General features: G+C 71.8%; 43 protein-coding genes (1 of these 43 running past the window's edge). 25 read left to right on the plus strand and 18 right to left on the minus strand.

The features are described from left to right. On the plus strand, positions 1-209 hold the 3' end of the coding sequence (locus tag AB0B94_RS13825) for a PLP-dependent aminotransferase family protein (RefSeq protein WP_357276506.1). 1,180 nt of this gene lie to the left of the window's left edge; 209 of the gene's 1,389 nt are visible here — the last part of the coding sequence; its start codon lies off the left edge, out of view; the stop codon is at positions 207-209. Positions 210-249: 40 nt separating this feature from the next. On the opposite strand, the gene AB0B94_RS13830 is transcribed toward AB0B94_RS13825, so the two are convergent. Beyond that, entirely contained in the window at positions 250-1,212 is a 963-nt protein-coding gene (locus tag AB0B94_RS13830) for a helix-turn-helix transcriptional regulator (protein ID WP_357276514.1), read from the minus strand. A 421-nt stretch (positions 1,213-1,633) separates the two neighbouring features. Here AB0B94_RS13830 and AB0B94_RS13835 point away from each other — a divergent pair, with 421 nt between their 5' ends. After that, entirely contained in the window at positions 1,634-2,296 is a 663-nt protein-coding gene (locus AB0B94_RS13835) for a hypothetical protein (RefSeq protein WP_357276518.1), read from the plus strand. 199 nt (positions 2,297-2,495) lie between these two features. Continuing rightward, a complete protein-coding gene (locus AB0B94_RS13840; protein WP_357276522.1) occupies positions 2,496-4,007 on the plus strand; it encodes a phosphoesterase in 1,512 nt (503 codons plus the stop codon). An 89-nt stretch (positions 4,008-4,096) separates the two neighbouring features. Here the strand turns inward: AB0B94_RS13840 and AB0B94_RS13845 are convergent, their stop codons facing one another. Beyond that, positions 4,097-4,699, minus strand: coding sequence for a MarR family winged helix-turn-helix transcriptional regulator (locus AB0B94_RS13845; protein ID WP_357276527.1), 603 nt, complete (start codon positions 4,697-4,699; stop codon positions 4,097-4,099). 113 nt (positions 4,700-4,812) lie between these two features. On the opposite strand from AB0B94_RS13845, the gene AB0B94_RS13850 reads away from it, so the two are divergent. The 3 genes from AB0B94_RS13850 to AB0B94_RS13860 all read left to right on the plus strand — a co-directional run bounded on the left by AB0B94_RS13850 (position 4,813) and on the right by AB0B94_RS13860 (position 8,318). Continuing rightward, a complete protein-coding gene (locus AB0B94_RS13850; protein WP_357276531.1) occupies positions 4,813-6,378 on the plus strand; it encodes an LLM class flavin-dependent oxidoreductase in 1,566 nt (521 codons plus the stop codon). A gap of 63 nt (positions 6,379-6,441) precedes the next feature. Then, complete coding sequence (locus tag AB0B94_RS13855; RefSeq protein WP_357276536.1) at positions 6,442-7,059, plus strand: helix-turn-helix domain-containing protein; 618 nt, start codon at positions 6,442-6,444, stop codon at positions 7,057-7,059. Further along, positions 7,056-8,318, plus strand: a complete 1,263-nt coding sequence (locus AB0B94_RS13860) for an MFS transporter (RefSeq protein WP_357276543.1) — start codon at positions 7,056-7,058, stop codon at positions 8,316-8,318. Before AB0B94_RS13855 ends, AB0B94_RS13860 begins: the two co-directional genes overlap by 4 nt. 75 nt (positions 8,319-8,393) lie before the next feature. On the opposite strand, the gene AB0B94_RS13865 is transcribed toward AB0B94_RS13860, so the two are convergent. The 4 genes from AB0B94_RS13865 to AB0B94_RS13880 all read right to left on the minus strand — a co-directional run bounded on the left by AB0B94_RS13865 (position 8,394) and on the right by AB0B94_RS13880 (position 11,386). Then, positions 8,394-9,089: an alpha/beta hydrolase gene (locus AB0B94_RS13865; RefSeq protein ID WP_357276549.1), complete on the minus strand. Its 696-nt coding sequence runs from the start codon at positions 9,087-9,089 to the stop codon at positions 8,394-8,396. Positions 9,090-9,128: 39 nt separating this feature from the next. Next, the gene (locus AB0B94_RS13870; protein WP_357276554.1) at positions 9,129-9,509 is read right to left on the minus strand and encodes a VOC family protein; all 381 of its coding nucleotides are present in this window, start codon (positions 9,507-9,509) and stop codon (positions 9,129-9,131) included. A 264-nt stretch (positions 9,510-9,773) separates the two neighbouring features. Further along, on the minus strand, positions 9,774-10,811 hold the full coding sequence (locus AB0B94_RS13875; protein ID WP_357276560.1) for an L-dopachrome tautomerase-related protein: 1,038 nt from the start codon (positions 10,809-10,811) through the stop codon (positions 9,774-9,776). 152 nt (positions 10,812-10,963) lie between these two features. Next, positions 10,964-11,386 (minus strand): MmcQ/YjbR family DNA-binding protein, encoded by a 423-nt coding sequence (locus AB0B94_RS13880; protein WP_357276565.1) that lies wholly within the window; start codon positions 11,384-11,386, stop codon positions 10,964-10,966. Positions 11,387-11,538: 152 nt separating this feature from the next. Here AB0B94_RS13880 and AB0B94_RS13885 point away from each other — a divergent pair, with 152 nt between their 5' ends. Next, the gene (locus AB0B94_RS13885; protein WP_357276570.1) at positions 11,539-13,341 is read left to right on the plus strand and encodes an acyl-CoA dehydrogenase; all 1,803 of its coding nucleotides are present in this window, start codon (positions 11,539-11,541) and stop codon (positions 13,339-13,341) included. Between the two features lie 16 nt (positions 13,342-13,357). Here the strand turns inward: AB0B94_RS13885 and AB0B94_RS13890 are convergent, their stop codons facing one another. Together AB0B94_RS13890 and AB0B94_RS13895 are read right to left on the minus strand one after the other, a co-directional pair. Then, a complete protein-coding gene (locus tag AB0B94_RS13890) occupies positions 13,358-13,534 on the minus strand; it encodes a hypothetical protein (RefSeq protein ID WP_357276573.1) in 177 nt (58 codons plus the stop codon). Positions 13,535-13,631: 97 nt separating this feature from the next. Then, complete coding sequence (locus tag AB0B94_RS13895; RefSeq protein WP_357276578.1) at positions 13,632-14,351, minus strand: spermidine synthase; 720 nt, start codon at positions 14,349-14,351, stop codon at positions 13,632-13,634. 129 nt (positions 14,352-14,480) lie between these two features. Between AB0B94_RS13895 and eccB the strand changes: the two genes are divergently transcribed. Next, positions 14,481-15,866: a type VII secretion protein EccB gene (eccB, locus tag AB0B94_RS13900; protein ID WP_357276586.1), complete on the plus strand. Its 1,386-nt coding sequence runs from the start codon at positions 14,481-14,483 to the stop codon at positions 15,864-15,866. A 115-nt stretch (positions 15,867-15,981) separates the two neighbouring features. On the opposite strand, the gene AB0B94_RS13905 is transcribed toward eccB, so the two are convergent. Genes AB0B94_RS13905 through AB0B94_RS13920 form a run of 4 tightly spaced genes read right to left on the minus strand, consistent with a single transcriptional unit; the run spans position 15,982 to position 19,855 of the window. After that, positions 15,982-16,587: a class I SAM-dependent methyltransferase gene (locus AB0B94_RS13905; protein ID WP_357276591.1), complete on the minus strand. Its 606-nt coding sequence runs from the start codon at positions 16,585-16,587 to the stop codon at positions 15,982-15,984. A 54-nt stretch (positions 16,588-16,641) separates the two neighbouring features. Next, complete coding sequence (locus tag AB0B94_RS13910; RefSeq protein WP_091406739.1) at positions 16,642-17,508, minus strand: carbohydrate ABC transporter permease; 867 nt, start codon at positions 17,506-17,508, stop codon at positions 16,642-16,644. After that, the gene (locus AB0B94_RS13915) at positions 17,508-18,464 is read right to left on the minus strand and encodes a sugar ABC transporter permease (RefSeq protein ID WP_238668390.1); all 957 of its coding nucleotides are present in this window, start codon (positions 18,462-18,464) and stop codon (positions 17,508-17,510) included. Before AB0B94_RS13915 ends, AB0B94_RS13910 begins: the two co-directional genes overlap by 1 nt. Then, positions 18,461-19,855 carry an extracellular solute-binding protein gene (locus AB0B94_RS13920; RefSeq protein ID WP_357276607.1) on the minus strand — a complete coding sequence of 465 codons (1,395 nt, stop codon included), beginning with the start codon at positions 19,853-19,855 and terminating at the stop codon, positions 18,461-18,463. Before AB0B94_RS13920 ends, AB0B94_RS13915 begins: the two co-directional genes overlap by 4 nt. 115 nt (positions 19,856-19,970) lie before the next feature. Here AB0B94_RS13920 and AB0B94_RS13925 point away from each other — a divergent pair, with 115 nt between their 5' ends. The 5 genes from AB0B94_RS13925 to AB0B94_RS13945 all read left to right on the plus strand — a co-directional run bounded on the left by AB0B94_RS13925 (position 19,971) and on the right by AB0B94_RS13945 (position 24,223). After that, entirely contained in the window at positions 19,971-21,011 is a 1,041-nt protein-coding gene (locus AB0B94_RS13925) for a zinc-binding dehydrogenase (RefSeq protein WP_357276614.1), read from the plus strand. Beyond that, the gene (locus AB0B94_RS13930; protein WP_357276619.1) at positions 21,008-21,829 is read left to right on the plus strand and encodes a sugar phosphate isomerase/epimerase family protein; all 822 of its coding nucleotides are present in this window, start codon (positions 21,008-21,010) and stop codon (positions 21,827-21,829) included. The genes AB0B94_RS13925 and AB0B94_RS13930 overlap by 4 nt, the downstream gene beginning before the upstream one ends. A gap of 122 nt (positions 21,830-21,951) precedes the next feature. After that, complete coding sequence (locus tag AB0B94_RS13935; RefSeq protein WP_357276782.1) at positions 21,952-23,247, plus strand: hypothetical protein; 1,296 nt, start codon at positions 21,952-21,954, stop codon at positions 23,245-23,247. Positions 23,248-23,298: 51 nt separating this feature from the next. Next, entirely contained in the window at positions 23,299-23,697 is a 399-nt protein-coding gene (locus tag AB0B94_RS13940) for an NUDIX domain-containing protein (protein ID WP_357276622.1), read from the plus strand. 40 nt (positions 23,698-23,737) lie between these two features. After that, complete coding sequence (locus AB0B94_RS13945; RefSeq protein WP_357276628.1) at positions 23,738-24,223, plus strand: DUF2267 domain-containing protein; 486 nt, start codon at positions 23,738-23,740, stop codon at positions 24,221-24,223. Positions 24,224-24,268: 45 nt separating this feature from the next. Here the strand turns inward: AB0B94_RS13945 and AB0B94_RS13950 are convergent, their stop codons facing one another. After that, a complete protein-coding gene (locus AB0B94_RS13950) occupies positions 24,269-25,501 on the minus strand; it encodes a hypothetical protein (protein WP_357276632.1) in 1,233 nt (410 codons plus the stop codon). 26 nt (positions 25,502-25,527) lie between these two features. Further along, positions 25,528-26,043, minus strand: a complete 516-nt coding sequence (locus AB0B94_RS13955) for an NUDIX domain-containing protein (RefSeq protein ID WP_357276637.1) — start codon at positions 26,041-26,043, stop codon at positions 25,528-25,530. 50 nt (positions 26,044-26,093) lie between these two features. Here AB0B94_RS13955 and AB0B94_RS13960 point away from each other — a divergent pair, with 50 nt between their 5' ends. Continuing rightward, the gene (locus AB0B94_RS13960) at positions 26,094-26,585 is read left to right on the plus strand and encodes a type II toxin-antitoxin system PemK/MazF family toxin (protein ID WP_030336385.1); all 492 of its coding nucleotides are present in this window, start codon (positions 26,094-26,096) and stop codon (positions 26,583-26,585) included. Between the two features lie 98 nt (positions 26,586-26,683). On the opposite strand, the gene AB0B94_RS13965 is transcribed toward AB0B94_RS13960, so the two are convergent. Further along, complete coding sequence (locus AB0B94_RS13965; protein WP_357276651.1) at positions 26,684-27,328, minus strand: NAD(P)H-dependent oxidoreductase; 645 nt, start codon at positions 27,326-27,328, stop codon at positions 26,684-26,686. 124 nt (positions 27,329-27,452) lie between these two features. Here AB0B94_RS13965 and AB0B94_RS13970 point away from each other — a divergent pair, with 124 nt between their 5' ends. Further along, positions 27,453-28,463, plus strand: a complete 1,011-nt coding sequence (locus AB0B94_RS13970; RefSeq protein ID WP_357276656.1) for a phosphotransferase — start codon at positions 27,453-27,455, stop codon at positions 28,461-28,463. Positions 28,464-28,641: 178 nt separating this feature from the next. Further along, positions 28,642-30,069 (plus strand): rifampin monooxygenase, encoded by a 1,428-nt coding sequence (gene rox / locus AB0B94_RS13975; protein ID WP_357276661.1) that lies wholly within the window; start codon positions 28,642-28,644, stop codon positions 30,067-30,069. A gap of 5 nt (positions 30,070-30,074) precedes the next feature. Here the strand turns inward: rox and AB0B94_RS13980 are convergent, their stop codons facing one another. Continuing rightward, the gene (locus AB0B94_RS13980; protein WP_091407349.1) at positions 30,075-30,725 is read right to left on the minus strand and encodes a GGDEF domain-containing protein; all 651 of its coding nucleotides are present in this window, start codon (positions 30,723-30,725) and stop codon (positions 30,075-30,077) included. Between the two features lie 264 nt (positions 30,726-30,989). On the opposite strand from AB0B94_RS13980, the gene AB0B94_RS13985 reads away from it, so the two are divergent. The 6 genes from AB0B94_RS13985 to AB0B94_RS14010 all read left to right on the plus strand — a co-directional run bounded on the left by AB0B94_RS13985 (position 30,990) and on the right by AB0B94_RS14010 (position 35,881). Continuing rightward, positions 30,990-31,229 (plus strand): DUF397 domain-containing protein, encoded by a 240-nt coding sequence (locus tag AB0B94_RS13985; protein WP_357276669.1) that lies wholly within the window; start codon positions 30,990-30,992, stop codon positions 31,227-31,229. Positions 31,230-31,371: 142 nt separating this feature from the next. After that, on the plus strand, positions 31,372-32,259 hold the full coding sequence (locus AB0B94_RS13990) for a helix-turn-helix transcriptional regulator (protein ID WP_357276674.1): 888 nt from the start codon (positions 31,372-31,374) through the stop codon (positions 32,257-32,259). A gap of 135 nt (positions 32,260-32,394) precedes the next feature. Then, positions 32,395-33,438: a LacI family DNA-binding transcriptional regulator gene (locus AB0B94_RS13995; RefSeq protein ID WP_357276680.1), complete on the plus strand. Its 1,044-nt coding sequence runs from the start codon at positions 32,395-32,397 to the stop codon at positions 33,436-33,438. A gap of 2 nt (positions 33,439-33,440) precedes the next feature. Further along, on the plus strand, positions 33,441-33,644 hold the full coding sequence (locus tag AB0B94_RS14000; RefSeq protein WP_238668377.1) for a hypothetical protein: 204 nt from the start codon (positions 33,441-33,443) through the stop codon (positions 33,642-33,644). A gap of 98 nt (positions 33,645-33,742) precedes the next feature. Further along, positions 33,743-35,206, plus strand: a complete 1,464-nt coding sequence (locus tag AB0B94_RS14005) for a serine/threonine-protein kinase (protein ID WP_357276689.1) — start codon at positions 33,743-33,745, stop codon at positions 35,204-35,206. A 33-nt stretch (positions 35,207-35,239) separates the two neighbouring features. After that, entirely contained in the window at positions 35,240-35,881 is a 642-nt protein-coding gene (locus tag AB0B94_RS14010) for a histidine phosphatase family protein (protein WP_357276695.1), read from the plus strand. A gap of 43 nt (positions 35,882-35,924) precedes the next feature. Here the strand turns inward: AB0B94_RS14010 and AB0B94_RS14015 are convergent, their stop codons facing one another. Further along, the gene (locus tag AB0B94_RS14015; protein ID WP_357276700.1) at positions 35,925-36,425 is read right to left on the minus strand and encodes a DinB family protein; all 501 of its coding nucleotides are present in this window, start codon (positions 36,423-36,425) and stop codon (positions 35,925-35,927) included. Positions 36,426-36,551: 126 nt separating this feature from the next. Next, the gene (locus tag AB0B94_RS14020; protein ID WP_357276703.1) at positions 36,552-37,334 is read right to left on the minus strand and encodes a carbon-nitrogen hydrolase family protein; all 783 of its coding nucleotides are present in this window, start codon (positions 37,332-37,334) and stop codon (positions 36,552-36,554) included. Between AB0B94_RS14020 and AB0B94_RS14025 the strand changes: the two genes are divergently transcribed. From AB0B94_RS14025 to AB0B94_RS14035, 3 genes are all read left to right on the plus strand, one after another. Next, entirely contained in the window at positions 37,333-38,115 is a 783-nt protein-coding gene (locus tag AB0B94_RS14025; protein ID WP_357276708.1) for a DedA family protein, read from the plus strand. The two genes, AB0B94_RS14020 and AB0B94_RS14025, sit on opposite strands and share 2 nt — an antisense overlap. A 101-nt stretch (positions 38,116-38,216) precedes the next feature. Then, complete coding sequence (locus tag AB0B94_RS14030; protein WP_357276713.1) at positions 38,217-39,395, plus strand: histidine kinase; 1,179 nt, start codon at positions 38,217-38,219, stop codon at positions 39,393-39,395. After that, positions 39,386-40,030 carry a response regulator transcription factor gene (locus AB0B94_RS14035; protein ID WP_357276719.1) on the plus strand — a complete coding sequence of 215 codons (645 nt, stop codon included), beginning with the start codon at positions 39,386-39,388 and terminating at the stop codon, positions 40,028-40,030. Before AB0B94_RS14030 ends, AB0B94_RS14035 begins: the two co-directional genes overlap by 10 nt. Positions 40,031-40,558 lie beyond the last annotated feature (528 nt).

The raw sequence follows: 40,558 nt of genomic DNA on the forward strand, positions 1-40,558 counted from the left end.
GCGGCATGCACCTCTGGGTGCCCCTCGCCGCCGGCACCGACGACGTGGCGCTGGCCGCTGCGGCGGCGGCCGAGGGCGTCGCCGTCTTCCCGGGTCGGCCCTGGCACGCGGCCGAACCGCCGGCCCCGCACCTCCGCCTCACCTACGCGGCAGCCGCACCCGAACTCATGGACGAGGCCGTTCGGCGTCTCGCCTGCGTCCTCAGTTGAACGCCGGGCGCCTGGTTGGTTGGCGTCCTGGCCGGGAGTCTCAGGTGTTCAGCGTCTCGCGCGGCGGCACACCGAAGCTGGCGTGGTATCGCGCGGTGAACCTGCTGTGGCTGGCGAATCCCCACCGACTGGCGATCGCCGAGACCGTCTCCTGACGTGGGTCGGCGTGCAGCAGGTCATGGTGTGCCCGGACGAGCCGGATCCGCCGCAGGTATGCCATCGGGGTGGTGCCGAGGTGACGGCGGAAGGCGAGTTGCACCGCCCGGAGGGAGACGCCGGCCGCGCCGGCGATGTCGGCCGCGCTGATGTCCCGTTCGGCGTGCTCCTCCAGAAACGTGATCGCCCGTCGCAGCGTGGCGGTGGTGGCGTCGTTCCGATCCGCGGCGGTCGGTTCGGTGAACGCGGTGTTGGGGAAGACCGCGAGAGCCGCCGCGGCCAGCATCCGGGCGGCGTTGCCGATCACCAGCGACTGTGCCCCGGCGGCCGGGCTGTTCAACACGACGTCGCGGACGAAGCTGGTGGTGTTGCGCCACTGCCGGGCGAGGGCTGCGCTGGCGGCACCCAGCTCGGTGAACTCGATCCGGCCGGGCCGGCGGGCCGGTGCGGTGGTGGCCACCTGCGCCAGCACCGACAGGTCCACGACGCAGAGCTCCACCTCACCGGGATGCCAGTGGACGGTGCATGGCTCCTCCGGCCTGGTGACGAGGAAGACGTCGCCGGGGCCGAACCGGTGGGCCGATCCGGCGCAGGAGCGATCGACGTGTGCGGTGCGGGTGTGACCGATGACCAGCCCGCCGAGGGTGCTGGCACCGATCTCGAGGTGCCCGGTCTGGCGGGTGGTCGCGATGGCAAAGGGGCCGGTGTCGGCGCGGTGGTGGGTGAGCCGGTATCCGTTCCTGCTCTGAATGCGCAGTTTCGGGTCGTACGTGGCGGACAGGAATTCCTGGATGGCCGCCGGGTCGCGGCTGTCGAACTGGTGGGTCTGCACTGGCGATGACGTCATCCGCTGTCTCCGTCCGGTGGAGGTGCCGCCGGGTGCTGGAACGGGTGCCGACGGCAGGTTCGGGACGTGCCGGGGTGCTCGGCGGTGACCCGGCACATCGTCGGCCGGCGGTGCGGTGGGATGGGACGTCGCGAGCGGGACGGCAGCGACCGGTTGAGGGTGTCGGATCTGGTCTGACCATTCACTGACGCTGGAGTGCAATATCCGTAGATGGGAATGTCACCATACGACAATGACCGACGTGGCGTCCTCCGAATCACTGTGATGTGTCGGCAGGTCGACTTCGTTTTCTGGCTAGCGCGCCGAATGGTTCTACGTCTGCTGTCCTAGCCGCCCTCGCGTCCGACAGCGAAATCTTGTTCATGATTCGTCGGAGGATGACCGGGTCACTGCCGGGAGCCGATCCACGGAGGGGGAAGCGTTGGACAGTACCGATCCTGACCGCGTCGTTCGGCTGGCCGTCGCCGAGGCGCTGGCCCGGGTGGCGGACGAGGACAGCCTGGGTCTGGGCGAGGGGGACGCGCTGGAAAGGCTCGGGCGGGGGCTGCGTGAGGTGCTGCGCCGTGCCCTCGACGACCGGGTGCCACTGACCACGCCGGAGTTCGTCGACCTCTGCCGCGACCTGGGTCTGCACCGTGACGCCTTCGACCTGCTGGGGCACTACCTGATGACCGCGTTGCTGACCCAGCACGTCGGACCGGACGCCCTGATCCGCGTCGGGGTGCTCTTCGGCACCGTCGGGCGTTACCTGCCCGGTGCCCGCCCGGTGGCCCACCGCAACGAGGGGCCCGCGGCGCGGCGACGCGACGTGCGCTCGGACAACAGTGTCGTCGGCCGGTACCGCCGGACCAAGCTGCCGGAGCACCTCCCCAACCCGCCGAGCTGGACCTGCACCGGATGCGGCCGCGAGTGGCCCTGCGCCACCAAGCAGAGTCAACTGCTCGCCGAGTTCGGTGGAGCGCGCGCCTCCCTGGCGGTCTATCTCGGCTCCTGCCTCGTCGCCGCCGCCCAGGACCTGCCCACGATGCCGTTGCCCCGGGTCCGGCTCCGATTCCTGGGCTGGCTGCCCCGCGCCCGGATCTGACCGGGTGGCGGTGCGGCCTCAGTCCTGATCGGCACTGCGCACGGTCGCGGTGTGACCCGCCGCCGTCCCGGCCCGGCACTCCGACAGGTCGGGGCAGGGTGTTCATCGTGCGCACCCGCTGCGTACGGCGGGTGTTCACCGCCCTCTCCGAAGCTCCTTGATCGAAAGAGCATTCGCTTGATCGAGGAGAGGCTCTCACGTGAGAGACAAGCATCCCGAAGAGACCGAGCACGCGCAGCTGTCCCGGCGCAAGCTGGTCAAGTACGCGGGCGTCGGCGCGACGCTGGCCGCGGCCAGCCCACTCGTCGGCGCCGGCGCGGCGTGGGCCGGCGAGGACCGCCGGCCGGGTGACGACGACAAGACCGACCGGGGTAACTCCAGGAACCGGGCGTGGCGTGCGGGCGACCACCACATCCACTCCGAGTACAGCGGTGAGTTCGACACCACGAAGTCCCCGATCGTCTTCCACAAGGGCGCGGATGCGGTCTACCCGATCGTCACCAACGCCATCATGGCCAAGAACTTCGGCCTGACCTGGGCGATGTGCACCGACCACGGTGGACCGACCCACTCGAAGGTGAACATCGAGCAGGCGTACCCCGACCTGCTGCGCTCGCGCAAACTGGTCCCCGAGGTGCTCCAGTTCTGGGGCATGGAGTTCGACGCGCCGTCGCTGGACCACCACACGCTGATGATCCCGCGGCACGAGGACGAGGCGAAGCAGCTCTTCGAGCTGGAGAGCCGGTTCGCCAAGTACGACGCGTTCCCCACCGACCCGGCCCGCGACACCGAGGCCAAGATGGTGGAGTTCCTCAAGGTCGCCCGGGGCATGCCGCACAAGCCGTTGGTGATCGCCCACCACGCGTCCCGTTCGGCGCCCGGTCTCGGCGTCTACGGTCAGGACACCCCGCGCGAGTTCCGCAACGGCAACAACGCCGCGCCGGACGTCTACATCGGCTTCGAGGGCGCGCCCGGTCACCAGGCCGGCCCGCTCAACGGTGGCAAGCGGGGCGGCTACGGCAACCATCCCACCTACGGCGGCTTCGACCAGATGACCGCCCGGGTCGGCGGCCTGTGGGACTCACTGCTCGGCGAGGGCCGGCGCTGGTGGATCACCGCGACCTCGGACTCGCACGTGCACTGGACCCGCGGCGGCTCCGACTTCTGGCCGGGCGAGTACAGCAAGACCTACGTGCACGCCCGCCAGGACTACGGCGACATCATGGACGGCCTGCGCAACGGCCGGATCTGGGTCACCACCGGTGACCTGATCCGCAGCCTCGACGTCACCGCCACGTCGCAGGGCAGGACCGCCGAGGTGGGCGAGACGATCACGGTGAGCCGTCGGAACCGTACGGATGTCGACATCGAGATCACGTTCCGCCCGCTGGGTGGGGTGAACGCGAACGGCGACCGGCCCGAGGTCCGCCGGGTCGACCTGATCGTCGGTCAGATCACCGGCCCGAGCGCCAGCCTGGACGCCGACACCAACCCCACCACGAAGGTGGCGGCGCGGTTCGGCCCGCGGGACTGGCGTCGGCAGGGCGACAGCTACGTCATCCGGCACACACTGCGCAATGTCGAGGCGGACACCTACGCGCGGGTGCGCGGCACCAGCACCGACGAGGCCGAGCCGCTCGCCGACGGGCTGGAGAGCCCGTGGGACGACCTGTGGTTCTACTCGAACCCGGTGTTCGTGCACGTGCGCTGACCCGGCGCGGTAGCGACATCGCGGGCCTGTCCGGCACCGCTCGACCGACGACGTCGGGCCGTGGCGGGCGGGCCCGCAGTATCCGCAGGTCAGTCGGGGGTGCCGCGGCGGGCTCGGGGGGTGGCGGTTCGTCCGCTGCGCGCCGTCGCGGCACCGGTCCGGCGTGCGGCGGCCGGCGCCATCGCCGCGTCCGCCTGCACCTGTGTCACCACCTCGCAGAGGTCGCGCAACGGGTCCACCGCCTGGGCCGAGCAGGCGACCTTCTGAAGCAGTGACCGCAGCGTCGCCGACTCGGTCGAGGTGAGCGCCCCCAGCAGGTGCGCCTCGACCTGCCGCAGTGCCAACCGTCGCTGTTCCCAGGCGGCACGGCCGGCGTCGGTGACTTCGATCAGCCGGTTGCGCCGGTCGGCCGGGTCCGCGCGCCGGGCGACGAACCCGGGCCGCTCCAGGTCGTCGATCAGGTACGTGAGGACGGTGCGGTCGATGCCGATCTCCTCGGCGATCGCGCCCTGGTTTCGGGCCGGCCCGTTGCTGGCCGCGGTGAGCAGTTGGTAGCCGCGCGGGCCACCGGGGAAGTCGGCGAGCGTGTGCTCGGCCGCCCGGACGTAGCCGCGGAAGACGATGCCCAGCATCCAGCCCAGGTCGTCGTCGAGCGGATCGGGCCGGTCCGGCCGGTGATAGGCACCCGTCATCCCCCGACAATACCGCAGTGCCACAGACCTTGTTGGCAGAAGATGTTCTGCGTGACATAAGGTTAAGGCCGCGACGCATCGTCCGAGGCGTCGGGAAATCGGGAGGCTCGCAGATGAGCGACTACGGCCACGACCTGGTCTTCGGCTCCTTCGTCACGCCCAGCGCTGACAATCCGGACCGTACGGTCGGTGTCGCCGTCCTGGCCGAGCAGGTCGGGTTGGACCTGGTCACCTTTCAGGATCATCCGTACCAGCCGGCTTTCCTCGACACCTGGACGCTGCTGAGCTTCGTGGCGGCCCGCACCAACCGGGTGCACCTGTCGGCGAACGTGACGAACCTGCCACTGCGCCCGCCGGCGGTGCTCGCCCGCAGTGTGGCCAGCCTGGACCTGCTCAGCGGTGGCCGGGTCGGCCTCGGCCTCGGGGCGGGGGCCTTCTGGGATGCCATCGAGGCGATGGGTGGCCGGCGGCTGACTCCCGGCCAGGGCGTACGAGCGCTGGAGGAGGCCATCGAGGTCGTCCGTCAGCTCTGGGACGTCGAGACGCGCGGCGGAGTGCGGGTCGACGGCGAGTTCCACCGGGTGATGGGCGCCAAGCGTGGTCCCGCTCCCGCCCACGCGGTGCCGATCTGGCTGGGTGCGTACAAGCCCCGGATGCTCCAGCTCACCGGTCGTCGGGCCGACGGTTGGCTGCCCACCCTCGGCTACCTCCAGCCCGGCGACCTGACCAGGGGCAACGCGATCATCGACGACGCGGCGCAGCAGGCCGGCAGGTCCCCGCGGGACGTACGTCGGCTGCTCAACATCGCCGGAGAGTTCTCGACCGTCGGGCGCGGCCCGCTGAACGGGCCCGCCGAGCAGTGGGCCGAGGAACTGGCCGAGCTGGCACTGGAGGAGGGCGTCGGCACCTTCATCCTGGGCAGCGACGACCCCGACGACCTGCGCCGCTTCGCCGGCGAGGTGGCCCCCGCCGTCCGCGAGCTGGTCGCCGCGGAACGTGACCGAGGCGCGGCTCCGGAGCGTGAGCCGGAGCCGGTCGCTGCGCCGCCGGTCCGGGCGAGCCGCGCCACCGCGACCGGTGGCGCGTTCGCCGTGGTGCCCACCCCTGACGACGGTGTACGGCGAAGCGAGCAGCAGGTGTGGGACGAGTCGACCCGGCCGACCGGGCCCGCGCCCGACCCGCAGCGCACCTACACCCTGCAGGAGCAGGCCACCGGCGCTCACCTCGTGCAGATCCACGACGGCCTGCGTGCCGAGCTGGCCCAGATTCACGACCTGATCGAGCAGGTGGCGGCCGGTGAGATCGACGCCGGCGCGGCCCGGTCCCACATCAACACGATGACCATGAGGCAGAACCGGTGGACCCTCGGGGTCTACTGCGAGTCGTACTGCCGCATCGTCACCACCCACCACACGATCGAGGACCAGTCGTTCTTCCCCAGGTTGCGGGCACGTGACCCCCGACTCGGCCCGGTGGTCGACCGGCTGGAGCAGGAGCACCACGTCATCCACGACGTGCTGGAGGGTGTCGACCGGGCACTGGTCGCGTACGTCGGGTCTCCGGACGGCCTCGCCGAGCTGCGCGCCGCGGTGGACCTGCTGACCGACGCCCTCCTGTCGCACCTCAGCTACGAGGAACGGGAGCTGGTCGAGCCGTTGGCGCGGTTGGGCATCGCCTGATCAACGCGCCGCGGCGGCGGCTCGGGGTTGCCCCGATCCAATTTGAGAGACTACTCTCGAAACATGTCTCTCAAGAATCCGTACGGGGATTTCGAGATCAGCGAGCCGCAGGCGCTGCGGGCACTGGCCCACCCGGTCCGGCTGGCGATCCTGGAGCACCTCCAGCGGCACGGCCCGGCCACGGCCACCGGGCTCTCGCCGCACGTCGGCGCCACACCGTCGGTGGTCAGCTGGCACCTGCGGCACCTCGCGACGTTCGGCCTGGTCCTCGACTGGGACGGTGCCACCAGCAAGCGGGAACGCTGGTGGCAGGCGGCAGCCCGCGGCTTCCGCTTCACGATGCCGGAGGGCACCGAGGGGCAGTCCGCCAGCCAGCAGCTCCGCGGCGAGATGTTCGCCCGCAACGCCGACGCACCCCAGCAGTGGCTGCTGCACGAGGAGCCCCGACTGGACCCCGAGTGGCGCGCGCTGGCCGGCATCGCCGACACCCGGTTCGTGGCCACCGCCGACGAGCTGCGGCAACTGGAGAAGTCCATTGAAGAGCTGATCGCCCCGTACGTGCGGCGCAAGAACGACTCGGCCCCGCCCGACGCGCGGATCGTCCGGATGCTGCGCTACCTGCTGCCGGAGCCGGGAGACGAAGCTTCGGCCGAGCCCGCCGACGGCCCGGCCGCGTCATGACCGCCACCGACGCCCCCGCCGACAGCGGAGCCCTGCCAGCCCTGCACCGTGACCGGCGGTTCCGCACCTTCTGGATCAGCGAGACGATCTCCAACTTCGGCGATCGGATCAGCGAACTGGCCCTACCGCTGATCGCCGTCACCCTGCTCACCGCCACACCCGTGCAGGTCAGCGTCCTCACCGCGCTGATCTGGCTGCCCAACCTGCTGGGCCTGTTCCTGGGCGCCTGGGTGGACCGGCGCACCCACAGGCGACGACTGCTGATCATCGCGGATCTGCTCCGCGCCGCGGTGCTGCTCAGCCTGCCGGTGGCCTATCTGTTCGACGCGATCACCCTTACCCAGCTCTACCTGGTGGCACTGCTCACCGGCTTCGGAGCGGTGCTCTTCGCCATGGCACGTCAGGCGTTCTTCGTCGGCCTGGTGCCGAGATCGGCGTACGTGGACGCGAACAGCAAGATGAGCATGAGCCGGTCGCTCTCCTTCATCGCCGGTCCGGCTGTCGGCGGTGGGCTGGTCCAGGCGCTCAGCGCGCCGGTCGCGATCGTCGCCGACGCGGTCAGCTTCCTCGGCTCCGCGCTGCTGCTCAGCCGCATCCCGGTGACCGAGCCACCGCCGGCACCGCGTCGGACGTCCACTCTGGGCATGGTCCGCGAAGGGCTCGTGCTGGTACTGCGGCACCCGGTGCTACGGGCCGCCCTCGGCTGCACCAGCACCGTCAACTTCTTCACCTTCATCGCCGGTGCGCTGCTGGTGCTCTACGCCAGCCGCGAACTCGACCTGTCGGCGGGCGCGATCGGCATCGCCCTCGGCTTCGGAGCGATCGGCGGATTTGCCGGCGCGGCGCTCGCACCGAGGGTCTCCCGCGCCATCGGTCTGGGCCGAACCGCAATGATCGGCGCGATGCTCTTCCCCGCGCCGCTGGCGCTGACCGCGCTGGTGTCCGGACCCACCTGGACGAAGGTGGCCATGCTGGCGGCCATCGAGCTGGTCTCCAGCGTCGGGGTGATGCTGATGGACGTGAACCTCAACGCCCTCCTCATCGCCGTGACCCCCGACGACGCGCTGGGACGGCGAGCCGGTGCCTACAGTGCCGTCAACTACGGCATCCGGCCACTCGGCGCGCTGGTCGGCGGGGCGTTGGGCACCACCATCGGGCTGCGGCCCACCCTGGCCATCGCCGGCCTGGGCGGCGTGCTCGCCGTGCTGTGGTTGCTCGCGTCGCCGGTGCGCCACATCCAGACCCTGGATTCGGCCTGAGGGCTGCGGCAACGCTCGATGGTGCCGTCGTCAGCGGCTCGGTTCGCCCTGGCCTGGGCCGCAGGCCAGCGAAGGTCAGCCGGCCTCCGCCAACAGAATCCGGGCCAGCTCCGTGGGCTGGGAGAACATCGGCCAGTGGCCAGTGGCCATGGTGACCAGTCGCCACTGGTCGCTGGTCAGCAGTTTCGCCACAGTGTCGTTGGGCTCAGGCCCGTCGAGCAGACACTTGACGTACGTCGCCGGCAGCTCACCCAACGGCCGGGTCAGCACGGCCGGCTCGGTCAGGGTGGCCCCCGGATGCGGCGTGCAACCCTCGATCAGCCTGGCGACCTGCTCGTCGGTGAGACCCTGACCGTCGAAGTCGGCTGCGCCGAGCGGAGCCCAGTAGCCGTTGTTGTCGGCGATCTGCGCCTCGAAGGCCGCCTGGCCCTGCCACCAGCCGGAGGCGAACGACCCACCGTCGACAGGCACCTCGGCGTCCACGAAGACCACCCGGCTCAACCGGTCGCCGATCCGCTCGGCGGCCTGACCCACCGGAATGCCCGAGTAGCTGTGCCCCACCAGCACCACGTCGTGCAGGTCGCCGCGCTCGATCTCGTCGACGATGTCCTGCACGTGGGTCTGCTGCCCGGCGGGCACGCCCTGCTTCTCGGCGAGGCCGGAGAGGGTCAACGCGTGGGTGCCGTGGCCGGCCGCCCGAAGTGGTGCCACCACCTCGTCCCATGCCGAGGATCCCAGCCACGCCCCTGCCACCAACACGAAATCAGCCATGGCCGGGAGCGTAACGCCGACCTGCGACAGGTCGGCGGGTCACGACCAGGTGCGGGCCTCGGCCGCGAACACCTCCGGCGGACTCGCCACCGGAAGCACACAGAGCAGGTGGCCACCGGGCGCCCGCAGGATCCGGCACTCCAGCCACCGCGACACCTCGGTGGCACCCAGAGCCATCAACCGTCCGGTCTCGGCCGGCACATCGTCGGTCTCGATGTCGAGGTGGAAGCGCGGCGCGTCGTCGACCGCCTGGACCGCGGTGACCAGCCCCGGCAGCGCCTCGTCCAGGCCGACGAACTGCGGCTCGGCCGGAACGGCCCGGGTGCCGACACCGAGCGCCGCCGACCAGAACTCCGCAGCCTGGGCGGCCTCCGCCTCGGGAGCATCGATCAGCAGCGCGTACACACGGCTTCGGTGCATGCCGGCCAGGATATCGAGAATGTCGATGTGTTGCGCGACGCGATGCGTGACACCTGCACGACGGCGACCGCGCGGGCTCACCCGGAGGCATCGAGGTGGGCCGCGATCTGCCTCGGCAGCGGATGGGAGCCACGAAGCGACCGGCGGCCACCGCCGGCAGCGCGATCTCCGGTGGGTACGCCTGGTACCCGGTGATCGTGTCTGTCGAGTTTCTACTCAGGCCGGGGTTTCCCGGTGCGAACCGGCGGCTGCCGGACCGGGCACTCAGGGGTGGTCCCGGGCGGGTGGCCCGGCCTCGACCGGTATCCGGTAGATCTGCACCGGGTAGTCGACGGCCGAGACCCCGCCGTTGAGCCCGGCGGTCAGGTGCAGCTGGGCCGCCGGCATCCAGAGCCGCGCGTCGGCGTCGAGCCACATCGCGTCCACCCAGGCCAGCCGGGGGTCGGCGACGAGCGTCCGCACGCTGCGGTCGGGTGCGAGGACGAGGACGCGCCGCCGTTCCAGATCGCTGAGGAAGATGGTGCCGGTGGCGTCGATGGCAGTGCCACCGGTGCTGGGAGTGTCACACCAGCGTTCGACAGTCCGGGCCAGCTCGCCGGCGGACACCGACGGGTCGTCCAACCAGCGGGTGGCGATCCGGGACATTCCGCCCGAGGCCGGCTGGTAGTAGAGCCAGCAGCCGTCCGGCGACACCTCCAACTGGTCCACGTGCAGGCGTACCTCGGCGCCGTCCGGGTCACGCAGCGCTCGACCGTCGGCGACCACCGGGCCGCCCACCGTGCTCGGATGCCCGTCCAGCACCCGTCTCGACCGACCCGAGTCGAGGTCGAGCACGATGAGGCCGGCCGCCCCGGCGTCGCTGAAATACGCCACCCGTCCGTTGAATCGGACGTCGTCGACGTAGCTGCCCGGGTGCACCGCTTCATCGAGGTGGTAGACCCGCTCGACCTTGTCGTCGTCCGGGTCGACAGCAATCAGCCGAGCACCGCCCGGCACCTGCGCGCCGCCAATCCGCGGCGAACCCGAGTCGACGATCCACAACCGGCCATCCGGGCCGACGCGCAACCCGTTGACGTGCACGAACGCCGCACTCGGCGACTGGTTGGCACTGTTCCACGCGGCGTCGGGGTAGGGGACACGACGGCCGTCCGGCAGCGCCTCCACCACCTGCACGCCGGGCCGGTCCGCCGACGGGTAGCTCAGGAACACCCGCCCGCGCACCGTGGTCACGCCCGTGCACACCCGGTCCTCCTGGAACACCGGCGTCAACCGGTGATCCTCCTCGGTGGGCAGCGACGACATGGACCTGCTCCTCACCCGCCCGGGGCGCCTCGGTTTCGGCCGGTGACCGACGGCTACTGCCATCCGGCGCGGTATCCCCGGAGCGTGCCGGCCGAAACCGCCGGTCGCAGGACACCGCCGGCGCTGAGCCGGCGAGAGGGTGCCAGCGGCGCTCAGCCGGTCGGCGGTGCCGGGGGGCCGATCCGGGCGGCGAGCCGCTTGGGGGCCATGACGAGGTAGCTCTCGGTGAGCAACTCACCCACTTCCTCCCAGTCGGTGTTCTCGTGCAGGACCATGCCCATCACGTTCGGACTCCAGTCCGGTTTGTAGAAGGGGTGCCCGGTGGCGAGGAGCCCGGCGATCTCGTCGAGTGGCGACCGGAAGGTCAGCAGGCAGGCGGGCTGGTCGAGTGCGGCGGCCCGTGCGTGCACCGGTTGGCGATCGGGGTCGACGGTGAGCACGTGGGCGATGGTCCGCTTGCGAATCCGCCAGCGGATGCCGACCCAGGCGGGCTCCTCGTAGGTCTCCGGCAGCCCGAGACAGATCGGCCGCAGCCGGTCGAGGACCTCGGGCGGGACGTCTCCAGGTGCGCTCACGGGCACCGACGCTAGCCGGTCGGTGTGACAAGTTCCGCTCGTCGAAGCCCGCCCGGGCCGGTGGTGCGCGCCCTGTGGATCCGCCAGGATGGGCGGGGCGACAGTGGGCCGTCGCCCGGCCCGACCCGCCCCCGTGCCCGCTGAGGAGTGCCGTGCCGTCCACCCTGCTCTCCCGCCGTGACCTCGACTTCCTGCTGCACGAGTGGTTGCGGGTGTCCGAGCTCGTCGAGCGGCCCCGATACGCCGAGCACTCCCGGGAGACCTTCGACGACGCCCTCGATCTCGCCGAGCGGGTGGCCACCGAGCAGTTCGCCCCGCACAACCGCGCCGCCGACCTGGCCGAGCCCACCTTCGACGGGCAGCGGGTGCGGCTGATCCCGCAGGTCCGTGCGGCGTTGGACAGCTTCGCCGAGACGGGCCTGCTCACTGCCGGGCTGGACGCCGCTGTCGGTGGCCTGCAACTGCCGCACGCCGTCGCGGCGGCGTGCTTCACCTGGTTCCAGGCCGCAAACGTGGCCACCTCCGCGTACCCGTTCCTCACCCTGGGCAATGCCAACCTGCTGCTGGCCCACGGCAGCCCCGAGCAGGTGGACACCTACGTGCGGCCCATGCTGGACGGCCGGTTCTTCGGCACCATGTGCCTGTCCGAGCCGCACGCCGGCAGTTCGCTGGCCGACATCACCACCCGCGCCGAGCCGCAGGCGGACGGCACGTACCGGCTCTTCGGCACCAAGATGTGGATCTCCGGCGGCGACCACGAGCTGGCCGAGAACATCGTCCACCTGGTGCTGGCGCGCATCCCGGGCGCGCCGCCCGGCGTCAAGGGCATCTCGCTGTTCATCGTGCCGAAGGTGCTGGTCGGCTCGGACGGGTCGCTCGGCGAGCGTAACGACGTGGCGTTGGCCGGGCTCAACCACAAGATGGGATTCCGGGGCACCACGAACACCCTGCTCAGCTTCGGCGACGGCGCGCACACCCCGGCCGGCCGCGCCGGAGCCGTCGGTCACCTGGTCGGTGCGCCGCATCAGGGTCTGGCGCAGATGTTCCACATGATGAACGAGGCCCGGATCGGGGTCGGGGCGGGCGCCACCGCGCTGGGTTACACCGGCTACCTCAAGAGCCTGGCGTACGCGAAGGAAAGGCCGCAGGGCCGGCCGGTCGGCGCGAAGGACCCGGCCGCCGCGCAGGTGCCGATCATCGACCACCCTGACGTCCGACGGATGCTGCTGGCCCAGAAGAGCTACGTGGAGGGTGCGCTGGCGCTGGTGCTCTACTGCGCGCGGTTGCTCGACGAGCAGAAGACCGCACCGGCCGAGGCCGACCGCGTGCGCGCGCACCTGCTGCTGGACGTGCTCACCCCGATCACCAAGAGTTGGCCGTCGCAGTGGTGTCTCGCCGCCAACGACCTCGCGATCCAGGTGCTCGGGGGTGCCGGTTACACCCGCGACCACGATGTGGAGCAGCACTACCGGGACAACCGGCTCAACCCGATCCACGAGGGCACCCACGGCATCCAGGCATTGGACCTGCTGGGACGAAAAATGATCATGCAGGGCGGCGCTGGTCTCGCCCTGCTGACCACGACGATCGGTGACACGCTCGAGCGGGCCCGCAAGGTCGGGGGAGAGGCGTCCGAGCTGGCGGACCGGCTGGCCGCCGCGGCGGACCGGATCACTGCTGTCACCCGCCGACTGTGGGCCGACGGTGACCCGGTGCTCGCACTGGCCAACGCCAGCGCCTACCTGGAGGCCGTCGGGCACGTGGTGATCGCGTGGATGTGGTTGGAGCAGGTGCTGGCGCTGCCGGCGGAGGGCGCCGGCGACGCGTTCCACGCCGGCAAGCGGCAAGCCGCCCGCTACTTCTTCGCAGTCGAGTTGCCCCGGACCGGCCCGCAGTTCGACCTGCTGGAGAACATGGACCGAACCACGCTGGACATGCGCCCGGACTGGTTCTGACCGGCCCCGCCGCCGGTCACCGGCGGCGGGACTGGTGACTCATGGCCTGCCGCCCCTTGACGACGCCCCAGACGATCACGATCACCAGCGCGATCACACCAATGATGATCAGCCAGCGGACCGCCTCGAGAACCAACCCGAGCAGGATCAGCACGCCGGCGACCACGCCGACAACCCAGAGCAGCGCACGCATGTCGACCTCCCGTAACCGGCCGCGCCTGGTGCGGCCGGCCCCGGCTTCTCGTTCCCCGTCCGGCCGACACCATGCGCGCGCGGCACACCGAAGTCGATCAGGAGCCGGTACGCGCCACGTAGACGGTGTTCGCCGACTCCCCGCCGGTCAGCGGATTGGCGAACGGCACGACATGCGCGCGTACGCTCGCGAACACCTCGGTGAGCGCGGCGGTGAACCCGGCGTCCGGCGGGTCGTCCGACCAGAGCGCGAAGACGCCCTCGGGGCGCAGCAGGGCGGCCAGACGACGCAACCCGGCCGGCGGGTAGAACGCCGCGTGGCTCGGGTGCAGGACGTTGCGCGGGGAGTGGTCGACGTCGAGCAGCACCGCGTCGAACCGCCGGCCGGGCACCTCTGGGTCGAAGCCGGTGTCACCGGCCACCGCCGCGAAGAAGTCGGCCTGCACGAAGCGGGTCCGCGGGTCCTCGGCGAGCCCCGCCGCGAACGGCAACAGCCCTCGTTGGTGCCAGTCGATCACGTCCTCGATCGCCTCCACCACGAACAGTGAGCGCACCCGGGGGTCGCCCAGCGCCGCGCAGGCGGTGTAGCCCAACCCGAGACCGCCCACCACCACGTCGAGCGAGTCACCGGCCACCTCGGCGAGACCGAGCCGGGCCAGCTCGATCTCCGCGACCGGGAAGAGGCTGGACATCAGGTACTCGTCGTCGAGCTTGACCTCGTAGACCTCGACCTGGAGTGCCGGGTCCCGGCGTCGGCGCAGGCTGATCGCGCCGATCGGGGTCTCCCGCCAGGCCAGCTCTTCGAAACGCGCGCCCACGGATGCCCTCTCGCCGCCGGATTCGTCCACGGATGGTACCGGTTGCCCCGCGACGGGCGGCCGCGCAGGGTCCACGGGACATCGACGCAGCGCATATCCTGTGCCCGGCCGATCCACCGGAGGGGACTCATGCCGTCGCGGCAGGACCAGCTGCACTCCTACCAGTTCAGCGTCCAGCGGGCGGTCGCCGCCCTGGTCATGCGGGAGACCGACCCCGCGCAGTCGCCGTTTCGGCGGCTGGCCGGCGCCGGCCTGGCCAGCGTCCTGGTCGCGGCGATCGGGCTCGGTGGTTTCGCCCTCTACGGCCTGTTCGCCGGTGGCGGCAAGGGATGGCGCGACCCGGGCGCGGTGATCGTGGAGAAGGAGTCCGGCGCCCGGTTCGTCTACCGCGAGCAGAAGCTGCACCCGGTGCTCAACTACGCCTCCGCGCTGCTCATCGTCGGTGCGGAGCGCTCGAAGACCGTCCTGGTGTCCCGACGCACGATCGACGGAGTGCCGCGCGGGCTGCCGTTGGGCATCGCCGACGCACCCGACTCGCTGCCCGCCCCGGGCCGGCTGGCCGCCACGGCCTGGACGGTCTGCTCGACGGTCCCGGCCGGTGCGGGCGTCGAGGCGCCCCGCTCGGCGTTGCTGATCGGCACCGAGCCCGACGGCGGTCGGCAGTTGGGCGACGACGCGCTGCTGCTGCGCCACCCCGACGGTGGGCTGCACCTGGTCTGGCACCAGCGCCGCTACCTCGTCCGTGATCCCAGCCGGGTGCTGGCGGCGCTCGCCACCACCCGCGCCCAGGCGGTCCGGGTGGCGCCGGCACTGCTCAACTCGCTGCCCGCCGGCACCGACCTCGCCCCACTCGACCTGCCCGCGCTGGGCCGGCCCTCCACCCGGGTGCCGGGTGCGGCGATCGGCACTGTCTACCTGGTGAGCAACTCCGGTGGCGGCCGGCAGCACGCGGTGGCGCTCGACGCCGGCCTGGCCGGCATCACCGAGTTGCAGGCGGGGTTGTTGCTGGCCCGCACCGGGCAGGTCGAGCCGGTGCCGATGACGTTGGGTCGGTTCGCCGCGCTGCCCACGGTGCCTGATCTCGCCCCAACCGGTCCGAACGCCCCACCACCGGCCCCGCCCCGGCTCGCGGTCGGCGACGGCGGGGCGCTCTGCACCCGCATCGGCGACGACGGCGGGGTTGGTGAGGTGCGCTGGGGCGTACCGCTGCGGGACCTGACGGCCGTGCCTCGCACCTCGCCGACCGGCGGCGCGGTGCTGGCCGACCACGTGGTGGTGGAGCCAGGCCGCGGCGCTGTGGTCGAGGCCGCCGCGGCGCCCGGCGCGACCGGCGGCGCGGTCTCCGTTGTCACCGACCTGGGCCGACGGTACGTGCTGGCCGACCGCGAGGTGCTCCCGATGCTCGGCTACCGCGACGTGCGGCCGGTGCGGCTACCGGCCGGGCTGGTCAGCCTGGTGCCTGCCGGCGCCACCCTCGACCCGGCCGCCGCCCGCGCCGTCGCCGCCGGCGACTGAGGGCGACCCGGCCCTGCGGCGTGCCGGCGGTGATCAAGAGGTTCGCGTCAGAATGTGGCGCGAGCCCGACGCACACCTCTTGATCACCCGCGGAGCAGCGCGCGGCAGACGGTGCTCAGTCGGCCGGGCGGCGCAGGATGCTTACCGCGAACGGCGCGTCGTCACGCCACGGGCGCAGGTCCCAGGTGGCGAAGCGCTGCTCCACCCGCAGGCCGGCGGCGACCGCGTCGGCGTCGAACGCGGTCAGCGGGTAGCCGCGCTCGGTGCCGAAGCCCACGGTGAGCACCCCGTCGGGCCGCAGGTGCATCGCGACCCGGCGCAGCACCTCCGGTTCGGTGCCGACGGCGACGAAGGCGAGCACGTTGCCGGCCAGCACCGCCGCGTCGAACGGCTCGGCCTCACCCAGCGCCGGTAGATCCAGTTCGGCGAGGTCGGCGACCAGCCACGTCGGGCCGGGATAATCGGCGCGAGCGGCATCCACCAGCGCGGGATCGGCATCCACCCCGACCACCGTGTGACCCCGCTCGGCCAGCGCGGCGCCGACGCGGCCGGTGCCACTGCCGGCGTCGAGAATGCGGGAGCCGGGCGCGACGAGGGCGTCCACCAGTCGGGCCTCGCCGGCCAGGTCAGCGCCCTCGGCCGCGAGCTTCCGGAACCGGTCGATATACCACTGTGAGTGCTCGGGACCGGTGTCGGTCGCCCAGCGGGTCGGGTTGGCCATGAGGCCACCGTATCCGGGCCGGTGGCGGCCGGGCGGGCGACCGGGACGAGACGATCATCCCTTCTCCGCGCCGCTGGTCAGCCCCTCGGTGAGCAGCCGTTCGCTGGCGAAGAAGAGGATCACGATGGGCAGGGTGAGCACCACCGACCCGGCCATCAGCACGGTCTTGGGGACCTCCACCCCGTCGGCGAGCAGTGACAACCCGAGTGACACCGTCCACCTGTTCGGTTTGTCGACCAGGAACAGCAGGGCGAAGAGGAACTCGTTCCAGGCGATCATGAAGTCGTAGAGCGCGACCGCCATGATCGACGGCATCGCCAGGGGCAGGCTGACCCGGCGGATGATGCCGAGCCGGCCGGCGCCGTCGATGGCGGCGGACTCCTCCAGGCTGACCGGAATGGTCTCGAAGTAGTTCTTCAGCATGTAGACCGACACCGGCAACGTCTGCGAGATGTAGACGAGCACCAGACCGAACAGCGAGCCGCGCAGCCCGGCCCGGGTGAAGACCACGAACAACGGGATCGCGATGACGATCGACGGGAACAGGTAGACCGCCAGGAACAGGAAGTCCACCTGTCGCCGGCCGAAGAACCGCAGCCGGGCCACCGCGTACGCGCCGGGGATCGCGACCAGAAGAGTGAGCACTGTCGCCGCGACGGCGACCAGCCCGCTGTTGCGGATGAAGGTGAGGAAACCCTGGCCGCCGTCGTCGGTGGCCTTCAGCACCTCGGCGTACGTGGCCACTGTCAGCTCGCCGAAGCCGACCACCAGCGCCCCGGGGTCGAGCAGCAGCCGCTCGATGGGGCGCACCGAGAGCACCAGCATGTAGTAGAAGGGGAAGACCGTGATCACCAGGAACACGGCGATCACCAGGCGGCGCAGCCAACGCAGGCTCACCGTCTCGACCACGTCCCGGTCCATCAGCTCACCCTCCGTCCGAAGAAGCGCAGATAGATCAGCACGAACACGATGAGCACCACTGCCAGCACGACCGCCTGCGCGGCCGCGGCCCCGATGTCGGTACGGGCGGTGAGGAACTCGTACACCCGCACGCTGACCACCTCGGTGCCGGCCGCACCGCCGGTGAGCAGGTAGACGTCGTCGAACTTGTTGAACGTCATGATGAACCGCAGCACGCCCAGCAGGGCGATCACCGGCAACAGTTGCGGCAGCAGGATGTGCCGGAACCGCTGGGTGGGGGTGGCGCCGTCGACCCGGGCGGCCTCCTCCAACTCGCCGGGCACCGCCTGGAGCCGGGCCAGCAGGAACAGGAACGCGAACGGGAAGTACCGCCACGCCTCGAAGGCGATCACCGTGGCCAACGCTGTCGACTCCTGGGTGAGGAACGGCACCGGGGCGTCCCAGCCGAGCAGGCGTTGACCCCACGCGTTGACGATGCCGAGCTGTGGGTCGAGCATCACCTGCCAGACGAACGTCACGGCGACCACCGGCGCCACGTACGGCAGCAGCATGGACGCCCGGACCAGGGTGCGACCACGGAACGGCCGGCGGACGACCAGTGCGGCCACCAGGCCGAGCACTATCGACCCGACGGTGCCGCCGATGCTGTAGATCAGCGTGACCCACAACGTCTCGGCGAAGCCGGGGGTGTGCAGCACCCGGTCGATGTTGTCCATCGTGAACTCGCCGAACAGACCGGTCTTGCGCAGAGTGGCCAGCCGGACCCGCTGGAAGGCGAGCACCACGGTCCACACGATCGGAATGCCGATGACAGCGATGGTGACGAGCAGTGTCGGTGCGACCAGCGCGAGCCCGGCCCGGGATTCGCGGCGGCGCAGGGTCAACTGTCGGCGCCGGGGTGGCGCCGACCGCTCCCTGGTGGGGGAGCGGCCGGGGCCGGGCGCGGTGGTGGTCAATTGACGCCTGCCTTGATGGCGTCCACGTCCTTCGTGGCGCGGTTGGCGGTGGCCGCCGCGTCGGACTTGCCGGCGACGAGGTCGCCCAGGGCCTTGGGCACCGGCAACTCGCCGAGCATGGCGCCGACGAGCTTGCCCTGCCCCTGGCTGAGCCCCCAGCGCCCGAAGGTGTCCGGGCTGCGGCGCAGCGTGGCCAGCACCTCGTCGCCGTACACGTCGGTGAGGGGCTTCTTCGCATCCACGCCCGCCTGGCTGGTGTTCCAGGCGGTCAGGTACGCCTCCGGCTCGGCGGGGGTGCCCTTGCGCACCGGGAAGCGGCCCTCGGGGGACATGCCGAACCAGCGCGGGTAGCCGTCGCTGAGCATGTACTCCACGAAGGACTTCGCCGGGTCGGTCACCGCGCCGTCGAGAACCGCCCATGAGCTGATCTCGCCGTACTGGGCCGGTTCGGAGCCGTTCGGGCCCTTGATCGCGGTGACGAACCCGCTGTTCTTCGCGAGGAAGGCCGGGTCCGCCTGGCACTGGGGGCAGGTCGGCTTGGCGTCGTTGCGCAGCCCGGCCAGCTCGTCGAGGATGAACGGAGACCAGATCACCATGGCAGCCTTGCCCGCGAAGTAGGTGGCCCGGGTGGTGTCCACGTCCTGCGCGCCCTTCACCGAGCTGGTGCGGATCAGGTCACCGTAGAAGCGGAACGCCTCGACGCACTGGGGCGAATCCAGTGTCACCTTCCCCGAGTCGTCGGTGAGCTGGCAGCCGTTGGCCAACGCCAGGTGCTCGAAGGTCTGCTGGGTGAACACGTCGCTGGGGGCGGTCGCCGCGGTGATGCCGGCCACGCCCCCGGTGTTCAGTCGGGCCGCGGCGGCCGTGATCCGCTCGTACGTGTCCGGGGTGGGCAGGCCGGCCGCGGCGAACAGGTCCTTGCGGTAGACCAGCAGTTGCCCCCACCCGTCGCTGGGCACGGAGAGCTGTCCGCCGTCGTCGGAGGTGAGCTCCAGCGCGCGCGGGGAGAACGTCTGCTTGCCCAGCTTGTCGACGACCTCCGCGTTCGCCGAGGTGTGCAGCAGCTCGTTGCCGTCGAGCGTACGGATGCCGGCGAGGGAGACCGACCCGACCACGTCGGGCAGGTCGCCGGCGGCGGCGTTGGCGGCGATCAGGGAGGGGAACTGGTCCTCGTTGACGGTCACGAGATCGACCTGGATCCCGGTCTTGGCGGTGAAGTCGGCGATGATCGCTTTGGTGGCGGTGACCCGGTCGGCCACGTCTTCCAGGCTCCAGACGGTGATCTTCTTGCTGTTGCTGTCTGGTTCGTCGTCGCCGCAGGCCAGCAGGGTGGACATGGTCAGTGCCAGGATCACTGTGGTGGCGAGTATCCGCCTCGGAGGTGCTGACATCGATGGCACTCCTCTCGAAGGGTACATCAAGGATCCAACACCTTCGATTGATCAATAGCAAGACATATCGCGATTTTTTGCTATCCTGGAGCCCAGTGCTACCGGGATGTGACACATGGGCAACTGGGTGGTCTCTCTCGCCGGGCCTCGACGCATCAGCCTCGAGCCCTGCCCGCCGGATCCGCTCGGCCCCGGCCAGGTCCGAGTCCGCACCTGTTACTCGGGCATCTCCGCCGGCACCGAGCTGACCCTCTACCGGGGCAGCAATCCCCGGCTCAGCAAGGACTGGGACGACGCCGTCCGGATGTTCGTCCCCCGGCAGACCCCGGTGCCCTACCCGTTGATCGGCTTCGGCTACGAAGAGGTCGGCGAGGTCATCGAGGTCGCGCCGGAGGTCACCGACCGGCATCCGGGGCAGCTCGTCTGGGGCATCTGGGGGCACCGGGCCGAGGCCGTGCTCCCCGCCGACGCGGTCCGCGCGCTCCCCACCGGGCTGGATCCGCTCGCCGCTGTCTTCGCCCGTCCCGGCGCCATCGCGCTGACCGCCGTGCTCGCCGGTGACCTTCACCTCGGCGACTGGGTCGGCGTCTTCGGCCAGGGCGTCATCGGGCTGCTCGCCACCCGGCTCGCGGTGCTCTCCGGGGCCCGGGTGGTGGCCGTCGACCCGGTTCCCGACCGGCTGGAGCACGCCGCCAGATACGGCGCGCGCTCTACTGTGGACGCCACCGTCACCTCCGCCGCCGCCGTGCTGCGCCACGCCACCGACGGCCGGGGAGCCGACGTCTGCCTGGAGTTGTCCGGCGCGTACCCGGCTCTGCACGAGGCGATCCGCTCCACCGCCCACGCCGGCCGGGTGGTGGCCGCCGGCTTCTACCAGGGCCAGGCCGACGCGCTCGGCCTCGGCGAGGAGTTCCACCACAACCGCATCCAGTTGGTGGCCGCCCAGGTCTCCGGGCCCACCCCCGCGCCGAGCATGGCCGGCCGGTGGACCGGAGACCGGGTCGCGCAGACCTTCATGGACCTGGTGGCCGACCGCAGCGTCGACCCGCTGCCGCTGGTCAGCCACATCGTCGACGCCAGCGCGGTCGCCGACGCCCTCGCGCTGCTCGACCGCGGCGCCGGTGACGTCCTCCAAGTCGTGCTGAGGTTCTCATGACCACCATCGCGCTGGCCTGCCAGGAACAACTCCTGCCGGGCACCAACCTGATCCAGAAGTACGCCCTCGCGGCCGCCCTCGGCTACCAGGGCATCGAACTACGTGGCCGCGGCGACCTGGCGTTCGCCCGCCGGCTGCCCGAGCTGCGCCGGGCCCGCGCCGCCGGGGTGGTGATGCCCACCGTCTGCGTCGAGATGGACCACTTCATCGGCGACTTCGACAGCGCCCGGTCCGCCGACGCCGTCCACAACCTGCGCTCCCAACTCTCGGTGATCGCCGAGCTGGGCGGCGTCGGGGTGATGACCCCGGCCGCCTGGGGGATGTTCTCCCGACGACTCCCGCCGTTCGAGCCACCCCGCCCGCCGGACGGCGACCGGCAGGTACTCCTCGACGCCCTCGGCGAGCTGGGCGAACACGCCCAGGCCGAGGGCGTCACCCTCTTCCTGGAACCCCTCAACCGGTACGAGGACCACATGGTCAACCGTCTCGACGAGGCGGTGGCGCTCTGCGCCGCGCTCGGGCTGCCGTCGGTCCGGGTGGTCGCCGACACCTTCCACATGAACATCGAGGAGGACGACGTGCACCGCGCGCTGCGCGCCGCCGCGCCGTACCTCGGGCACGTCCAGGTCAGCGACTCCAACCGGTACCAGCCCGGCGCCGGGCACCTGGACTGGCCGGCGCTGGTGCGTACCCTGCTGGAGCTGGACTACCGGGGCTGGCTGGCGCTGGAGTGCCGGCTCCGCGGCGACCCGGTCCGGGCCCTGCAACAGGCCGCCACGGTGCTGCGGCACGCGCTGCCCCGGCGGGCCGCAGCGTGACCGCCGGTGCTGGGCAGACAGGTGTCGGCGCGCCCACCGCCGCCGAGTCGGCCCGCAGCGGCGTGCCCGCCGACTCCCCAGCGACGCGCGCCGACGCCGCCGGCACGGGTGGCCCGGCCGACGTGGCCGGGCTGCGTCGGCTCGCGGTCGACACGCTCGACGCCAACTGGGAGCACGACCACACGGTGCCCTCACGCACGCTCTACCCACATCAGTGGAGCTGGGACTCCGCGTTCATCGCCATCGGGTTGGCCCAGGTCCGCCCCGACCGCGCCTGGCGGGAGCTGGCCAGCCTGTTCCGGGCCCAGTGGGCCGACGGACGGGTGCCGCACATCGTGTTCAATCCGGCGCTGCGGGTCGGCGCGTACTTCCCGGGGCCGGAGATGTGGCGCTCGGCCGACGTGCCGGGAGCGCCGACGGTGGCCACCTCCGGCCTGGTCCAGCCACCGGTGCACGCGCTCGCCGCGCTGCTGGCGTACCGGAGGGCGCCCGACTCCACCGGCCTGGCCGCGCTGCGCCGGCTCTACCCTGCGCTGGTCGCCCAACAGCGCTACCTGGCCGACCAGCGGGACGTGGCCGGTGACGGGCTGGTGTGCATCGTGCACCCGTGGGAGTCCGGGTTGGACAACAGCCCGGCGTGGGACGAGCCGATGGCCGCGGTGCCGGCCGAGGCGGCAGTCATGCGGGCGTACCGCCGGCACGACACCACGCACGCCGACGCCGCGCACCGCCCCACGGACCTGGACTACGCGCGCTACCTGGCGATCGTCGCCGCCTACCGCGACCACTGCTACTCCGACCGCGACCTGGCCGCCGGCCACCCTTTCCTGGTGGAGTGCCCGCTGTTCAACGCGGCCTTCGGGGCCGCCGAACACGCCCTCGCCGAGATCGCCGTGCTCGTCGGCGGCGACCCCGGGCCGCACCGGGCCCGCGCGGCCCGCATCACCCAAGCTCTCCTGCGCCGGTTGTACGACCCGGACACCGGCACGTTCCAGCCCCGTGACCTGCGCAGCGACCGGCTGCTGCGCGCCCGTACCGTGCTAGGGCTGACCCCCCTGATCCTGCCCGACCTGCCGACCCGGCAGGTCGACGCGCTGGTCGTCGAGGCCCGGTCGGCGCGCTTCGGGGTGGCCCGGCTGATGGACCGTCCGCTGCCCACCTACGACCGCACCGCACCCGACTTCGAGCCGCTGCGTTACTGGCGGGGGCCGAGCTGGCTCAACATCGGCTGGCTGGTCCGGCGTGGGCTGCTCGGGCACGGGCACCCGGACCTGGCCGCCGGGCTGCGCCGTTCGATGATCGGTCTGGTCGCCGGGGCCGGCTGCCACGAGTACTTCCACCCGGACACCGGCGTCGGGCTGGGCTCACCGGCGTTCAGCTGGACCGCCGCCCTGCTGCTCGACCTGCTCGCCGACTGAGCGCGGCGACGGGTGGTAGCGTCCCCGATCCCGGCGGCTGGAGGGAGCATCGTGCGCGAGATCGACAAGGTGGCCTGGATCCTCGTCCAGGACGGTCGGGTGCTGAGCACCCGGTCGGTGGGCAAGGACGTCTGGTACCTGCCGGGCGGGAAGCGCGAGCCGGGCGAAACCGACCTGGAGACCCTGCGTCGGGAGGTCGACGAGGAGTTGAGCGTCGAGGTCGACGGCTCAGGCGCCGTGCACCTGGGCACCTTCACCGCCCAGGCGCACGGCCACACGGACGGCATCACAGTGCGGATGACCTGCTACCGGGCCGACTACCGGGGACAACTGCGACCGGCCAGCGAAATCGCCGAGATGGCCTGGCTGGGGTACGCGGACCGACACCGCACCTCGCCGGTCGACCAGATAATCTTCGACCACCTGCTGGCCGAGGGGCTGCTGACCTAGCCGCAGTTTGTCGCGGCCGGCCAGGGGTAACCGGCCGAGCGTGACCGACGGCGACGGTTTCCCGTACTTCATCGACGCGGTGTCCCAACGGTCCGGCCTGCCGGCCGAGGAGGCCGCAGTGCTCGCCCGCGCCGTGCTCCAGACGTTGGCCGAGCGGGTGACCGGCGGCGCGCCCGGCGACCTCGTCGGGCACCTTCCGAACGAGGTCGACGGCTACCTGAGCGGCCCGGCCCCGGATCCGGCCGGGACACCTCTCCCGGCCCCGGGTCCGGCCGGGACCCTCGGCCCTGATGCGGGAGCCGATGGGTTGACCAGCGGGGTGGGCCTGGAGGTCGGCGGCGCTGGCGCGACCCCGATGGAGGCCGGACCCACGGAGTTCCTTCGTCGGGTGGAACAGCGTGCCGGGGTCGACCCGGCCACTGCCCGGGCCGGGACCGGCGCTGTCTTCGCCACGTTGCGCACGGCCATGACGGTACGGGAGTTCCGGGAGATGGTGGCGCGACTGCCGCGCGACGGCGGCGTCTGAGCTGACCTGGCAGCTGCCGGAGCGCCCCGGCCTCCGCGAGTCAACTCACGCCTCTGGCACCTCCTCGGGCTCGGCGACCCAGGCGGAGAAGACCGGCACCCCGTGCCACGGGCCGGTCACGCCGCCGGCCCGGGTGTCAGTGGCGACTGCCACCACCGCATACGGGTTGCCGAAGCGCAGCTCGGCGGTGCGGGCCACCCCCTGCGGTGGCAGGCTGGTCACCCCGGCCATGCCGGTCACGGCCGCCGCCTCGAAGCCGTACCTGTCGAACCGGGCCACCGCCGTCTGCCGTGCCTCGAAGTCCTCCAGCCGTAGCGCCAGCGCCGTTGCCAGCGTGGTCGCCGCGGCGGGGAAGCCGAGCGCCGGGGCGGTCAGGTCATGGTCGTTCCGAGCGGACCAGCAGGGGAGGACGGCGGTGTGCCGCTCTTCGCGGCCGTCGCGGGCCCAGGTGTGTACCCGCTCCTCGGTCAGCGTCCACAGCGGAGTCTCGCCGAGCGGCAGGTCGAACAGCGAGCGGCCGCCCGCCGGGGACGCGCCGTCGGCCGCGCCGGTGCTCAAGTCGTACGCGATGGCGAGCACCTCGGCCGGTGGCACCTGCGGTGCGGCGGCCACCGAGAGGACGACCAGCCCCGCGCCGTCGGTCGTCTGGGCGGGTGCGGCGTGCACGATCACGTCACCGGCCCGCTCGGTGGACACGATGGCGCAGCGATGACCCTGGCTCGGGCTGCGCAGGGCCCGCCGTAGTTGGCCGGCCCACGGGCTGGCAGCGCCGAGCGCGCGTGCGTCCGCGACGTCGAACGGGGTCGCCCAGGACACCCGGGTGGCCAACGCGCTGGCCAGGATGAACACCACCTCCGACTCGATCTTCAGGGGAAACGTCTCGATCAGGCCGAGCGTGTGCTCGCGCGCCCAGGCGTTCAACCCGGCCTGATCGGGCAGTGCGCCGACCTCGGTCGTGCGGGGCAGCCCGGCCCGCCACGCCGCCGGCCCGCTGTCGCCCTGCCGGTGCCACAGCGCGGTGGCGGATCCGACCAGCGGGTGCGGCGCGTCCAAGAGTGTTCGGGCCACCTCGGCCGCGCTTCTCAGGTCGGTGCCCAGCGCGTGCGCCAGCTCCGCGGCGGCTCCGTCCGCTCCGGCCGGATCGTTGTCGGCTGTCGTGGCGGTGACGGCGAGCAGCAGCCAGGCGCCGAGCGGGGAGGCGACGTGGTGCCCGTCGCCGACCGTCGCGTGCAGTCGCGCGGCGTACGCGGACAACGGGCCGTGCAGATTGCTCCTCATGCCCACACTCTGCCCGCCGGCCCGGCTCACGACCACAGTTCGAACGGCTCGTCGATCTCCGTGCCGGCCAGAAACGGGGTGATCAGCCGGGGGAGCTGCCCGGGATAGAACCGTTCCCGACTGGCCACCACCTCGGGCAACGGCCACCAGCGGAAGCCGAAGTAGTCCTCCCTCTCGTAGTCGAGCCGGTGCGCCTCGTCCACGTCCGGGCCGGGGCCGGCCAGCCGTACCGCGACGACGACCTCGTCCTGGACGTGCCGCACCTGGCGGTGCAGGAAGCTCGCCCGCCGCCGCCAGTTCGGCGCGCCCACCTGGTCGGCGGTGATCACGATGCCGGTCTCTTCCCGCAGCTCCCGCACCGCCGTGTCGCGATAGGTCTCACCGGGATCCATGCCACCGCCCGGCAGCTCCCACCAGGTGCCCAGGCGGGGGTGGTCCGGGTCGCGGGTGTGGAACAGCAACACCGCTTCGGTGCTGTCGGTGACCACGACCCGCACCGCGTGTCGCTCCAGGATCGGCAGGTCGCGGGGCAGTTCGTCCATCGGGCCAGTCTGTCGTACCGCCCGCTCCGGCGGCGGGTAGGCTGCCCGCCGTGGCTGGTCTGTTGAGGAATGTCGCGGCACGTATCTCCCGGGTCGGTGCGGTGATCCCGTCGCCCCGGCGAACCGGGCCGGCACCCGCGCAGGTGGCCCGCCGCCGTCAGGTGAGCGCGCTGCAGCGTCGGGAGCTGACCTACGCTCCGGAGCGCGACGGTCAGGCCGACCCGGGCGAGATCGTCTGGACGTGGGTGCCGTACGAGGACGACCCCCGTCAGGGCAAGGACCGGCCGGTGCTGGTGGTCGGGCGGCACAGCCGGACCCTGTTCGGGCTGATGCTGTCCAGCCAGAGTGAGCGCGACGGGCAGCGGCACTGGTTCGCGCTCGGGCCGGGGGAGTGGGACCGCGACAACCGGCCGAGCTGGGTCCGGCTGGACCGGGTGCTCACCATGCGCGAGGACAGCATCCGCCGGGAGGGCGCCGTGTTGGATCGGCCCCGGTTCGACCGGGTCGGGCAGGCGTTGCGCGCCGGCTACGGCTGGCGCTGACCTCGCCGGGTGCGGCTGGGGCGGATCGGTGGCGAGCCGCGCGCCGGGCTGCCTCAGCGGTGGGACAGTCCGGGCAGTGGGGCACCTGGCGGTGAGGCCTATTCGCGGCTCGGGCCGACCCCGGCACCCTTCGCGTCCGGCGGCGGGTACTGCTGGTCGGCGAGGAGCCGGGCCAGGTGTGCGGTGTTGAGCGCCAAGGCTTTGGTGGTGCGGCCGGTGGTGTCGGGCTTGGGGCCGGCGTCGAGGTAGTCCACTGTGTGCAGCGCCTCGCCGACCCAGTAGGTCGCGGCGGCGGCGGCGATGGTGAACCCGACCTCGTTGAGTGCCTGCTGCACCTCGCCGATGCTGTGGTGGGCGCCGTCCTCGTTGCCGACCACGGCGACACCGGCCACCTTGCCGTAGGTGCGGAGCCGGCCCTCGGCGTCGGTCTCGGAGAGTTCGGCGTCGAGGCGTTCGAGGACCATCTTGCAGACGCTGGAGGGCTGACCGAGCCAGATCGGCGTGGCGATGATCAGCACCTGGGCCGCCATCAGCTTGGCGCGGATGGCCGGCCAACCGTCGCCGTCGCCCTCGTCCGTGGACACCCCGAAACGCACATCGTGATCGACGACCCGGATCATGTCGCCCTCCACGCCCTGCGTGGCCAACTCGGCGAGCACTTCCTGACCGAGCTGCTCGGCGCTCGACGGCGCGGGCGACGGTTTGAGGGTGCAGTTGAGTACGAGGGCGCGGATGCTCGCCACGTTGGTTCCTCTCGGCGGTCGTAGCTGGTACCGGTTTCCCATACCCGGATAGGACGTCTCAGAACACCCCGGCGACCCGGCAAAACCGCTGGGTCGGTGGCCGGAGCGCTGGCATGGTGTCCGCATGGTGCAGGACGACGCGCGGCAGGTGGCCGAACAGGTACGGACGGGCTTCGGCCTGCATCTGTCCACCATGGAGCGGGTCACCTACGGCGCTGACCAGCATGCCCGACTGTGGCTGGCTCAGGCCACCGACGGCTGTCGGTACGCGGTCAAGCTGAGCGGTGGCGGCACCCCGGCCGGCCTGGTCGTGACGGCGTACCTGGCCGAGCAGGGTGTGCCGGGCATCGCCGCGCCGCTGCGCGCCGACGACGGACGGCTGTCCATCGACCACGACGGCCGCCGCCTCTCGGTGGTGCCGTGGGTCTCCGACCAGCGGGCGCTCGACGGTCCGATGACCGGCGCGCACTGGCGCGCGTACGGCGAGGTGCTGGCGGCCGTACACGAGGTGCCGGTGACCGACGAGCTGAGCCGGCTGCTACCGGCGGGCGGTGCCGCGTACCAGTCGATCGTGACAGCGACCCGCGCGACGGCCGCACGGCTGCGCGACCCGGACCCGGCCGATCTCGCGGACCCGCTGGTCGCGGAGATGGCAGGGGTGTGGTCCGCGGTGGCCGACCGGCTGGGGGTGCTGACCCGCGAGGTCGAGCGCCGCGCCGTCTACCAGCACGATGGGTCCGGCGCGACGGTTGTCTGCCACGGCGACCCGCACCTGGGCAACCTGCTGCTCGGCGCGGACGGGCAGGTCTGGCTGATCGACTGGGACGACGCGGTGCTCGCCCCGCCCGAGTGCGACCTCATGTTCGTCCTCGGCGGGGTGCTCGCCTTCGCGCCGATCAGTGTCGAGCAGCAGCAGGCCGTGCTCGCCGGCTACGGCACCACCGACGTCGACCCGGTGCGCCTGGCGTGGTTCCTCGCGGTCCGCGCGCTCGACGACCTCAGCGACTGGACCCGTCAGGCGTTGCACCCCGATGCCGAGGCGGCCGACCGGGACCGGGCGGCGCGGATCGTGCGCGGGCTGGTCTCAGAGGTGGGTCTGGTCACGCTGGCCCACGCGGCGTTGCGCGAGGTGTGACCGGCGGCTCTCAGCGGCGACCGGCTCGTCGTCTGCGCCTGACAAAAAAGTAAGGCAAAGAGCGGATCCGCTCTCTGCCACCTTCAACATATATCGCACCGGGGGCCTTGCGGCAAGACCCGGGTGGTGCCGCAGAATCTCCTGCCGACGCCCAAATTTGGGAAAATCGGGAGATTCCATGATCGATGTCATCATTGCTGGCGGCGGGCCGACTGGCTTGATGCTGGCCAGTGAGTTGCGGCTGCACGGGCTGCACGCGCTCGTGCTCGAAAAGGAGACCGAGCCGACCAGCTACGTCCGCGCGCTCGGCCTGCACGCACGCAGCATCGAGGTGCTGGACCAGCGAGGGTTGCTGGAGCGGTTCCTCGCCCTCGGACAGCAGCACCCGGTCGGCGGCTTCTTCGCCGCGATTCCGAAGCCGTCGCCGGGCGGGCTGGACACCGCACACGCGTACGTCCTCGGCATTCCGCAGACCACCACCGACCGTCTCCTGAGCGAGCACGCCGACGAGGTCGGCGTCGAGATCCGGCGCGGCAGCGAACTCGTCGGGCTGAGCCAGGACGACGACGGGGTGACAGTGCGGCTGGCCGATGGGACGCAACTGCGTTCGCGCTACCTCGTCGGCTGCGACGGCGGTCGCAGCACCGTACGCGGGCTGCTCGGTGTCGGCTTTCCCGGCGAGCCCAGCAGCGTCGAGACGTTGCTGGGCGAGATGGAGGTGGGCGTGCCGCCGGAGACGGTGGCCGACGTGGTGGCCGAGGTCCGCAGGACGCATCTCCGATTCGGTCTCGGACCCCTCGGGGGCGGGGTGTACCGCGTCCTCGTTCCGGCCGAGGGGGTGGTCGAGGACCGCACGGTGCCGCCGACCATCGACGACTTCAAACACCAACTGCGGGTGTACGCGGGCACCGACTTCGGTGTCCACTCACCGCGCTGGCTCTCCCGCTTCGGCGACGCCACCCGGCTGGCCGAGCGTTACCGGGTCGGCCGGGTGCTGCTGGCCGGCGATGCGGCGCACATCCACCCGCCGACCGGCGGGCAGGGGCTCAACCTCGGCATCCAGGACGCCTTCAACCTCGGCTGGAAACTGGCCGCCGAGCTCAACGGCTGGGCGCCGGAGGGGCTGCTGGACAGCTACCACAGCGAACGGCATCCGGTGGCCGCGGACGTGCTGAACAACACCCGGGCACAGATGCTGCTGCTCTCACCCGAGCCGGGGCCGCGGTCCGTGCGCCAACTGTTGTCCGAGCTGTTGGACTTCGAGGACGTCAACAGGTACCTGATCGAGAAGATCACCGCGATCGGGGTCCGCTACGACTTCGGCGCGGGCCACGACATGCTCGGACGCCACCTGCGAGACGTACGGCTGGCGCGGGGGCGCCTCTACGAGCTGATGCACGGCGGCCGCGGCCTGCTGCTCGATCAGACCGGCCAGCTCTCGGTCGCCGGCTGGGCGGAGCGGGTCGACCACGTCGTCGACGTCAGTGAGGAGTTGGAGGTGCCCGCCGTGCTGCTACGGCCGGACGGTCACGTGGCGTGGGTGGGCGACGACCAGAGCGACCTGCTCGGCCAGCTGGCCAGGTGGTTCGGCGCGCCGGCCAGCTGAAACGGTCAGCGCTCGCCGAGGAACGCGCTGTCGACAAGTTGGCGCGGCGATCGGGCGCCGCCCAGGCTCTTCGCCTGGTACATGGCCGCGTCGGCGCGGCTGAGCGCGTCGGTGAGCTGGGCCGGGCCGGTCACCGGGGCGAGCCCGACGGACGCGGTGACCCGGACGCTGCACCCGCTGAGCCGGATCGGCGCGGCGACGGTCTCGCTGAGCCGGCGGGTCGAGTGCTCGATCCAGCGCCGGTCGACCGTGGGGCTGGAGAGCAGCCCGGCGAACTCGTCGCCGCCGAGGCGCGCCACGAGGTTGTCCCCGGCGAAGCCGGCGAGCCGTTCGGCGACACTGATCAGCACCTGGTCGCCGGCGGCGTGCCCGTAACGGTCGTTGATCTGCTTGAAGTCGTCCAGATCGAGCACCACGGCGATCAGCGGCTGGCCGGCGGCGTCCGTGAGCAGGGCGGCCGCCAGGCGGTAGAAGGCGCGTCGATTGGGCAGCCCGGTGAGCGGGTCGTGACTGGCGGCGTGCCGTTCGGCGGCCAGCTCTGCCTGGAGGTGACCGATCTCGGCCTCGGCGCGCACGGCTCGTCGGCGTAGTTGCCAGGAGGAGAGCAGCGCGCCCGCCGCGCAGACGCCGGAGGCGACACTCATCGGATCCGGCACGAACCCTCCCATCGCCGCGACCGCCTCCAGCCTTCGGTTGACGCGGCACGCCGCGCCGAGCCCAGTTTTGCCTGATCGTTGCCCGTGCGGGGGTAACTCAAAGTGAACGGATGGGCACCGATCATGTGCGTTATCATGCTCGCCGTCGGATGCAGATGCAATAGCAGATGCACGTGCAGAACCGTCCAATGTCGATACCGCACCCCCTCGCCGTCACCGCTCCTCCCACGGCCACCGGCGGGCTCGTAACAGAAAGACGCCCCCATGCAGCAGCCACCCAATGGCGTACCGATCCACCAGTTGCCTCCGCTGAGCTGGCAGAAGAGTCGCCGCAGCAACCCCAGCGGCAACTGCGTCGAACTGGCCGAACTGCCCGAGGGAGCGGGCATCGCGGTCCGCAACTCACGACACCCGGAAGGACCGGCGCTGATCTACACGGTGGATGAGATCGCCGCCTTCGTTCTCGGTGCGCGAGACGGAGATTTCGACAATCTGATCAACTGACCGGCCGGTGGTGGATCGTCCCGGCGACGGGACCGATTCACCGGCGCGGAGGAGTTCACCTCACTGTCGGTCCATGGCATGCTTACACGTCGGCCGGGCCGGGGCGCCCGGCCGTCGTGGGTCGGTGTCCGGAGGTCCGCACGTGACGATGGTTCCCGCCGAGGGTGGCCCGACAACCGGGCCGACAGTGCTGCGGATGCTGCTCGGTGCCCAACTGCGCCGTCTCCGGGAGTCCAGCGGGGTGACCCGGGAGGGGGCCGGCTGGGAGATCCGCTCCTCCGAATCCAAGATCAGTCGAATGGAGCTCGGCCGGGTCGGCTTCAAGGAGCGCGACGTCGCCGACCTGTTGACCCTCTACGGCGTCACCGAGGACCACGAGCGTGACGCGCTGCTCAAACTCGCGCGGGACGCGAACAGCCCCGGCTGGTGGCACCGCTACGGCGACGTGTTGCCGTCCTGGTTCCAGTCGTACCTGGGCCTGGAGGCCGCCGCCGCGCTGATCCGCAGCTACGAGGTGCAGTTCGTGCCCGGCCTCCTGCAGACCCGGGAGTACGCCCGGGCGGTCGTGCTGCTCGGGCACGGCGCGGCAGATCCGGCCGAGATCGACAGGCGTGTCGCGCTGCGGATGCAGCGTCAGCAGTTGCTCCAGCGGCAGAACCCGCCGCAGCTCTGGGCCGTGGTGGACGAGGCGGCCCTGCGCCGGCCCATCGGTGGCGCCGAGGTCATGCGCGGCCAGCTCACCGCGCTCATCGAGGCGACCAAATCACCCCACATCCGGTTGCAGGTCATCCCGTTCGCCGCTGGTGGCCACGCCGCCGCCGGGGGCGCGTTCACCATCCTGCGCTTCGGCGACCAGGAGCTTCCGGACATCGTCTACATCGAACAGCTCACCAGCGCCATCTATCTGGACAAGCGCGACGATCTGGATTATTACGCGGTGGCCATGGAGCGGCTCTGCGTCGAGGCCGAGCCGCCCGAGCGTACGGCGGAGATCCTCGGCCGCCTGTTGGACGACACCTACCCCGCCTGACCCCTCGGTCGCAGGCCCCCGCAGGCGGGACTCTCAGCTCACGTATTGACCGGCGCCAACCGGTCGGGCTAGTCTCTGTATCGATACAGACTGGATCGATACAGAAGGGTGCCGGTGAAGCCAACACTGCAAGCCGTGGCCGACGCCGTCGGCGTCTCGCGCAGCACCGTGTCCAACGCCTACAGCCGCCCCGACCAGCTCTCCGCCACCCTGCGCGAGCGGATCCTGGACGCCGCCCGGCAACTCGGCTACCCCGGCCCCAACCCCACGGCGCGCTCCCTGCGCCGAGGTTTCGTCGGGTCGATCGGGGTGCTGTTCACCTCGCAACTGTCGTACGCCTTCACCGACCCGTTCGCGGTCCGCTTCCTCGCCGGTGTCGGCGCCGCGGCCGAGCGGCACGGCACCAGCATGCTGCTGGTGCCGCTACCCCCGGCGGTGACCGACGCCCGACAGGCGGTGGAGAACGCCGCCGTCGACGGGTTCTGTGTCTACTGCGTCGCCGACGAGGAGTGGGCGCTGGACGTGATCCGCCAACGCGGGCTGCCGTTCGTCAGCACGGCCGCCCGCGACGACGCCGGCGCCGACGAACGGTTCGTCGGCATCGACGAGCGGGCCGCCGCACGCGGCGTCGCCGCGCACGTCGCCGGGCTCGGGCACCGTCGGGTGGCGCTGCTCGCCGACTCCGTGCTGCCCGACGCGCCGGCCGGCCCGCTCACGCTGGCCGGGGTCGACCAGGTGCCGCATCCGACCACCCGAGGTCGGCTCAGCGGGTTCGCCGAGGCCTTCGCCGAGGTCGGCGTGGGCTGGGCGGAGCTGACGGTGGTCAACGTCCCCGGCAACAGCCGCCCGGCGGCAGCCGCAGCCATCGCCGGGCTGTTCGACAGACCCGCACCGCCGACCGCCGTCCTGGCCTGCTCCGACGTCCTCGCGCTCGGTGTGCTGGACGCCCTGGCCGCACGGCCGGCCCATGATCGTCCCGCCGTCTCGGTGACCGGCTTCGACGACGTCCCCGAGGCCGCCGCGGCCGGCCTCACCACCGTCCGGCAACCGGCAGAGGAGAAGGGCCGGATCGCCGCCGAACTGCTGCTCGACCCGCCCGCGGACGCCGCGGCCGGTCACGTGCTGCTGCCCACCGCACTCGTCGTCCGGGCTTCCACCGGACCTGTACCAAGGAGTTGACCATGGAACTTCCCACCGGATACATCACCGCGCTCGACGCCATGAGCCGGCACGTCAACTCGGCCCGACCGGACGCTCCGGTCCAGGTCGAGCACCCCCGCCGGGCCCTGCTCGCCCCGACCCGGCAGGCCACCGCCCTCGCCCTGCGCCGGCTCGCCGACCGCATCCAACCGCGACCGCTGCCCGGCACCCCGCGCTGCTCCTGACCCGCACCAATCCCATTCCGGCACGGACGGGACGAACAGTGTGGGGCCGGACACGCAGAGTGGTCGGAGGCGGTGTTACCAGGCAGACTGGTGAAGCCATGTCGCCGCTCACGCCCACTCTCCGCCTCCACGACCGCTACGTACTGCACGAGCGGATCGGTCTCGGCGGCATGTCCGAGGTGTGGCGAGGCGACGACGAGGTGCTCGGGCGGCCGGTAGCGATCAAGGTGCTGGCCGGGCAGTTCGCCACCGACCCACAGCTGCGGGCCACCATCCAACGCGAGGCCCGCGCCGCCGCTCGGTTGACCCACCCACACGTGACCCAGGTGTACGACTACGCCGAGGCGAGCCTGGCCGGCGGCGTCGTGGTCCCGTACCTGGTGATGGAGCTGGTCGACGGTCACAACCTGGCCGACCGGCTGCGGACCGGGCCGCTGCCCTGGCCGGAGGCGGTCCGGGTGGCCGGGCAGATCGCCGCCGCGCTTGCCGCCGCACACCGCATCGGCGTCGTGCACCGCGACGTCAAGCCCGGCAACGTCATGCTCACCGACACCGGCGCCAAGGTGCTCGACTTCGGCATCGCCGCGCTCGGCGGCCTCGACAGCCAGTCCGGCGAACCGCTGATGGGCACCCCCGCCTACTTCGCCCCGGAACGGCTGACCGCCGGCCCGCCCGACCCGGCGAGCGACGTGTACGCCCTCGGCGCACTGCTCTACCGCACCCTCACCGGGCGGGCGCCACTGCCCGTGCAGAGCTGGGAGGACGCGCTGGAGGTGCACCGGCGGGGCACCCCGGTGCCGCCGCTGCGGGTGCCCGGCCTCCCCGCCGACATCGCCGAGCTGACCGTCGCCTGCCTGGCCGCCAACCCGGCCGACCGGCCGAGCGCCGCCCACCTGGCCCGCCGCTTCGGCGCCGGTCAGCCGGTCGAGCCGCCCACCGAGCTGCTGCGCATCCGGCCGGCCGCCCACCCGCCCACCCTGATCGACAGGTCAGTGCTGGCCCGACCCGCCCCGGCAACCACCGCACCGGCCCGCCGCCGGTCGCGTCGCCCACTCGCCGCGCTCGTCGCGGCCGTGCTCGCCGTGGTGATCGGCGTCGGCGTCCTGCTCGCGCAGAATCCGCTGGGCAACCCGGGCACACCCGACCCGGCCGAGATCGCCGCCGCGCCGTCGACCTCCGCCCCGGCCCCGGCGCCCACCACACACTCGCCGACACCTGCCGCACCGTCCTCACCACCACCACCCCCCGCCGCCAGCACCGCGCCCCCGACCGTCGGGCAGCAGCTACCGGTCAGCTTCCGGGAGGTGAGCAGCGAGTTCGCCGCCGTCCTCGCCACCGCTGTCGCCCGCGGTGACGTCGACCCGAAGACCGCGGAAGACCTGCGTGACGACCTCGCCGACCTCAACCGTCGCAACAGGGATCGCGCCGAGCGCACCGCCGACCTACGGGAGCACATCGCCGAGCTGGTGCGGCGCAACCGTCTACCAGCGCAGACGGGCGCGAAACTGGACGCTCTGCTCGCCCGGGCCGGCAGCTTCTCCACCAGCCGTACGGACGACTGATACCCCGGTCGATACCGCTGGCATGATGTCCCGATGCGGACACGTCTGATCTTCGTGCGACACGGCGAGTCGGTCCACCAGCTCGAAGGAATCGTCGGTGGGCCACGTGGCTGTCGGGGCCTCACCGCCCTCGGCCACGAGCAGGCACACGACCTGGCCAACCGGCTCACCGGCGAGGTCGCCCCCGACGGTCCGGTGGCGGTCTACTCGTCCGTCCTGCGCAGGGCCGTCGAGACCGCGCAACCGATCGGCGCAGCGTTCGGCGTCCGGCCCGTGGCCGACTGCGGTCTCTGCACCTGGCACACACCCCCGTACGCCGACGGCCTGCCGACCGCCCTCTTCCGTACCGACCACGCGGTGGCCGGTGGCGGCGTGTTCCGACCGTTCGAGGAGGGCAACGAGAGCTGGGCGGAACTGGTGGTCCGCGTCAGCCGCGCGATCATGGAGATCGCCCACCGGCACCGGGGCTCCACAGTGGTCCTGGTCGGCCACAGCGAGACCGTCGAGGGCGCCTTCCACGCGCTCGGCGCGCAGCCGGTATTCCGGGCGTTCGACCTGGACGTGCCCCCGGCCTCGATCACCGAATGGACCACCGACCACGACCCGGGCGGTTGGCCGCCGGCCCGCTGGACGCTACGCCGCTTCGCCGACACCGGCGGGTGGGTCAGAGGCTGATCCAGCCCACGCGACGTCCGACCGGCTCGGGCCTTCGGCGGCGCTAGTCGGCGGCCAGGATCTGCTCGCGCAGGATCTCGGCGTGCCCGCAGTGCTGGGCGAACTCGCGCAGCACGTGCAGGTAGACCCAGCGCAGCGGCAGCGGACCGCGCCGGTTGCCGCGAAGCAGGTCGTCGAGGCCCAGGGTGGACGTGGCGCGGCGGGAGGCCTCGCACGCCTCTCGGTGCGCGCGCTGAATCGAGGCGATCGTGTCGCCGTCGTCGAGGATGAACGACTCGTCCGGCGTGGCCGGGATGCCGATCTCGGTCCGGGGCCGACACGTGACGGCTTCGTCGAACCAGACCTTCTCCACGAACGCGGCGTGCTTCACCAGACCCAGCAGCGTCGTCCGGGACGGCACCAACGACCGGCGCGCCTGCTCCTCGGTCAGCCCGTCCAGGTAGCCGTTGAGCGCCCTGCGGTGCTCGTCGATGAACGCCTCGAACTGCGTCTGGGCTGACTGGCCGACGACATCATCGGCGAAGGTCGGAGGAAAGGAGGTCATTGCCGAAGCATTTCAAGGTCACCGCCGCCGTGCAAACAGCACACCCAGCCAGTCCGGCGCCGCCTCCGCGGCCAACTCCGACAGCGGGTGGAGCGCGAACAGGGGCCTGGCGTGTCGACAGCCCAGTCAACAGATGCTGACGCTGACCGACTCGCCCGGTTCGGTGCCCGCGCGGGCGTACACCTCGCCGTGTGGCGTCCAGACGCCCGAGAGCCCCGCCGCCTCGGTGTAGCCACCGCCGGTCGACCCGGCGAAGCTCGCCACCGCCACCCAGACCCGGTGCGCGGTGGCGACCCGGTGCGCCCGCTGGTCCACCACCGCGGCGTCGTGGGCGGCCTCCAGGACGCCCGCCGCGTACACGTCGATCCCGAGCGCGGCCGTGCGGTCCGCGTGCTCCGCCACACCGGTGTCCTTGCAGATCGCCAGCCCCAGCCGCCAACCGTCCACATCGAGCACGACCGGCGCGTCGCCGGGCCGGAACCGGCGGGCCTCCGCGTCCCCCAGCCATGTCTTCCGGTACGCCACCGTCGCACCGCCGCCGGTCACCGCCAGCGTCGCGATGTGCTCACCCGCGACCGGCGCACCGGCCAGGGCCACCGTGTTCGTCTCGGCGCACGCCTCGACCAGCGGCGCCAACCGCGGGTCGCCGACCGACACGACCGGCGCGTCCAACTCGTACCCGGTCAGCGACAGCTCCGGAAAGACCACCACCCGGGCGCGCGCCCTGCGGACCGCTGCGGCGTGCGCCAGCGCGTTTGCCGCGACGTCCAGGGGTACGCACGGCGGCTGCGCCACCGCGAGCCGAAGCGGGGTGCGGGGTTCCGCACCCCCACCGGTGTGGTCGACCCGCGCGCTCGGGCGGTCGGCCTCATGGTCGGCTCTCAGGATGACTTCGTAACGTGGGCGCATGATTCGAACGTCCCACGCCGTGTTCGCCACCGGAACCCCCGCCGCCGCAGCGGAGCCACCACAGGACGGGATCGTCGGCTACGTCACTGACCTGGTGGAACGACTCGGCGGGCCGGGTGCCGGCCTGGCAGTGGCGTTGGAGAATCTCTTCCCGCCGATTCCCAGTGAGGTGATCCTGCCGCTGGCCGGGTTCGTCGCCGCGCAGGGACGGATGAGTCTGGTCGGCGCGATCTTCTGGACCACGCTGGGTTCGGTGTTGGGCGCGCTCGCCCTCTACCTGATCGGCGCGGCCCTGGGGCGCGACCGGATGCGCGCCATCGTTTCCCGGCTCCCACTGGTCAAGCTCAGCGACGTGGACCGGACCGAGGCGTGGTTCCTGCGGCATGGCGTGAAGGCGGTCTTCTTCGGCCGGATGATCCCGATCTTCCGGAGCCTGATCTCCATCCCGGCGGGCGTGGAGCGGATGCCGGTGACCACGTTCCTGCTCTACACCACGCTGGGCAGCCTGATCTGGAACACCACCTTCGTGCTCGCCGGTTACCTGCTGGGCGACAACTGGCACCTCGTCGAGGGCTACGTCGGCACGCTCCAGAAAGTGGTGATCGTGGTCTGCGTGGCGGCAGCCGCCTGGTTCGTTGGGTCCCGCGTGTTGAAGGCCCGTCGCGCCGCGCGGAACCCGGAGCCGACCGAACCCGAGCAGAGCGCGCTGGACGCGATGCCCGACCCGGGTGGCCGCGGCACCCTCTACCGAAGCGGATCGTGGGCCGCGGACGAGCACTAGCCAGTCCCTCTCTGGTTTCCTTTGCTCCGCTTCACCCCACGCGCCACCTGGGTCCCCTTTCTGGTGCGTCGAGTGAAGCAGAGCAAAGGGGGACAGGCGTGGTGCGGAAGGGCAGTGAGATGGTGGAGGAGCGGCGAACCGGCAGGTGGTGGCTCCGGCTCCGGCTGCCGCTCGGCGTCGCCGTCGGCATCGCGACGGCCGCCGTCGAGCTCGCCTTCCTCGCCGTCGCGGCCGTCGCATACGGCGTGCGCGCGGTAGCGCCTGCGGCCGGCCGTCGGGTCGCCGGCCTGAGCAGCGGGTACGGGGAGCGGCTGGTACGGATGGAACTTCGCCGGCTCGCCGGGCTGCTCGCCGCGGAGAATCTGCCCGCGCCGAACACCGTGGCGACCCGCCGCCAGCTCGGCTATTTGGCCGCCCGACTGTTACCCGGCACGCTCGGCCTGCTGGCGTACGCCGTGCTCGGCGTCGGCGTGGTGCTGGCCGGGATCGTGCTGAACGCGGCGGTGCGCGCAGAGCTGACGGTGCTCGACGCCCTGTCCCAGACCGCCGTCGGGGCGGTGCTGTTACTGCTCAACGTTCAGGCCGTTGCCAGCATCGCCGTGCTGGACATCCGGCTGGCGCGACGACTGCTCGGGCCGGGAAGTCGGGCAGAGCTGACCCGGCGGGTCCACGAGCTGACCACCAGTCGGGCCGGGGTCATCGCCGCTGTCGACGCCGAGCGGCAGCGCATCGAACGCGATCTGCATGACGGCCTCCAACAGCGGCTGGTCGCCCTCGGCATGCTGCTCGGCCGGGCCCGACGCGCCCGCGACGCCGACCGCACACATGCACTACTCGCCCAGGCACACGAGGACGTGCAGCGGGCCATCGAAGAGTTACGCGAGGTGGCGTGGCGGGTCTACCCGTCAGCACTGGACGACAGCGATCTGGGCGAGGTCCTGGCCATCGTCGCCCGCGGATCCGAGGTGCCGGTGCGGATCCGCTGCGCGCTGCCCGTCCGCCCCGAGCGGCAGGTCGAGACGGTGTTGTACTTCGTGGCCTGCGAGGCGCTCACCAACGCCGCGAAACACGCCGCCGCTACCCTGGTCACGGTCGAGATCGGAGTACGGGATGGGTGGATCCGGATGCGCGTACACGACGATGGCGTCGGCGGGGCGGAACCGGCCGGACGCGGGTTGTCCGGGCTCGCGCGACGGGTCGCCGCGCTGGACGGCCGGCTGCTGGTGACCAGCCCGGCCGGCGGTCCGACGACCGTGCTGGCGGAGTTGCCGTGCGACTAGTCCTCGCCGAAGACTCGACGCTGCTCCGGGAGGGCCTGACACGGCTGCTCGCCGACGAGGGCCACGACGTGCTCGCGGCGGTAGCGACCGCAGACCAGCTTGTCGAGGCGGTCGAACGATCCCGTCCCGACGTGGTTGTCACCGACGTCCGGATGCCACCCAACCACACCGATGACGGGCTACGGGCCGCCCTGGAGATCCGTCGTCGGTGGCCCGACACCGGCGTCTTCGTACTCTCCCAGTACGTGGAGCGGCGTTATGCCGGGCGGCTGCTCGCGGACCGTCCCGAGGGGGTCGGCTACCTGCTCAAGGACCGGGTCGCCCAGGTGGACGACTTCCTCGACGCACTCGACCGGGTCGCCGCCGGAGGCACCGCCCTCGACCCGGAAGTGGTCCGTCAGGTGGTGGCCGGCTCGGACCGGCCCGACCCGTTCGGTCGGCTCACGCCGCGGGAACGCGACGTGTTGCACGAGATGGCCCAGGGGCACACGAACCTCGCCATCGCCCAGCGGCTGCACGTATCGCAGAGCGCGGTCGAGAAGCATGTGAACGCCATCTTCGACAAACTCGACCTCGCACACACAACGGGCTACAGCCGACGAATCCTCGCAATACTGCGCTACCTGGGCACCTGACCGGGGACCATGACCGGCCGCGCCCTTCGGGGGTGCGAAACCGGGCCGGTCGGCTTGACCGACTCGGGTTTCATGATGTCGGGGTGTCCGGGCGTCCGGGATGCCCCGACTTCCGTGAACCCGAGTGGATCACGGCGGGTGCGGGGCGGATTGACGCCGCAGATCGGGCGCCGTGTGGGCGTTTTGTCCGTGGTTAGGGTCTTGTGGGTGGTGACCGGGCCCACCCATGAGCCGGAATCATGGCCGGGGCGGGGTCGTTACATACCCTGACGATCGCAGCAGCACCGGCCCGCCGCCCGCCCCCTCGGGGCAGGTCGGGCAGGTTGGAATGCCGGCCAACGCCCGGTCGTTGCAGTCCCGCGAACGACCACCTGGCACCGCCTCGATGAGGGTGCCGACGGGTGGGCCAACCCCGGAATGACCCCGGCCCCCCGGTCGTTACACAGGGTCCCGGCGCCACGAGCCCTCGCTCGCCAGGTCGCCGACAGCGTCACCCCAGACTTTTCCCCCTTTGTATGTGCAGCGCCG

Origin of the sequence: Micromonospora sp. NPDC048986, from assembly GCF_040649335.1 — a bacterium.
GTDB lineage: Bacteria > Actinomycetota > Actinomycetes > Mycobacteriales > Micromonosporaceae > Micromonospora > Micromonospora alfalfae.

Coding starts and splice junctions, on each gene's coding strand:
- AB0B94_RS14010 (WP_357276695.1), top strand. CDS start 35,240: ATGCGGACACGTCTGATCTTCGTGCGACACGGCGAGTCGGTCCACCAG.
- AB0B94_RS13950 (WP_357276632.1), bottom strand. CDS start 25,501: ATGAGGAGCAATCTGCACGGCCCGTTGTCCGCGTACGCCGCGCGACTG.
- AB0B94_RS13925 (WP_357276614.1), top strand. CDS start 19,971: ATGGGCAACTGGGTGGTCTCTCTCGCCGGGCCTCGACGCATCAGCCTC.
- AB0B94_RS13855 (WP_357276536.1), top strand. CDS start 6,442: ATGTCTCTCAAGAATCCGTACGGGGATTTCGAGATCAGCGAGCCGCAG.
- AB0B94_RS14015 (WP_357276700.1), bottom strand. CDS start 36,425: ATGACCTCCTTTCCTCCGACCTTCGCCGATGATGTCGTCGGCCAGTCA.
- AB0B94_RS13970 (WP_357276656.1), top strand. CDS start 27,453: ATGGTGCAGGACGACGCGCGGCAGGTGGCCGAACAGGTACGGACGGGC.
- AB0B94_RS13860 (WP_357276543.1), top strand. CDS start 7,056: ATGACCGCCACCGACGCCCCCGCCGACAGCGGAGCCCTGCCAGCCCTG.
- eccB (WP_357276586.1), top strand. CDS start 14,481: ATGCCGTCGCGGCAGGACCAGCTGCACTCCTACCAGTTCAGCGTCCAG.
- AB0B94_RS13865 (WP_357276549.1), bottom strand. CDS start 9,089: ATGGCTGATTTCGTGTTGGTGGCAGGGGCGTGGCTGGGATCCTCGGCA.
- AB0B94_RS13910 (WP_091406739.1), bottom strand. CDS start 17,508: ATGGACCGGGACGTGGTCGAGACGGTGAGCCTGCGTTGGCTGCGCCGC.
- AB0B94_RS13890 (WP_357276573.1), bottom strand. CDS start 13,534: ATGCGTGCGCTGCTCTGGGTTGTCGGCGTGGTCGCCGGCGTGCTGATC.
- AB0B94_RS13850 (WP_357276531.1), top strand. CDS start 4,813: ATGAGCGACTACGGCCACGACCTGGTCTTCGGCTCCTTCGTCACGCCC.
- AB0B94_RS13955 (WP_357276637.1), bottom strand. CDS start 26,043: ATGGACGAACTGCCCCGCGACCTGCCGATCCTGGAGCGACACGCGGTG.
- AB0B94_RS13870 (WP_357276554.1), bottom strand. CDS start 9,509: ATGCACCGAAGCCGTGTGTACGCGCTGCTGATCGATGCTCCCGAGGCG.
- AB0B94_RS14025 (WP_357276708.1), top strand. CDS start 37,333: ATGATTCGAACGTCCCACGCCGTGTTCGCCACCGGAACCCCCGCCGCC.
- AB0B94_RS14020 (WP_357276703.1), bottom strand. CDS start 37,334: ATGCGCCCACGTTACGAAGTCATCCTGAGAGCCGACCATGAGGCCGAC.
- AB0B94_RS13930 (WP_357276619.1), top strand. CDS start 21,008: ATGACCACCATCGCGCTGGCCTGCCAGGAACAACTCCTGCCGGGCACC.
- AB0B94_RS13845 (WP_357276527.1), bottom strand. CDS start 4,699: ATGACGGGTGCCTATCACCGGCCGGACCGGCCCGATCCGCTCGACGAC.
- AB0B94_RS14000 (WP_238668377.1), top strand. CDS start 33,441: ATGGAACTTCCCACCGGATACATCACCGCGCTCGACGCCATGAGCCGG.
- AB0B94_RS13875 (WP_357276560.1), bottom strand. CDS start 10,811: ATGTCGTCGCTGCCCACCGAGGAGGATCACCGGTTGACGCCGGTGTTC.
- rox (WP_357276661.1), top strand. CDS start 28,642: ATGATCGATGTCATCATTGCTGGCGGCGGGCCGACTGGCTTGATGCTG.
- AB0B94_RS13830 (WP_357276514.1), bottom strand. CDS start 1,212: ATGACGTCATCGCCAGTGCAGACCCACCAGTTCGACAGCCGCGACCCG.
- AB0B94_RS13905 (WP_357276591.1), bottom strand. CDS start 16,587: ATGGCCAACCCGACCCGCTGGGCGACCGACACCGGTCCCGAGCACTCA.
- AB0B94_RS13985 (WP_357276669.1), top strand. CDS start 30,990: ATGCAGCAGCCACCCAATGGCGTACCGATCCACCAGTTGCCTCCGCTG.
- AB0B94_RS13920 (WP_357276607.1), bottom strand. CDS start 19,855: ATGTCAGCACCTCCGAGGCGGATACTCGCCACCACAGTGATCCTGGCA.
- AB0B94_RS14005 (WP_357276689.1), top strand. CDS start 33,743: ATGTCGCCGCTCACGCCCACTCTCCGCCTCCACGACCGCTACGTACTG.